This is a genomic window from Flavobacterium sp. FPG59, from assembly GCF_002150205.1.
GTDB lineage: Bacteria > Bacteroidota > Bacteroidia > Flavobacteriales > Flavobacteriaceae > Flavobacterium.
This window is the reverse complement of sequence record NZ_MTCA01000002.1, coordinates 1-57,671: the sequence shown is the minus strand read 5'-3', so window position 1 is coordinate 57,671 and position 57,671 is coordinate 1. Positions and strand designations below refer to the sequence as shown.

The window sequence follows — 57,671 nt, the reverse complement described above, 5'->3', positions numbered from 1 at the left end:
GAATAATTTGAGGCAATTTATTGGTACCAATGTGTGGGTGTGCATCTACAAGTATGTCATGAGAAGCCCCGAAAGCAACAAACAGTTCTAATATTCTATTGACATCGCCCCTTTTTTTAGATCTGGTATACAATTTCCCATCAGAATAGGTTCCTGCGCCACCTTCGCCAAAACAATAATTAGAATCTTCATCGACAATATGGTCTCGATTTATCGCTTTTAAATCTCTTCTTCTGCCGCGAACGTCTTTCCCTCTTTCAACAACAATAGGCTTTAGTCCTAATTCTACTAAGTGTAAAGCTGCAAAAAGTCCTGCTGGTCCAGCTCCTACTACCAATACTTCCTGTGCATTTGCTACATTAGGAAAATCAGGCATGGTGAATCTTCTTTCGTCAATTACTTCTCCTTTTGTAAAAATTTCTACTTTGAGATTAATTTTTATTGCTTTTTGTCGGGCATCAATAGATCTTTTTAAAATAGAAACATGTTGCACATCTTCAGCTGCAACTTTAATTTGCTTTGCCAAATGATTTTTGAGCAAATCATTATTTGCAGCTATTTCTGGAGTTACTTGTAGTGAAAGTTCTTGAGGCATTTTTATAAAATCAACATTGGATGTTACATAGAAGCAGCATCCAAAATATTAGGGTACAAAAGTAGCATTTTTTTACAGTCAAAAGGACAAGGAACTACCACTATCCACGATTTAGAAACTAAAAAAATAAATTCATTTTAGAAATAGACTTCGTAACTTTGACATCAAAACAAGTTCAAAAAAAAGAATACATGTCTCGTAAAATAAAATTAATTTGGGATTTTCGTGGTCCTAGTGCTGCAAAAACTGCAGAACACCATGAAATTCATCTCAAGGAATACATTGCAATTGAAAAATTACCTTTGCAAATCACAGGATTCGAAATTCAGGGTGAAATGCAAGCTATAGCCTTTATGGTGGTTACTGATGCACATATGATTCAAGTGCGTGATGCATTAAAACCACATCGCGGCGAATTGTATGTCGAATAATACTAGACAATACTGTGAATGGTTTCAAAGAACAACTGACTCAATTTTTCATCTGATTTACCAGCTATTGCAATAATTTCGGCAATATCAACAGGTTTTAAATGATCAGGGTCGCATTCATCTGTAATTACACTTACGGCAGCACAAGGCAATTTTAATTGATTGGCTACAATAACCTCGGGCGTAGTACTCATTCCTACCATATCTGCCCCAATTCTACCAAGATAACGATACTCTGCCCTAGTTTCTAATTGTGGCCCATAAACTGAAGCATACACTCCTTTTTTTAGTGACAATTCAATTTTACTAGCTTCGGTTAGTAAGATATTATTTAGCGTTTCATCATAAGGTGCACTCATATCTGGAAAAATACCACCGTATTCAAAACTATTCAAGCCCGAAAGCGGACTGCCACCTTGTAGATTGATGTGATCGTCAAGTAAAATTAAATCTCCTTTTTTGAAGTCTTTATTGATTCCGCCTGCAGCATTGCTCAACAACAAATGCTTAATACCTAATTTTTGCAGAACTCTAATAGGAAAAGTAACTTGCTGTAAAGTGTATCCTTCGTATAAATGAAAACGGCCTTGCATTGCAATTACTTTTTTAGAACCAATAGATCCAAAGAGCAACTTCCCTTTATGAAACTCAACAGTAGAGACCGGAAAATGCGGAATATCAGCATAATCTATTTCTTGTTCTACTACCAAATAATCTAAAAATTTTCCTAAGCCCGTCCCAAGTACTACGCCTACCTCTGGATTTAAAATTCCTTTAGAAATTAAAAAATCAGCTGATTGTGAAATTTGTGCTAAATATGTCATGTTAAAAAAAACTATTGTTGGTAAATTTCGTAAATAATAATAAATTTACAAAAAGCCACGCTATGAAAAACCTACTAATATTACTTTGTTTTACCCAAATACTTATAGCACAACCAAAAGACTACGTAAAAATTTCACAAGACTTTATTGAAGCAGCAAAATTTGGAGAAGGCAATACCGAAGAATTTGTTACGCTAATTGCAAATGCAAATGAAACAGACTTAATTAATCAACTTACAAATGACGATCTTAAAAAAGCATTCTTCATAAATCTTTACAATGGATTTACAAATTACGCTTTGAAAAAAGATCCCGAAAAATACAAGAGCCGAAGTGCTTTTTTCACATCAAAGCAATTTGTACTTGCGGGCTACGAATTGAGCCTTGACGATATAGAACATGTTTTTTTAAGAAGATCAAGTGTTCAGTACAGTGTGGGGAAATTGAATAAAGTTTTTCCACCAAAACTTGAAAAAAAATTCCGTGTTGACAAATTAGATTACCGCATCCATTTTAGTTTGAATTGCGGTGCCAAAAGCTGTCCACCAATCTTTTTTTATGATCCAAAAAAAATCAATCAGCAACTTGACGTGGCCACAAAAAGTTATTTAACGGGTGACGCAAGTTATGATAAAGAGAAAAACATCTTGCGAGTTCCTGTTTTGATGAGCTGGTTCCGTGGAGATTTTGGAGACAAAAAAGGAATTTTAAAAATTTGCCAAGATTTAAAAATCATACCCGGAAATGTAAATCCTAAACTAGAGTATAACGAATACGATTGGAGTTTATTTCTAGAAAACTTTAAAAACTAAAAAATACACATGGACAAAAATTATTACAACTCAGACGATTTAAAAAAATTTGGTAACATCGTTGAATTTCAAAAAGAAATGGGCGAAAAATTCTTTGGCTATTACGGAGAAGTTTTCAAAGAAGGTGAATTAACAGCTAGAGAAAAATCTCTAATTGCACTTGCTGTAGCGCATGCCGTTCAATGTCCGTATTGCATTGATGCTTATAGTTCTGACGCCTATGAAAAAGGGTATAGCGAAGGACAAATGATGGAGGCTGTACATGTTGCAGCAGCCATTCGAGGTGGAGCAAGTTTAGTACACGGAGTACAAATGATGAATAAAGTCAAGAAAATTAGTTTATGAGCGAATTTGTAAAAATTAAATTAAAGTCTCTCAAAGCAAATGAAAACCTACTTTCTAAAGCAGCACATCAAATAGACGTTCTAGAACAAAACCCAGATGTGTTTACCCCGTTTAAAACGCAATTACAAACTATTGGCCTAAGCCCACTTCAACCTACAAGTTTGGAAATTTTTCAAATTAATTTGGGTAAAATGTGCAACCAAGTCTGCAAGCATTGTCACGTAGATGCTGGTCCTGATCGAAAAGAAATCATGACCAAAGAAACGATGGAACTTATTCTGGAAGTTTTAAAAGTCAATCCTAACTTTAAAATAGTAGACATGACTGGTGGCGCACCAGAAATGAATCCTAATTTTAGATGGTTTATAGAAGAAGTGAGTAAACTTGGAATTCAAATGTATGTGCGTTGTAACTTGACTATCATCACTGCTAATAAAAAATACAACGACTTACCAGAGTTTTTCAAAAAACACCAAATAGAAGTTATCTCGTCATTACCGTTTTATTCTAAAAATAGAACCGACAAACAAAGAGGTGATGGCGTTTTTGAAAGCTCAATAAAAGCTTTAAAAATGCTCAATGCAGTGGGGTACGGCAAAGCTGATTCAGGTTTAAAACTGAATTTGGTGTACAATCCGGCAGGAGCATTTTTACCACCTGACCAAAATGCATTGGAAAAAGAATACAAAACAGCTTTGCAAAAGGATTTTGGAATTGAATTTAACAATCTATTTGCTATAACTAATCTGCCTGTGAGCAGATACTTAGATTATTTGATTTCGTCAGGTAATTATGAAGATTACATGACGAAACTCATTGATGCTTTTAACCCTTTGGCTGCTCAAAATGTGATGTGTAGAAATACCATCTCTATAGGTTGGGACGGTTATATTTATGATTGTGATTTCAATCAAATGCTAGAGTTAAAAGTTACTTGCAAAGACGCGCAACACATTAGTAATTTTGATTCAAATGCCCTTTTAAACAGGAAGATTATTGTAAACAATCATTGTTATGGCTGTACCGCAGGTTCTGGTAGCAGTTGTGGTGGTGCTGTTGCTTAAAACGAAACTATGAGAGAAAATATTTCCGAATTTTTATGTACCTACATACTCGTGTTTTGCGGTACTGGTGCTATTATCATCAATCAAGAGACAAGTGGTACAGTTACACATGTGGGCATTTGCATCACTTTTGGGTTAATTGTAATGGGGTTAATTTATGGTTTCGGACAAATATCTGGAGCACACATGAATCCAGCCGTAAGTATTGCATTCGCTTTTTTGAAAATACTTCCATTAAAAAAATTGCCTTTTTATTTGATTTCTCAAATTTTAGGAGGATTAGCAGCTAGTACAACACTCAAATTATTATTCCCAAAGAATAGTGGCTTAGGCGGAACAATTCCATCTGGCACTGACGGTCAATCTTTTGTATTAGAGTTCATTTTGACCTTTATTTTAATGCTTGTCATTTTAACCGTAGCCTTAGGAAACAAAGAACATGCTCCTTTTGCTGGCATTGCCATTGGAGGCGTTGTATTACTCGAAGCCATGTTCGCTGGACCTATATGTGGTGCCTCTATGAATCCCATTAGATCTCTGGCACCTGCGCTAGTTTCTGGTAATATGAACTCACAATGGTTGTATATTGTAGCGCCTATAACAGCAACTATTCTTGCCTCAATTACATGGAATACCATTTTAAAAGAAAAAAACTTATAGTAACAAATATGGAAAATTATTTAGACGCAACAGTAAATTTATACCGAGATGCGGCTCTTACACCCGATGTGGGACTTTGCTGTACAACAACACCAATATGGAAATTTCCTGGCTTAGAAATTCCAAAAATAATGCAAGAAATGAATTATGGTTGTGGTAGTACCATTTCGGCTCAAGACTTAATCAATAATCCAAAAATATTATATGTAGGCGTAGGTGGCGGTATGGAATTGCTTCAATTCTCATATTTTTCGCGTCAAAAAGGTGGCGTGATTGGTGTTGATGTTGTTGATGAAATGCTGGAAGCAACCAAACAAAATTTTAAAATTGCAGAGCAGGAAAACGACTGGTTCAAAAGTGAATTTGTCGAATTAAAAAAAGGAGATGCATTAAACCTACCTATCGAAAACGAAAGTATTGATATTGCTGCTCAAAATTGCTTGTTCAATATTTTTAAAACTGATGATTTAAGAAAAGCACTTGAAGAAATGTATCGAGTACTCAAACCTCACGGAAGATTGGTAATGAGTGATCCAACCTGTGAACAAGAAATGAACGAAACTCTTAAAAATGATGACCATTTAAGAGCACTTTGTTTGAGCGGAAGCATCCCAATCAAGGAGTATATTAAAATGTTGACCGATGTAGGTTTTGGAACTATAGAAATTAGAGGTCGAAAACCATATCGTATTTTAGATCCTGAAAATTATGCTACCGATGAATTAATTTTCATTGAGAGTATTGAAGTTTGTGCTATAAAAGATCCTATGCCTAGCGATGGACCATGTGTATTTACAGGAAAAGCAGCTATTTTTTATGGCAAAGACGACTATTTTGATGATAAAAAAGGACATGTCTTGATGAAAAATCAGCCTCTAGCAGTCTGTGACAAAACAGCACAAGCACTAACCGATTTAAACAGAAGTGATATTTTTATAAGCGAATCAACGTTTCACTACAACGGAGGCGGATGTTGCTAAACACGATAAAGCTGCAGTATTCTTAGTACTGCAGCTTTAATTATTACCTTTTTATGCAAAACAAAAAAGCTATCATTCTTTTTACTAAAAATCCTGAACTAGGAAAAGTCAAAACACGACTTGCCAAGACTATTGGTAACGAAAAAGCACTTTACATTTACAAAAAATTATTAGTGCACACCCAAGAAATTGTTACTCCTCTTAATGCGGACAAATTTGTATTCTATTCAGAATCAATTACGGTAGAGGACCAATGGAATGCGGGTTCGTTTCACAAAAAAGTACAAGATGGTGATGAATTAGGCAAACGTATGGCACATGCTTTTCAAGAGATTTTTCACTTAGGTTATGAATCGGTTTGTATTATTGGGAGTGATTGTTATGAACTCACCTCTGACATTATTGAAAAAGCGTTTTTAGCATTAGAAACGAATGAAACCGTTATAGGCCCAACATTTGATGGTGGGTATTATCTATTAGGAATGAACCAATTTCATGAAACAGTCTTCAATAATAAAACCTGGAGCACTGATACTGTATATATGGACACAATATCAGATTTTCAAAATCTAAACCTATCTTTCTCTACTTTGAATAAATTATCTGACATTGATGAAGAAAAAGATTTACCCGAACATTGGAAATAAAGCAATTTACATACCCTCTTTAAAATAGAAATAACTTTAACATTAAAATTATATTACAAAAAGGCTGTAGCCCATTTTCATGGATACAGAGGTAAAAATAACAATATCAACATCACAAATACAGATAAGTCAAAGAAATATCTTATGAAATTAATTAGCTACTTCACTAATAAATTGGATGCGCATTAATCTCAATTCATCTAAATCATAATCTCCATCAAATTCTTTTAGAGCTGCCTCAATATTATCTGACTCTGATTCCATAAAATAATCGTGAATCTCCTCTTGTTGATCCTCATCAAGCATTTCATCAATCCAATACTTGATATTCAATTTAGTCCCTGAGTAGACAATCTGTTCCATTTCTTTCAACAAAGCATCCATATTTATCCCCTTGGCAGAGGCAATATCATCTAAGGACAATTTTCTATCTATGTTTTGAATAATGTATAACTTATTTACAGAGTTTACTCCAGTTGATTTAACTACTAAATCTTCTGGTCTTACAATGTCGTTGTCTTCAACATAGCGACTTATCAATTCTAAGAAATCTTTTCCGTATTTTTTAGCTTTACCCTCACCCACTCCATGAATGTTAATCATCTCATCTTGTGTTATAGGATACTTTAAAGCCATGTCCTCAAGTGATGGGTCTTGGAAAACTACAAATGGAGGAACTCCTATTTTCTTAGCCACTTTTTTACGTAAATCTCGTAACATCCCCATTAAAACCTCATCGGCAACACCTGTCGATTTGGCTGCTGTTACTATTGCTTCGTCAACCGTTTCATTGTATTCATGATCTTCAGACATCATGAAAGACTGCGGATTTTCAAGGTAATTCAATCCGTTGTTTGTAACTTTTACAATACCGTAAGTCTCAATATCTTTAGACAAAAATCCTGCAACTAAAACCTGTCTTAACAATGCCATCCAATATTTCTCATCGTGATTTGAACCACAACCAAAAAAAGATTGCGTATCGGTTCTATGTGCTTTAATTACGGCGTTGACACGTCCTATTAATGTAAAAACAACTTCTTTTGATTTATACAAATGTTTGGTGTCCCGAACTACTTGCAAGAGCTGTACAACTTGATCTTTGGCTTCAACTTTTGTTTTAGGATTACGTACATTATCATCCATATCAGCTCCTTCGCCAGTTACTTCATCAAACTCTTCCCCAAAATAATGCAATAAAAACCTTCGTCTAGACATAGACGTTTCGGCGTAAGCCACGACTTCTTGTAGCAATGCAAAACCAATTTCTTGTTCGGCAACTGGTTTGCCAGACATGAATTTCTCAAGTTTTTCTACATCTTTATAAGAATAGTAGGCTAGGCAGTGTCCTTCTCCTCCATCACGACCCGCGCGACCCGTTTCTTGATAATAACTTTCAAGTGATTTAGGGATATCATGGTGAATCACAAACCGAACATCGGGCTTATCAATACCCATCCCAAAAGCAATAGTTGCAACCACAACATCAACATCTTCCATTAAAAACATGTCTTGGTGTTTGGCTCTAGTTTTAGCATCTAGACCGGCATGGTAGGGAACAGCAGATATACCATTAACTTGCAAAACTTCGGCAATTGCTTCAACTTTTTTTCGACTCAAGCAATAAATAATACCTGATTTTCCTTTGTGTTGTTTTATAAATCGAATGATGTCCGACTCTATATTTTTTGTCTTTGTACGTACTTCGTAATATAAATTTGGTCTGTTGAACGAGGCTTTAAAAGTTGTCGCATCAGACATATCCAAATTTTTCAAAATATCCTCTTGTACTTTTGGCGTAGCCGTAGCCGTAAGTCCTATAATAGGTACATCACCCAATTGCTTGATGATGTGTTTTAGATTTCTATACTCGGGTCTAAAATCATGACCCCATTCTGAAATACAGTGTGCTTCATCAATGGCAACAAATGAAATGGTGACACTTTTTAAAAAAGTCACATATTCTTCTTTTGTTAAAGACTCGGGAGCCACATACAAAAGCTTGGTTAAGCCTGATGAAATATCTTTTTTTACCTGAGTAATCTCCGTTTTATTTAACGATGAATTCAATACATGCGCAATACCATTCTCTGAAGAAAGGCTTCGTATAGCATCGACTTGGTTCTTCATTAATGCAATAAGAGGCGAAACCACAATTGCAGTTCCCTCTTGAATTAAAGCTGGCAATTGATAACAAAGTGATTTTCCTCCACCAGTAGGCATTATCACAAATGTATTTTGCTGATTAAGGATGCTCTTAATCACCTGCTCTTGCAATCCCTTAAATTGGCTAAAGCCAAAATACTTCTTTAATTCTTTGTGTATGTCAATTTCGTTTGAATTCATTCTTTATTACGTGGTATTTTGTATAAATTTGCAATATCTAAAGGTACAAATTTCTTTTACACTTACAAATTTTAATTATTCTGTTTTGAATTCAAAAGAAAATATATTGGCTAGTGCCAAAAAAACCATTTTATCTGAAAGCCAATCAATAGCAAAACTCACTGATTATCTGGATGAAAACTTTGTCAATGCAGTAACCGCAATCTTCAATTCTAAAGGAAGGCTGGTTGTTACAGGAATAGGTAAAAGTGCGATAATAGCACAAAAAATGGTTGCTTCCTTCAATTCTACTGGAACACCATCATTGTTTTTGCACGCCGCAGAAGCTATTCACGGTGATTTAGGCATGATACAACATGAGGATGTCATTATTTGTATTTCAAAAAGTGGCAATAGTCCTGAGATAAAAGTGCTCGTTCCATTACTAAAACGTTTTGGAAATACATTGATTGCAATCACCGGAAATACAGCATCATTCTTAGCAAAAGGTGCTGATTATGTTTTAGACACTACTGTTGATGCCGAATCTTGCCCTAATAATTTAGCACCTACAAACAGTACAACCGCACAACTTGTAATGGGTGATGCACTTGTGGTATGCTTAATGGAACTCCGCGATTTTAAACCAGAGCATTTTGCAGTTTACCATCCAGGAGGCGCTCTAGGCAAAAAATTATTACTGCGCGTAAAAGATATGCTAGAACACAGCTTAAAACCTGCTGTAACCCCCGATACATCCATAAAAAAAGTTATTTTTGAAATTTCAGAAAAACGCTTGGGCGTTACAGCTGTTGTAGAGAATGAGATTGTCATAGGAATAATTACTGACGGTGATATACGCAGAATGTTGAGCGAAAGAGATACCTTTACAGAGCTAACTGCAAGTGATATTATGACTAAAAATCCTAAAATCACAACCTCTGATGCTATGGTGGTTGATGCCTTGAACACTATGGAAAATTTTACCATTACCCAGCTTGTTGTTGTTGATGAAGGAGTTTATAAAGGAGTGTTACATTTACATGATATTTTAAAAGAAGGAATAGTATAATGGCAAAAAAAAATCTAAACGAGATGTCGTTTTTAGACCATCTTGAAGAGTTAAGATGGTTATTGGTACGCAGCACTATAGCCGTATTAATTCTTGCTACTGTTGCATTTTTAATCAGTGATTATATATTTGATGTCATTATTTTTGGACCTACAAAAGCTGATTTTATAACGTATAGATTCTTTTGTGATTTATCCAGTCAGCTGGGAAATTCGGAATTGATTTGTGTTAAAGAAATGCCGTTTATTATCCAAAACACAAATATGGAAGGACAAATAAATGTACTTATTTGGTCTTGCGTCACGGCAGGTTTCATTCTTTCTTTCCCTTTTATTCTTTGGGAAGTCTGGAAATTCATCAGTCCTGCCTTGTATGAATCAGAAAAAAAACATGCTAAATTGTTTATTTTTTCTTCTTCTATGCTGTTTTTTATAGGTGTTCTTTTTGGATATTACGTAATAGTTCCCATGTCTGTCAACTTCTTTGCTACATTTACAGTAAGCAATGTAGTGATCAACCAGTTTAGTATAGATTCTTATATAGGCATGGTAAAAACTAGTGTTATAGCGTGTGGCTTATTTTTTGAGTTACCCATAATCATTTATTTCTTGACTAAGGTAGGTCTTGTCACTCCTGAGTTTTTAAGAAAATATTGGAAATACGCCGTAATTATTATTCTTTTTGTGGCAGCAATTGTGACACCGCCAGATGTAGTGAGTCAAATTATAGTAACCATACCTATGCTAATCATTTATGAAGCAAGTATTTTTATATCAAAAATAGTAGTAAAAAATCAAAACAAACAAAATGGCTGATATCATTCAAGAATTCAATGAGTATCGTTCAAAAATGAACGAAAAATTACTAGCAGATAACAATAAAATTGTAAAAAGAATTTTTAATCTTGATACCAATGCTTATGCTGCTGGCGCATTAGATGTAAAAACAAAAGAGCTACTAGGTCTTGTAGCATCAGCTGTATTGCGATGTGATGATTGCGTTAAATACCATTTAGAAACAAGCCACAAAGAAGGCGTTACTAAGGAAGAAATGATGGAAGCTTTGGGAATTGCTACACTTGTAGGCGGTACTATTGTTGTTCCTCATTTGCGTAGAGCTTATGAATTTTGGGAAGCATTAGAAGAAAACGAAGCTAAATAATAATTTCTTAAACAGCTTTTTTTTTAGAAATCAAAAAGAATAAATCAACTAAATAATTTGAAAGTACCCATTTCCAGTGGACTACAAACCCATTAAACAAATAATGTAAATGCAATTAAGAGCCGAAAATTTAATTAAAACCTACAAAGGTAGAAGCGTAGTAAAAGGGATTTCTGTAGAGGTAAATCAAGGCGAAATTGTGGGTTTACTGGGACCAAATGGCGCTGGAAAAACCACTTCATTTTATATGATAGTAGGATTGGTTAAACCCAATTCGGGAAATATTTTTTTAGACGATTTAAACATAACAGATTATCCTATGTACAAGCGTGCACAGCAAGGCATAGGATATCTTGCTCAAGAAGCATCGGTTTTTAGAAAATTAAGCATTGAAGATAACATCCTCAGTGTATTGCAGTTGACTAAACTTTCAAAAGCAGAACAAGAAGCTAAAATGGAAAGTTTAATTGAAGAGTTTAGCCTAGAACACATTCGTACAAACCGTGGTGATTTACTTTCGGGTGGAGAACGACGCAGAACCGAAATTGCACGCTGTTTAGCCACCGACCCTAAATTTATTTTATTAGATGAACCTTTTGCAGGTGTAGATCCAGTGGCGGTAGAAGATATTCAAAGAATTGTGGCGCAATTGAAAAACAAAAATATTGGTATTTTAATCACAGACCACAACGTACAAGAAACTCTTGCTATTACTGACAAAACCTACTTAATGTTTGAAGGTGGTATTCTTAAAGCAGGAATTCCTGAAGAATTAGTAGAAGATGAAATGGTACGTAGAGTGTATCTTGGTCAAAATTTTGAATTGAGAAAAAGAAAGTTAGAATTTTAATCTCGGTAATAAAATTAATTTGTCTTTACGGCTACTCTTCTAGGGTAATGTGTTGTAATTGTTGTAAATCTCCGTTGTAAATATTTACGTCTACATTGCCTTTTATTCCTGGTACCGTGGCTTTCTCTGTAAATTGCCAAAACAGCCAATTGTCTTTCATCTCTTCTCGATAAAAATTGTAATTGGCTATCCAAAAAAGGTAGTCACTAAATTCCTCTTTTAAAAAATCATCATAATAACGTTCTCCGGTATAAATGATGGGCTTTACTTGATAATGCGCTTCAACCGCCTGCAGCCATCTTCTCAAACCAAGTTTTAAATTTTGAATAGATTGATTTTTTGCAAGCTTTTCAAGGTCAACCACTGGAGGTAAATCTCCCTTTTGCAGGTTAACCGTCTTTATAAAAAGTCGGGCTTGCTCTATTGAATTTTCATTGGGACGGTAATAATGATAGGCTCCTCGAATCATTTTATTTTTTTTGGCGCCAGCCCAATTTTGATCAAATTTTCTATCCTTTCGATCTTTTCCCACCGTGGCTCTTATAAATACAAATTGAATGGGATATTGCTGCTCTAACGTATCAACATAAGACCAACTTATTTTTCCTTGGTATTCAGAAACATCTATACCCACACTTTTTCCGTTACTTTTTTCAAGAACTTGAACGTTTCTTATATCAGAAATTCGCTTTTCTTCGGCAGTTTGTGAATTTATTTTATTGGATTTTAATCCCAAATAATACGCAAGACCTCCTCTATAATGATAGCCTAGATATAAAATTAGACCAAAAAAACAAACAACTAAAAACCACCAAAAAAGATTGCTTTTAGAGCGCTTCGTTTTTCTAGTCGTCGTTCTATTGTACGAATGCTTTCTTGTGCTGACTTTTTTTCTCATTACAAAAATTACTTTTGTAAAAATTTATTTTGAATTACAGAAAGAAGGATATAAAAAGTAATTAACAACGGAATTCCTAGAAACCCGAAAAATAGCATAAGGCAAAGTGAAACTACAAGAAATACTATTTGTAATGCATTCTCTCTAAAGCTAAACTTTTTAATTTTCAATGAAAACAGGGGAATATCAGCATTAAGCATGAAAGCACTCAATAGTGTGATTACTAATAAAAACCAATCATTAGTTAGTAATTCAATTACAATTAATGAATCAGTACTTGCTAATACAAGAGGTAAACTTAAAATAAAAAGTGCATTTGCTGGTGTGGGAAGACCTATAAAAGAATCGGATTGACGGGTGTCTATATTGAAATTAGCCAATCTATAGCAAGAACCTAGCGCAATTATAAAACCTAAATAAGGAAAATACTGCCATGGTGCAGCTGCCGCAGTACTTAAATTACTAATCATCATGTGGTACATAACCACCGCTGGTACTACACCGCTTGTAACCATATCAGCTAATGAATCAAGTTGCAACCCTAATGGGCTAGACACCTTGAACAAACGAGCAAAAAAACCATCAAAAAAATCTAAAAAAATCCCTAGGCAAACAAAAAAGAAAGCCATTTTAAAATCTTGATGAAAAGCAAAAACAAGCGCAATACAACCAGAAAAAAGATTGAGTAATGTGATAATATTAGGAATGTGTTTTTTAAGCATCATCTGTGGAGCGTTATAAATTAGTAGGACAAATTTAGTACAATATGTCTATGAAATACACGTTTTTTTTTAAAAGAGTAGCTATAAATAATAACGCTACACATTTATTAAAATTATTTTACCAATACCTGTCATACTATTACAAGTGCATTAACGTTATAATTCAGTTTACATATAGCATGCAGCTCATTAAAAAATTCTATTTTTGATAAAAAATAGCACTACATAAAAACCATATACTTGAAAAAAAGTCTTTTACTGCTGGCACTTTGCACAAGCGCCATTGTTAGCGGTCAAACAGTTCGAAAATATTCTAACGAGTTTATGAATATTGGTGTTGATGCTGCGGCACTAGGCCGATCAAATACGGTCGTGGCCTCTACAAAAGATGTAAACTCTGGATACTGGAATCCTGCGGGACTTGTGGCTCTTGAGGACCATCAAGTCTCATTTATGCATGCCAATTATTTTGCCAATATTGCTCAATACGATTATCTAGCCTACGCAAGTCCTATTGACGAACGCAGTGCATGGGGAATTTCATTGATCCGTTTTGGGGTGGATGATATTTTGAACACTACTGAACTTATTGATAGCGAAGGAAATATTGACTACAATAGAATCAGCTTATTTTCAACAGCTGATTATGGCTTTACATTTTCGTATGCTCGAAAGCTACCCGTGCCCGGATTTCAATATGGGATTAATGCGAAAATAATTCGGCGTATCATAGGGAAATTTGCCAATTCTTGGGGATTTGGTTTTGATGCTGGAATACAATTTGAAAAAAACGACTGGCAATTTGGATTGATGGTTAGAGATCTTACCACTACCTACAACGTATGGGATATCAATGAAAAAGAATACCAAAAAATTGCGAATGCTATTCCAGGTGAAAACCAAGAATTGCCCGAAAGCGCCGAAATTACTGCACCAAAAGTCCAACTAGGACTTGCAAAAAAAGTAACATTTAGATACGATTACAGTATTGAAGCGGCGGTTAATATGAACATGCGGTTTGCTAAAACAAATGATTTGATTTCAACAGATGGCATTAGTATAGATCCTGCTGTAGGACTAGAATTTGGCTATACCGATTTGGTTTTTATCCGAACTGGAATGGGGAATTTTCAAAACGTAATGCAACTTGACGGTAGTGAAAAAGTAGGTTTTCAGCCTAATGTGGGATTAGGATTCAAGTACAAAGGCATTCAAATAGATTATGCTTTGACAGATATTGGCAATCAAAGCACGGCTTTGTATTCTAATATCTTTTCCTTAAAGGTTGACTTAAGCATGTTTAGAAATTAAAATTTCTTGACAGATTATTAATTTTGTAAAGGTTTTCAAGTTTGTTTTGAACAAAAAAAAGAGGTCAAAGCTTATTATTTTTATATTTGTTTTCTGTTTCATTACTACAAATCCATCTAAACTACATGAACATGCTAGCATCAATGATTAAAAAAAATGCACTTTTACTTTGTTTTTTAATCGCATCTCAATGGGTTTTCAGTCAAAATACTGCTTTATCAAATAATTGCAAGATTAGTGTGCTTACTTGTGGCACTGGAAACGAGTCGTATTCCCTTTTTGGACACACAGCACTTCGCATACAAGATCCAGCAAATGCTTTGGATTTGGTTTATAATTATGGTGCATTTGATTTTCAAACCCCAAATTTTGTTATGAAATTTGTAAAAGGAGACTTGCAATATTTTGCTGCAGTCCATACATTTTCCGAATTTATATCTCAATATCAATATGAAGAAAGAGCTGTTTTTGAACAAGAACTACAACTCTCTACCGCCCAAAAACAAGATATATTTAATGCCTTGAACGAGTCCCTTACATCAGGATCTAGCTATTACACCTACAAATTTATAGATAAAAATTGCACCTCAATGGTGGTTGATTTGATCAATAAAACGCTCCAAACGAAACTAATTGTAAATAAATCCCACCAAGACGAGACATACAGAGCTATTTTGTTTCCCTATTTTCAAAATCACTTTTACGAAAAACTAGGAACAAGTATCATTTTTGGAACCAAAGTAGATCAACTAGGAACACAACTTTTTTTACCCTTTCAATTATTGGAAAGCTTGAAAAAAATTAAATACCAAACCAAACCTATTGTAACAGAAACTAAAACACTGCTTTCACTCAACCAGGAAGCTCCGTTTTCGTATTGGAACAATCCTTACACTTATTTCGCTTTACTTTTTTTTATAGTGGCACTCAACAAGCGATTTGTAAATTTATTTTTCTTGAGTATCATGGCTTGTATTGGGTTATTTTTCACTTTTGCATGGTTCTATTCCTTGCATCTTGAACTAGCAAATAATTATAATATTTTGCTATTTAATCCTACGCTACTTGGCTTTTTATTCTTTTTTTGGAGAAAAAATAAAAGAGAGATCTATAGACTTGCTCTTTTTAACCTCCTTTGCTTACTGGTTTATCTGGTAATAATGATCAACAAAGTTCATCTTATTCTTGTGTTGCCATTACTTGTAACTTCTGGAATCATTTTAGTTAGAATTGCCATTCAAAACAAACGAAAAATTCCAATTATTATCTAAGGCTTCAATCATAATTATAATTTACTGCCCGCGATAAAACAAAACGGTTGTAATGGTTTTAAACACTATATTAAGGTCTAGGTAAATACTGCGGTGCTTGATGTAATACAAATCATATTGCAACTTTATAACACTATCTGATATGGTATCGCCATAGGAATAATTAACCTGTGCCCAACCCGTAAGGCCCGGTTTTATAATATGACGAGTATCATAGAATGGCATTATAGCTCCTATTTCTTTGACAAAAACAGGACGTTCCGGACGCGGACCTATAACTGACATATCGCCTTTTAGGATGTTGATAAATTGTGGGAATTCATCAATTCTAGTTTTTCTTAAAAATTTACCAAAAGCAGTAACACGACAATCGTTTATCGTGGTAAAAACAGCACCATTTTTTTCAGCATTTTCAATCATTGTACGAAATTTCAAGATTTGAAAAACTACTCCATTTTTTCCAACTCGTTCTTGAAAATAAAATAAACTCCCTTTGTTACCCAAACTATTTCCAATCAACAAAAATGGAATCAAACACAAACCAATAAAAACACCTAACAAAGCAATTGCAATCTCACAGAATCTCACAATTAATAAATACAACTTGTTATGATTGCTTCGACTAAAAGGAAAGCAGCGGTAAAAATCTTTTTCCATGTACTGAATAGGAATACGCTGGGTTTTACTTTCGTATACTTGAGTGTATTCTCTAATTACTGTTCCCGACTCTAAAACATGAAGTAAATTTTGATACAAGATAGTATCCATACCCTCTTCATGATTTGTAGCCACAACAATTTCAGATACTTTATTTTCTTTGACAAATTGCAACAGATCATTGGCCGTGATTTCAGGCACATAGTTGTAATGTTTACTTTCTGTATCAGGTTGTGAAACATTAGCATACCCTAAAATTTTATAATGCGGGTCAATATCTTCAAGACCATCTATAAGTTCTTGAACTCGTTTTTGGTCACAAATTAAAACTGCATTTTGATAAAATCTAGTAGAAGCTAAAAAAACAACATACAAGATGCGCCAAGCATATAAAGAGAGGAAAGTAACACTGAAAAACAATAAGATTTGAAGCCTACTACTTGGTAAAACAGGCGAGAAAAAAGGGGTTAACAGATATACCAGCGCAGTAACAGAGGCGGTAATTAAAGTACTTTTTAAAACTTGAAATTGATTGCTTGCTACCTGCAAATTGTACATTTCGAAAATGGTACCAAAGAAATTGATGTACACTGCAAGGACTATTGTCCAATAATAATTAGTTGTTGAAATACTAAAATAATCAAACACCAAAAACTGACCCAATAGATATAAGGCTGTCAAAACAAACAGAACGTCAAAAAGTCGTAAAATTAACTTTCGCTCTGAAATTTCAAAGTGTATTTTGCCAATGGAAAACATAAGTGGTATTTATGATTGGTACTGCAAGATAGTACTTTTAAGAGCAGATAATTTTAGAAAATCGGTATTTTTTTAACAAAAATAGCAACTCAAAAAAAGCAAAAGAATACTACAACATAAAGAAAAGAATGAAATAGTAACTATGATGTAAACACACACTTCATTGTGTTTCGTCTCTTGACGAAGGGCGTAGTTGCACATTTAACAATGCCAAAGAATATATAAACGCAGGTGCGGCAGTACGCATGGCTGCATGATTAATTGTAAGAAACCAAAACACTACAAAACAAATTAAATACATGTTAAACTTGTTTTCAACAAATAAAACAAAAGGTGTAACTAGTAAAATTAATAATCCTACCAGGCCTAAGGATCCGTGCTCAGCAAGCATTCTAGTTATTTCATCATGTGACGCTATTTTAATCCCCATTTCCTGTTCCCGAATTTCTACTCCTTTTCCAACCCCAACGCCCAATATCGGATTTTTAAAAAACATATTAATTTCGTTTTGAGCCACATCTTCTCTTCCGGTAAACTGACTTTCTTTGGATCTTCCTGCCGCATCTTGATTGGCATAACGTTTATCAATAAGTCCACCTGTTTGATAGGAAGAGTAAGACCAAATAGCCATCATAGCAAGTGAAATAATAATAAATATATAACTCAATTTAACCTTTCCCGCTCCATTTGATTTGAAATATAAAAACAGAAGCAACATGATAATCATTAAAAACCCAGTAATCATACCTCCTCTTGAAAAAGTAACCATACCCCTGTAACTAATATTTAAGGCTACTATTAAATTAAGTATTACCAAAAAAGTGCTCTTTGACTCTAAAATAATTCTCGAAAAAAAGATAAACATTCCAAGGCCTAGAAAAGTAGCAACTTGATTAGGCCCAAAACCTCCTGATGTTTCAAAACTAGAAGCTGTACCTGTAATTACATCCCTAACATTAGGGGTATAAAAAATAAGATAAACCGTGCAACTCAAGATAGGTAATCCCACACAAAGAAGAATGGAATTCATTTGTTCCAAACTTATTTTTCTCCGATAGGTATATAAAGAGGCAAAAGCCAAACAAACAGAACCAGAAATGTTAAACGCAATAGCATTATTTATATTCGAATTAAAATTAAGAACAAAGGTGGCCATGATTACACCAGGAATGAGTAACAGTAAAAAAATCCAATACGGAAAAGCAGATCGCGAAAACCCCTTGAAATACATGCCTAAAAACAAAAAAATAATAACTTCATATTTTGAAAACTCATAGGATATATTACCTCCTGTCATTCTTAAAATGATTTCGCTACCCACAACATAAGCGGCAACTTTTAAGCATTCATTATTTACATTTTGAGTTTTGATAATGTAATAAGCACCTACTACAAAAATGGCAAAACCATAAATTTTAGCCACAAAAGGAAGCATAAATATCAGCATGCCAATTACAACATGCAAGACAATTAAAAACAAATAGGATCTATCTTCTTTTTTCATGTATTGCGCTTTTCCAACCAACTTAAATAACGTGAAATCACATGCTCCTCTGAGAATTTTGCATGAACAGTTTCTTTCAGCTTTGCGCCAAAAGTACTTCGTTTTACCTCATCCTGCATCAAAAGCAGTAGTTTTTCATAGAATCTTTTTGAATTTTGATCTACGAGATACCCATTTTCACCATTGCTAACTACTGCTCCATTTTCCCCGACATCAGTTACAACGGTGGCCAAGCCTGCAGTACCATACTCTAACAAAGCGAGAGCTAGCCCTTCAGAAGATGAAGTTAATATCCCAATTGTAGCTTGGTGTAAAACATTTGAAACATCACTTCTTGTTCCATAGATAAAAACGGTTTTCTCAAGATTAAGAGCTACAATATTTTTTTTTAAATTATTCGAATAATCATCATTAAAGTCTTTCCCAACAAGATGAAAGGTCCAGTTAGGATGGGAATTCTGGACTAATACTGCAACTTCTAAAAGTAGAGCATGATTTTTTTGAAGCCGCAAATTAGCTAAAGATACAATTCGTTTTCCCACTTCACCATGTAACTTACTTGTGCTTTGCTCGAGCTTTTGGGGCGTAGTAAAATTTTCTAAATAAATAACATTATTACCAAACCCTTTAGTTTCAGCCCAATTTTTTAATTTTTGGTTTACTGCGATAATCCCACTAAAAAATGGCAAGGCTAACCGCAATGCCAGTGTGGGTCTAGCCTTTAAAAACTCACTATCTCCATAATGATCATGCCAAACCAACTGCAAAGAAGGACGTAACAGTTTTACCATAAAAGCTAAAAAGAAGGAAGTACTATGCGCATGAATGACTTCAATATTATGTTGAGTAACATATTGGCGCAAAGCCCAAATAGCTTTAAAATCAAGGGTTCTTTTTTTGTTTAAAAAAAAATAAGCGGTTTTAGATCCAATATGCTCTCGCAATGGTCCTTCCTGACGCGTGCATACAATCCCCGAAAAATCTATTCTTGTGTTGAGTGCATTAGCATAATTCACAGCCATTCGTTCAGCTCCACCAGCAGCAAGTGTATCTATAAGTTGTATGATTCTCATGGATGTAAAAGCAATTGGATTTCGTTTTCAAAACGCTCTATGGTATATGCTCTGGACCAATCAGCTGCCGCTTTGCGTTGTGTTTCTTGCTTAGTTGCATCTTGTAAAAGAGCAAAAATCTCTTTACTATCCTGCTCTAATTGCATGGTAAGCAAAACTCCTCTTTTGCCAAAATCTAACATATTTGGAACACAAGATACAGCAGTTGCCAGTGGAATACAACCCCAAAACATCCCTTCGGCAATGGCTTTGGGCCAACCCTCACTATTTGATGGTAATATCACAAAATGACTGGATTGATAGGCATTTTTTACCACTTCACTACTTTGATTCCCCATTAAGGTAATCCATTGAGACAAATTATTAGTATTAATATACTCTTCTAAAGAAACTTTTAAAGGTCCGTCACCATAGATTTTTAAAGTAACACTACAATCTTGATATAGTAATTTTTCGATAAGTTTTATGGCGTAAAGAGGATTTTTCCCCGGTACCAATGCACCCACAAAGACAAACGTAAAGGCAGTATTTGGGCTCCATAGTTCAAGTGGAACTATTTCGTTTTCTGAATAACTAGCTGTAAAAAAAGGTTTGCAATTTAAACTGGTATTTTTCCATTCACCATACACCAAAATATTCATGTTCTTGGTCCAGAAAGTAGAATTCAAAATCCACTTTTGCAATCGATACGTCCAAGGTTGTTTTGCATTTGGATCCCAATTGCCTGCATACTTAGCTGTTTTTGGGGTGTTAGGAAAAAATATTTGAACAAAACTTCCCAACAAACCCATATTTCCGGGGCAGCGTAAGTGAATATGATCTGCCTTTTGCATTGCTTTAAAAAGCTGGATGCAAATTTTTGGAATTTTTAAAAAAGCCAGCAATGCACTCTTAAAATGAAGCACATCAAAACGTACTACAGGTACAAATTGTAATCTATTGTGTGCGTAAAAAGTATCAATTACTGTATGCGTTTCGTTTTGTAAAGGAGCAACAATCGTTACCGTATCACAATATTTAAACCACAAATTCATTTCTTTAACATAAGGAGCATAGGCATAATAATGCCCGTCTCGAGGAACATGAGGAACATGAGTTATTACAAGAAGTCTCATTTTTTTAATTGATAGAACTCCGTTAATAAGTCTTTTGAAGATCGGGGCTGAGAATCTTTTTGAAAAGTAAACGCATACCCTTTTGGCATTGAAACGGATCGTCTGGTAAGACTAACTTTCGGGCGGTCTAGATATTTCATCCATCCTAATGTCAATCTAGTGACTAACAACCACGCACTTCTTACCCATCTAGTAGAAGATGTATTGATAAAAAAATTAGATACCGTAACCGCTACATTTGCTGCATTTCCCTCCGTAATTTCAGTGGTAACAACAGCACATTCCCGAAACAAACTTCGCATACCAGTAAAAGTAAATCTAAAAAAATCATAGGGTTCAGCATGATATGGAAATGATTGTGGAGCTTCTATTTGCAAAAAACCATTTATTTTGGTAACCCTTTGTAATTCTTCACAAAAAAGCCACGGATTCAAAGTATGCTCTATAACTTGTGCCGCCAAAACAAGATCAAAACAAGTATTCTCAAACGGGACATAATGCCCGTCAAAAATGTAATCGGGTTTAAAAGTAGCATGAACATCAGTGGTTATAACCTCACAATCACTGAAAATATTTTTATAATAAGTAGCTTTTTCACCCACACCTACAATAAGCACTTTACTGCCTTTAGCCAACCTTTTTGCTAGTTCAGCATACCGCTGATCCATGTTAAAATCAGCACATAAAGCAGGTAACATTTTTCTACGGATATAATTCTTCAGGTTTGAGGTGTCTAAATGAGCCCCATTTTGAGTAGTCACTTTGGCTTTGCAAATATCCTCGTAACAGAACATAGATTCCGATCCAAAAAGAACTGGAATCCCATTAAAAACAGGCAACTCGCTACCGTCTTCAAAATGAAAAAAATCTTTTGTAGATGATATTAATTTAGCATGTGTATCAGGATGAATAATGTATTTTTGCATACAGTAGGGTAAATTATGGTATCCAAATTTAAAGCTTTTTTATTCGAAAAGCCAACGGAATTCTTAGCGCATCTTTTGCAATTTTATTAAAGCTCTCCATAGTTCTTATTTTGTACATGCGGCGGAGATAATAAAACCGATATCCATCCTACAACTCTACCTATGGTTTCTAAAAATGCAGCTTTTTTATCATTGCCTCTCAAAGAATTTGTACCTCTGATGCACAATAACAAAACTGTAATTACATGCCACTTGAGCCTATCCTTGATTTTAGGATTTGCATTCTTCACTCGCCACACGTGCCAACCGTTTCGAACAACCATTTTACCATATCTATATTGATTTGGTCTACCATAAGGTTCGTGATAGTGGTGCAATTGAGCCTTTGTATTGATAACATTTTTACCATATTGCATGACTCTCAAACTGAAATCAGCATCTTCATATAAACCATATCCTTCAAAATAAGTAGAAAATTGCAACTCATTAAAAACACTTGCCCGAAAGGACATTGCCATACCAATTAACAAATCTACATCATAGATTTTGCCTGTCAAGGGATAACCACAAGTGCGACCATGAGAGAAATTAGGCATTTTTCCCGGATGTAATGGAGAAGACAAACCCAGATAATTGCGAACTACATTACGTAATCCCTCGGGATAAACGTAATTTTCCCATTGATAAAAATAATTAGGATGATAAGAAATATTCTGTTTTTTTTCTTGCCATTTATTTTCGTTAGTGGCAACGCCACCTACCCCTACAATATTTGTATTACTTTTAAAAGTTTGTATAATCTCAAAAAAATAAGTTGGAGAAAGAACGGTATCATCGTCAAGGAAACAAATTACTTGAGAATTTTTAGCTCTTTTTTGAATTCCAAAATTTCTTTGCTTTGTTAAACCTCTTTCTGATTCATTTACTTTGTAATAAGCCACCTTATCAAAATTATGTTGTGCAATAGCATTTTCCGTATCTTGATTCTCACTCCCATCAATAATTAAAATTTCATCCGGATAAAGGGCCTGCTTCGCAACAGATAGCAACAGTTTTACCACGGCTTGTGGGCGCATGTAAGTACATATAATGAGACTAAACTTCATTTATTTTATTTTTAAAAATTCCATAGATAGTACTAAAATAAGCTTCTCGTTCTAAAAAATTCAGCCATAAATTACGGTTATCAATTTGCATTTGAATAAAATCTTTTGGTTCAATATCAGTGTGAAAAGCAACCAACTCTTGTATCATGTTTTCCTCAGATACCATTATGCAATGTTTACTCCAATCAATTTGATCATCTAGGGGCAATCGAATATCCGTGTTTACCACGACGGGAATCCTTCCCATGGCCAACGTTTCATAAAACCTAACCGAAAAATTTCCTGCTCCACGCATGCAAAACGTGTACGGATTAGCAGCAATATTATCAAAAAATTCCTGTCTTGCAATGGCTTTGTCCTGAACTGTTTTTGCACCAGCACTATAATTTTTTCTCAAAATAAAATTAGTTGCTACTTTTTCACTTTTTGATAATTGTTTTAAAAAATGATAACGTTTTGTACTAGAAGGATAAAACCTTTGAAAATCAGCTTGCTCCCGATTTAAAATTATATCTAAATTATTTTTACAATACCCAATTAATTCTTTTAACTGTTTAGTAATTGAATTAGCTGCATGCCCCACAAACCCTATTTGAGGCAACGCAATTTTAGGAATAGCAACTACTCCTTGATCTTTATTTTGAAAGGGGTCATTGATAAAAGACGGCAAAATAAAAGTAGTGCTTGGTAACTTAGAATGAAAACCACCGTTTCTAAATACATGAACAGCCGAGTCTAATGTTAGTCCAAAATCTCCACCAGAATACAGCCAAACTATTTTATGCTTTTTTTGGGCCTCAGAAATAAATTGATTTAAATCATTACGAGTACCAAACCGTCGCAAATTTACCGGAACTATTGCTACGTCACACGCTTCAATAGTTGGTACGAACTCGTAAAGGGTATGCAAAATACTATTATCTGTATAACACAAATCAAACAACAACGGAAAAACTTCTTTCCGGTTTTCAGGGGTTATAAACAGATGATTGGTATAGATCTTGACCATTTGTATTATTTGCTTTTCTTAATAAAAATAGTATTGAATGTCAACGTGTTAAAACTCTCCATTTCAATACACTTTCTATTCTCCACATCGTATCGAATTGGTACAAAATTAAACGAAAGTAATAATTCAAATATTTGTTGGTTGGTATGACCAAATTTCAAATTAGACGAGTTTAACTCAATAATAATATATTTTAGACTTTCACGCTTTAGTATTTCTGTTGCTCCTTTTAGAACAAAATATTCATAACCTTCAACATCAACTTTCAAGAAATTTGGGGCAAAATCAGCCAAAATTGTGTCGAGTTTTTTTACCTCAACAGAAACACATCCTGATTCCTGGTCTAAAGCAACTGCATTCATGACTCCCTTATGCTGTGTAAAATTCAAAAAGGATTCCTTTTCGCCTACTCCAATATTATGTGCTGTAATTTTTTGCGAAAGATTATTTAAGTCTATATTTTTTGTCAATTTTACAAATGTGGATGGTATTGGTTCAAAAGCTATTACATCTGCTTGACATATTCCAGCTGCCAGTAAAGTAAAATGTCCCACATTTGCTCCAACATCAACAAACAGCTCATTCGGTTTTAAATGATGCAACAAAAACATAGAATCTTCGTAGTCAAATAGTTTATAATAAATATTGGCCACAATACCTGCATCTCCTTTTTGAGCATAAAACTTCAAACCATCAATCCAATCATATTGTCTTGGTTTAGGATGTAAACTTTGAATACTATTGAACGAAACATATCTAAAAAAAGCTTTCAAAACATCATCTTTTGTTAAAGGATGCTGTTTAAAATCATCCCATCTTTTGAGTAATTTAGTATAGGCGTATTTAATTCTCATGTTGTCCTATTTTTAATTTTTGTGCCCAAAAAATGCTTCTTTCCCATTTTTTATTAAAATTACGAACAAAAAGAATACTCTTTAAAATGGGTTCTTTTATTAGAAGCTTAAAAAAAAGTAAGAGTTTAAAACCTTTTAATTGCTCTAAGGTAAAATGTTTTAAATACACATACAATATAGTTGGTGATGGTTTCGGCTGGAGGTAATCTTGTTCCCATAATTGAGGCAGTGGCGTTCTAAAACCTCCCGATGGTGCTTTGAGATGCGTGATTCTTAAACTGGGAAAATAAATAATATCACAACCTGAATTTCTTAATTGTAGACCAAAATCAGTATCCTCTCCATAACCAAATTCTAATGCCTTATCAAAACGAATGTTTTTTAAGGATGGTGCAGCTACAAAACTATTTCCCGACCCAAAAATACCCGATTGATGAATGGTATTGAATATTTGAGTTTCACCCTGCTGCAAATAAGCAGTAGTTATAGCTTCTATGCCATACTTTGTTGCGTTTTGTAACACATCCCGAATCAAATGTTGTCCAAATCGGTTGTCATCATCTCCAAGAAATACCCACTCGCTTTCCACTAGATCTAAAGCTAGATTTCGTGCATTGCAAGCACCCGTTTGATGTGTAAAGACGTGTTTTATAACAAAAGGCCAGTTTTTTTCTTGCAAATATTCTAGTTCTGAAATACTATCAGCAATAGGATTTTGCTCAATCACAACTACATGTACAGGCAAATGAGATTGGGCAGCCAAATCTAGAAGTACATCATATAAATACACTTTCCTTCCCAAAGTAGGAATGATAACATCAATAGAAGGCAACTCTTGAGCATCTTGGGCAGCATCTGTCATTAAGGACTCAAAATTAAGGTCCATATGCAAGCGACTTTTAAAAAACAAGGCCTTTAAAAGAGGAAAAAAAGCCAATTGTTTTTCATAAACCAACATCATAAAAAATAAAAAGAACACCCATTGCTTTTTAAAATGCTGACTCACAAACTTAAAAGCTGCAAAGGTACTAATAGGCTTTTCATGAATTACATCTTGATTATCAAACAATAATTGTGGTGCAGCATAACAAAATAGGCCTTTGATCATTCCTATTTTTGCAATAGAACACAAAAAATAATCCAAATTCACATTGGGTTTAAGCTGTGATTTATAGCGCTCTAGTACCGAGGCGTGTATCACTCCCACGGTTGAACTCATGCACCACGTAGGATACGTAACGGTGTGATTGACTTTTATAAAGGGAGATTGCTCTATATAACCTACTACATTTTGAAAAGGCAAATCTGCTGCTCCTTTGTAACTCAACATCACATTTTTATGCTTTGAAAGCGCATCTAAGGCTGTTAGATTCAGTTTTTTCTTCACGGTTTCATGACACCAAACTATTTTTGCATTTGGATTTTCCCTAGCTATAAGAAATAAAGTATGCGCAATATTGCTTCTATTTAACTTTGAAAAAAACACAGGTGAAACTCCATCAACGGCAGTAACTTTACTATCTCTATGATATACTATTATCACTTCTTAAGAATTGATTTATAAAATTGAATATTCTGCTCTACAATTTTTTCGATATCAAAATGTTCTTGTACATATAGGCTAGCATTCTTACCCATTTCAATACCAAGTTGCCGCTGCTCCAGAACAGTTAGAATACGATTTGCAAATTGTTGATGATCTGCAGGATGCACTAAAAAACCACTATCAGCATCTACCATTAATTCTTGCGCCCACCCAATATTGGTATTTACCACAGGTTTCTGCAAAGCCATAGACTCAATTGTCACCATTCCTAAGGTCTCTGCATAACTAGGAAAAATACATACTTGTGCTTGTTTTATGTGTTTTTGGATTTCTTGATACGGTATTTTCCCTAAGTACGTTACATTTTTTACGTCTTCACTGTAAAAACTTTGCTGCAATAACTCCCAAGTAGAGGTTGCTCCCGTTGCTATATCAGATGCATCTCCACCTATCAAAACCAGTTTGGCCACTGGGAATTTCGTACGCACGATATTGAAAATAGCAGGCAATTCCAGAACTCCTTTTTTTCTAATAATAGTGCCTATGTACAATAACAGTCCATTATCAAATTGTGTTGGATTTGGATTCTGAAAATCTTCTAATGCCAACCCATAATGAATGGTTTTTACAGTTTTGTTTTTAATTCCAAATAATTCTTTCGATACTCTTCCTGCGTAAGCTGTGGGAGCTATAAACGCCTTGGCTTTTTTAACAGCTTGCTTTTCGAACCAAAAATTTTTCCATTTTTGTTTGCGCTTTTCAAGATGACAAAAATAGGTATCACTACCATGAAAACGAATTACCAATGGCGCTTTTAGTTTCATAAAAGCAGTAATCCCTGTCCAATCAGGTGCTTCAAGAAGATCAATTTTTTCGGTGATTATCAAATCATTTACATAATCCTGAATGTATTTTCTATGCAAATACCAGCCTAGAAATCGGTATTTTTTTGATTTTAAAATATGTATCGTTACTCCATTTTCGTCAAGTTGAGCATTTTCCGCCTGACCATATACAATAACCGTTACCTTAATCTTTTGTTTAGCTAAAGCTACTACCAAGTTTTTAATACTTGTGCCAATACCTGCAGCGTGAGCCACTTGCTTATGAGGATATTCTGGCGTAAGAAAAGCAATGTGCATAAGGTATGGATTACAAGTTTATTGGCCAGTGTATTATTCTAACCCATAGACGTTTTTATTCTGCTCTATTTAATTTTGTGTTCTTTACTGTTAAAAAAAATCCTCAATTACAACTGAGGTAAACTTTCTAGCTCCTGCATCATTCAAATGTCCGCAAGATGAGAAATATTGATCTCCAATCACCACATTTTCATAATTATGAATTTCAGGATATAATTTCTTTACTTTTTCAAAATAATTCATGCCTTTGGTATTGCTACACATAGGCGTCATGATAGCAATAAAGTTAATGTTATTCTCTTTACAAAGCTGTTTTATTTCTTCAAAGTATTTGTTTTTCAAAGGCTTTAAGTTGGTCAAATCATTCTTCATATTTGCCTTTGGATTTTTGTACAAAGGATAATACCCTGAATTATCTAGTAAAGTCGTAGGCTTTTGTTGCACTACATTAAATAACTCTCTAAAACCTATTTTTGCATCAAATGCTACATACCTATAAAACGGTAGATAATACATGGATGCAAAATCAGTTTCATTCGAAAAATGATTTGCTATAGTTTGAGATTGATGCAAAAATGGTAGAAAATGTGATGAAACTCCCTCGTCACGCTTTTCGTTGGAGAGATTCAAATCCGCTTCTAAAACTACATTTTTTATAACATACTTTTTTTCGATCATTAATTTTAATAGCAGTGAGGCTTCAAAAAGATGTCCACCACTCATTCCGTAATTAAAAGCGTGCAACCCTTTTTGTTCAAACAATGGAGTTACAAAATGATTATTGGCTCTTGAGGATCCCAAAATAACCACATCAAATTTTTGAGCTTTTGAGTTGTAAACCTGTTCTATCTTTCCTCTTGTGGAGGATTGCAAATAAACAGAGGTGTACAAAACATCCAAGATCACTGCTAACAAAAGGAGTATCAAGAGTGTTTTGCCAATAAAAATTAAAAACTGCTTCATTATTTGTTTTTTCGAGGTTGAATTTGAGGTTTTCTTATCTTATTTATTTTTAAAACTGAAAATAAATAAATTCTTTATAATCAGCGTAAGTGCCTAAAGCTACAATAGCAACAAGACAAAGACTCAGCCTTAAATAACTGTATTTTCCAGAAATAGGTTCTACTTGCTGACGATTTTTCCATTCTACAAGAACAAAAGCTACTATCAGAAGTAAAATTTCATAGTTATACCTTTGATTCTCTAAATACTGTATTTCAAAAATACGATTCGAAAACATTCGTACGATGTACTCATAGGCAGCCTCAATAGATTTGGACCTAAAAAATATCCAAGCCAAACAGGTTAAAGCAAAAGTAGTCAGCATGCTAAAGAATACTTTAATACCGCTAAAATTCCAATTTAAACCAACCGTTTCCATATTCGAACGGTTGCGATTTAAAATCAACAAGGGCAAAAAGTACAAGGCATTGATAAAACCCCATGCAACAAAAGTCCAATTGGCTCCATGCCAAAAACCACTAACCAAGAAAATGATAAAGGTATTTCTAATTTTCATACCCATACCTCCTGAGCTACCTCCTAGCGGAATATACAAATAATCTTTGAACCAAGAAGAAAGCGAAATGTGCCAACGCCTCCAAAACTCAGCTATATCTCTTGAAAAATAGGGGTAATTAAAATTCCTTAACAAATCAATCCCAAACAATTTTGACATTCCAAGTGCCATATCAGAGTAGCCCGAAAAGTCACCGTATATTTGGAACGCAAAATATACAGCACCCAACACGAGCGATAAGGTATTCATAGACGGGTAATTATCAAAAATAGCATTCGCATAAGTTGCACAAGTATCCGCAATGACCACTTTCTTGACTAATCCCCACACGAACTGAAATACACCTTCTTTAGCTTTTTGATAATCAAAACTGCGCTTCACTTTTACTTGCGGTAATAAATGGGTCGCTCTCTCAATAGGACCAGCCACGAGCAAAGGGAAGTAACTCACAAATAAGGAATAATCTACAAAATTATATTCAGCTTTGATGCGCTTGTAATAAATATCAATCACGTAAGATAAGCCGTGAAAGGTGTAAAAAGAAATCCCTACTGGCAACACCACATGGAGTAATAATGGACTGGTTTTAAAACCAAAACCATTTAGTAATTGAGAAAACGAATCAGCAAAGAAATTGTAGTACTTAAATACTCCTAAAAATCCTAAATTGATTGCTATACTAAGCCAAAACCAAAATTTGCGCGCCGTTTTACTACTGCTTTTTTCTATTTGAATCCCCGTGTAATAATCTAAAAACGTGGAGGAAATTAACAAAAATAAAAAACGCCAGTCCCAACACGAATAAAAATAATAGCTCGCTACAATAAGAAGTGCATTTTGATAGGACTTGTTTTTATTACAAACAAACCAATACAAGATAAAAACAATGGGCAAAAATACCGCAAAGGCAAGTGAATTGAAAAACATATTAGTTTTTTAAAATAGTTTCTATGGTATCCCAAATAGTTTTAGACGCAACTGATGGATGATTTGACGCAACAATATCAAACCATTTTTTCCCTACTGAAACATTGGATACTTTTTCTTCTAAAATTTGCTCAACAAAGAATTCTAAATCTTTTTTATGGGTACAAAAAACGGCAGCATCTGGGCTGGGCATACTCCTAAAATGAACATAGTTATAGTTTTGGCCTATATCCCGAATGCCTTTTTTCAATTGAGGTTGCTCGTAATTAAAATACAAACAGGATTTGTTGTGCAAAACAAAATCAAAAACAGTTGAGGAACACACATTGGCCACAAATTCTGAATGTTCACATACATTATACAACAAACCTAAATCAGCTTTTGTGGGTAAAATTTCATTCCATTGTGTTCCTTTGGAGGTCCACAAAGGGTCTATCACAGCAATAACATCTTGGTATTGCTGTACTATTTTTTCATATCTCGTGGTAGTATCTACGGGGCATTTCCTGTAAATTATTCCCAGATTATGTCCTTTACTGTTTAAACTTCGTACGGCTTGCGCCAAATCCTCTAAATAAAACTGATCCAGTGGTGAGGTAGTTTCATCATCGCCCGAAAAACAGATGTACTTTTTATGATAATCCAAATTATGTTGGTTACAAAAATCCATTCTGCTTTGTGCCAAACGCGTATCAAAATGAGGTTCAAACTGTGGAGTCCCAGTTACAAAAACTTGATGTTCTTTGATAAACGGATAATAAGTCAATACTTCTTTTTTCATCAGATCACTCCAAACACAATAAAAATCTGTTTCTATGAGTTGCATCGCCTTTGGAACATTATCCCAAGAATAGACAAAACCTACTGTAGGAATTCCTAAATCTTGGGCAGCAAGCAATGCGCTTATTGATTGTGTGGCACGCTGTGTGGTACAAAAAACAAGATCTGGTTTATGGGCTTGAAGCTGGGCTTTGCAATACTGGTATTTTTTTGTAGAACGTTCTAAACTATTGATTCGTTTTCTAATGCGAATTATACCTGCCTCAGAGGAGTTAAAGCCAATGAGTATTTGGGTAAAGACACTCTTTAAAATATTTTTGATTCCTTTGTAACTAAAGGGAAATTTATAGGTGGCGTAAACGGGGTCCTTGAATTTTTTTTGAGATACATTCAGTTCAACATGCTTTCTAGCTCGAGTGTACAAAGGTGTTAGTGGATGTATTTTATGATTTTTGAGTGGTAATTCCTTATAACCCAATTCTTTTTCAAGTGAAAATACCGTGTTATTCCAGTATACAATAGTATTACCGCGTTCCTCTCCCAATTCCTTAAACTGAGTAAATGCAAAATTGCGCAACCCTACTCCATCTGGAAAAAAAACAAAAACTTTTTTATTCATGCATGCTTGGTTTTAATCTTTACAAAAGTAGATCCATATCGTTTTGAATCGTACAAACCTACTGCTTTTTCTGTTGAAGTTTGTTGATTCAATTAAGAAATTAAAATATAGCTTCGTGAATTTCTGTTGCAAAATGTAAAGTAATCGTAGATACGGTTATCCAATACGACTTTTCGATACATTTTTACTTCGTTACTCTGCCTAAAACACTTGAAGCAATGGGTGCAAAACTTATATAATATGATCGTAATAAAATAAAATAGAGGCAATTCACACTTAACAAAAACCATGAAAATCAACACATTCCACTAAAAGTTTTAAAAGCAATATTTAACAATATATTTCTATTCTTCTATTTTTTATTATTTATCTTTTCTCAATTTCATGATGGGAAGCTCAAAAAATTTATACATCAAAAATGCCAAAGAAATAGTGCAAATCCAATATAACAAATATCTTACTCCGTAATAAAAATGACCATCGTTTTTAAACCCACTTATTAGATCAAACAATTTTAAAATCCAATCTTGTACAAGCGTTAAATTTATTAAATACATTGAATAAGATATCAAACTTATGAGTGTACAACATTTAAAAAGAAATCCACTACCAGTTTTTATAGAACATAAGTAAGGTAACAATAATAAAGTGCCTATTGATGCAGTTGAAAACGAAAAAACACATTCATATAAATCAAAGGAACTAATATTAAAAGTTCTAAACTGTACAAAAAACAATATGACCAATCCAATTATAAAATAAAATTGTTTTTGCCTTTCCCAAAGACGTTGATGATAAAATGAAAGATAGGAACCAAATACACCAAACATTAAACTATCTAATCTTGTTGACACTTGTTTTCTAAATAATAAATCCCAATCATTCAAACTACTAACCTCAAGATTAGTATAAAGATAAAATCTAAATAAATTGATCGTAGCAATTATAGTTAGTGTTAAAATAAGGAATGAATGTTTTGTAGAAAATTTTAGAATATTTATGAAAAAAACTAATAAGATTGGCAATATAAGATAAAACCATTCTTCAATACTTAAACTCCAAGCTTCAGGAAAAAAGTATGGATGTGCTGAAAACAAGTTTTGTGAAAATATGTAATATTTTAAATATGCAAAGCTAAAACTATGTTTCACAATTAAATTTAATGAGACAAGCACTGTAAGTACTAAAAAATAAACAGGTAAGGTTCTTAGCCATCTTTTCTTCCAAAAACCAACCAAAAGGGTAAAAGTCAATTTATTTTTATCTAACAATTTTATTAAAATCCCGCCAATTAGATAGCCACTAAGAACAAAAAAGATACTAACACCATCAAAAATCAAATAAGACAAAATTTCACAGTCCATGAATGGCAAAAGATTATTGCCATGACTAGCTACAACGAAAAGAATTGCAAAACACCGAAGAATATCCAGCCCATAAATCCTATCTGTTTTAATACCAAATTTAAATATATCTTTCATATTCACTTTAACAGGACTCAATCCTTATCACCTCGATTTAGTAATAATTGATTAAGCGTTAGTCTTCCTATTCTTCAATTTATCTCTTTGCACTTGTTCAATTGGCAAAATATCCGTTGCCTTCATTGACAACGCTTGGTAAACTGCTTTTAAATCTCGTGTCAACTTGCGCATACCCATAGGCTCAAGAGAGGCAGCATGATCAGTGCCTTTCCAAGTTCTATCCAAAGTATAATGGCGTTCAATAATAGCTGCTCCCAAGGTATAGGCAGCTACATCTACAGCAATTCCTAAATGATGACCTGAAAAACCAATTTGTTTTACAACTTCACCATATTTACTTTGCAAAGCGTTAATTTCTAACAAACAAACACTGTCAAATGGAACTGGGTATCCTGAAGTACAATTGTATAAAACCAAATCTTTATTGCGTTCTTTTTTCACGAAAAAGTCAACAATGTCTTTCGTTTCATCTTGCGTTGTCATTCCTGTCGAAATATGAATTTCCCCTTTGTAATGGTCGCATAACCATTCGAGCATGGCATAATTATTATTACATGCCGATGGAATTTTTATGAATTCAGGTTTTAAAGAGGCTATTTCTTGAGCTGATGTTACATCCCAAACTGATGTAGAATATACTAATCCAACTGATTCACAATATTCTTTTAACTCAGCATGTTGTTCCACTGTGAATTCTAGAAACTCACGGTGCGCTCCATAGGTATCGCCATACGAATTGTCTCTATTGGGATGAGGGGAATTGTACTGCTCTGGAGTAAGTAACTCTTTGTTGTTGCGTTTTTGAAATTTTACGGCATCTACATTACAAAAAATCTTTGCAATATGAATCAATTCCTTTGCAATAACCATATCTCCTTTATGGTTACATCCTATTTCAGCTATTACATAAGGTGCTTTGTATGCCTTCATTTTTTTTAATTTTAGTAAGCAAAGAAAATTATTTTTTTCATAAAAACGATTACTTTGCCGTATTAATATTTGGCTAAAAACAACTCCTCAACACTATTGCTTTCACAACATACATCGAACTTTACAAAAACATTCGACTTTACAAATGCCATCTCATTATTTGTATTTCTTTTCGTATTGTAGCATAATGCAGTTTGAGTAGCTGCTTATTTTTAAGAGTAGCGCAGGTTGTATTTCATAATGCGCTCACACACTTCCCTAATGGCACCTTGAGCAGATGCTTGGGTCAAAACATAATCCGCATGTTGTTTTACTATTTCAGTTCCATTAGCTGGACAAAAAGACCAACCGACACTACAAATGTTGGCCAAATCATTCACATCATCACCTACATACGCTACTTGCGAGTAAGAAGCTCCCTCATTTTTTAAAAATTGTTCCAGAAATGAATATTTGTCTTTGACTCCCATAAAACAATGTTCTATCTGCAATTTTTTCATGCGGGTTTTTACCAATTCAGAGTTTTCAGAGGTCATAATTACAACTTCTACTTGATTTTGTCTTATTATTTCAAGTCCCATACCATCACGCATGTCAAAATACTTCATCAATTCCCCATCAGCTCCATAGTATACCCCTCCATTGGTAAAAACACCATCAACATCAAGAACCAAATAGGATATTTTATCATGCATTTTACTTTTTTGCAAGCGATGAGCCAGCAAGTGTGTTACAATTTCCCAATCTGAAGTTGAATCAATTTCCGTGTAAGACTCTTCACCCATCTCTACAAGTCCTATCTTGCCGCTTATTCTGTTTTTTGAATGTGCAAAAGCGGCTTTGGTAGTGGCATATACGGCACCGTTCTCAACCAAAAGTCCTTCAAAATCTTGGCGTCTAGGCCTGTTGTAGATGTCATAATTTTTTGGTTTACCCGATGCATCCCAAATAAAACGGTGTGTTTTAACCACTGTAAGTGCTGCATCATAAGCTTCCTGCTCTACTTTGGCTAAAACGGTATTAATTGCTGCTCTTTGGGTTAAAGGTGACGTAGCCTGAAGCAAGCACAAAACATCATAATCATGAGCTATAAGCTTAGTAAACTCATTCATAACACTTTCGGTTGAGGCAGTGTCCGTTGCATTCTCATCACTTCGCAAGAGTACTTTTACTTTTGAACTCCAATGGTATTCTTTTTCTATATAGTGAATGATTTCTGTATCATCTGTAAACACATATATTTCATCTAAATTTGAAAAAATAGCTTCACTCAAAACCCAAGAAAACAAGGGTCTCCCCAACATTTTTTTCTTGTTTTTTCCTGGTATTCCTTTAGAGTTTTTGCGTAGCGGAATCAAACCTATTTTTTTCATTTCAGGTAATTTTTATTTTGTATAAAGGTACTTATTTCATTTGTAAAAACTTGGGCGGCTTTTTGCTGCAAATGGGATTCGTCATGAAAACTAGCTTCCTTTTGATAAATCGTGTTCAGGGTATCGTAAACCATAACATCATGTGCAGGCACCATTTTTAAAAACCGCTTGTAAAATTGTTTGTCGAATGCCCCATGACTGGGAGGAAAAACATAAACTAATTGTATTTTATTTTTCAAACACAATTGTTGTAACGCCTTAAAAGCGGTTATTTTTTCTGTATTTTCTAAAGCACTATTGTACAATTGAACCGAATTTTTTTTACCAATAAAAGAAGCTTTTCTGTTATAAAAAGGCATGGAACCCCAAGCATCAATTTTTCCGTCAAGCGGAATAGCTACTTTTGAAACTGAAAAATGTGATCGATTGAGACGCGCCAAACAAAAAACCCACGAAAGCACATTTTTTTCTTTTTGACGGATCAACTCTTGTGTGATATAATTGTATTTAGCTAATGGATACAAACGATCAAAACGAAAATTAAGTGTTTTTTCATTTACAAATTCATGCGGATTATCAATGGTTAAGACTACCATTTTTGGCTTTTTATTATATTTCAAAACTGATTTTAATACAAAATAATGAAACCTAACATCTGATCCAGGATAGGAAAGATTGTATGTACTGTGCCTTGTTTTGCTTTCTATTTGTCCTGCCAAAATATTATTTGCGCCTCTTGAAGACCCTAAAATCAACACCTCTTTGTTCATCTTTCCCTCTAATATTTGTTCTAAACGCGTGTCGTACTCCAGTGTAGGCGCATGATGTAAGAAAAAATAAAACATCTTATCCACCACAAAAAAAATAGCTAAAAAAAGGACACTATGGAGGATAAAACGGCGCATATTAAAATTGAAAATAGATGAATTGTTGTTCTACAGGACTACTAAACACGAAAATGAGAATTAAAATAAAACTTATAAAAAACCATCTAACTACTCTATTTCCTTGTAAATTAAAGTTTTCTAATGCAAATGCATTCCTACGTCCAAACCATTCTACAGTGATACAAAATAAAATAAGTACTAAAACATTGGTCGGGCGTACACTGGGTATTGTAAATAAAGAAATTGAAAAAATACCCGAAATATAATCAATAGCAGCAGACAAAGAATTGGCCCTAAAAAAAATCCACGCTAGGGTTGTCATTAAAAAAGTAGTACCCATTTGAAAAACCTCCTTAACACTAGGCCATGTATTTGAAAAAGCTACTATCTCAATATGCTTTCGATTTTTTTGCGCCAATAACAAGGGCACAAAATACAAAGCATGTAAAAGTCCCCAAACAATAAACGTCCAATTGGCTCCATGCCAAAAACCGCTCAATAAAAAAATGATACAAACATTTCGGATTTTAAAAAAACGAGAGCCTGCACTACCTCCCAGTGGGATGTACACATAATCTTTGAACCAAGAGGATAATGATATGTGCCAACGACGCCAAAACTCAGCAATATCTCTGGAAAAATAGGGGAATGAAAAATTTTGAAGCAACTCTATTCCAAAAAGTTTTGAGGTTCCTAAAGCAATATCTGAGTAACCACTAAAGTCGCCATAAATTTGGAACGCAAAAAATAATGCTCCCATAAATAAGGTGCTTCCGGATTCCTGTGGTACATTATTAAAAATTGCATTGGCGTAAAGCGCACACTGATCAGCAATCACAATTTTTTTAAACAATCCCCACACTATTTGGTACAATCCATTTACTGCTTGCTGGTATGAAAATGTTCTGTTTTTTTTGAGTTGGGGTAATAAATGGGTGGCTCGCTCAATAGGCCCAGCAACCAAAAGGGGAAAATAAGATACAAACAAAGCATAAGCTATGGGGTCTTGCTCTGGAACCAGTCTTTTTTTATAGACATCAATCACGTAAGACAGTCCGTGAAAAGTGTAAAATGAAATTCCGACTGGTAAAATAATTTCCAACACATACAAATCAATATCCCAACCCAACACCTGCAGTGCTGACTGCATAGAAACTGCAAAAAAGTTATAATATTTAAAAATTCCGAGGAAAGAAATGTTAATTCCGATGCTTGTCCAGAACCATATCTTTCGGACTTGTTCTGATTTTGAATTTTGCATTTTTAACGCCGATACATAATCTAAAGCAGTTGAAAACAACAACAATCCAAGAAACCGGACATCCCAACAAGAATAAAAATAGTAACTACACAACAACAAAAAAATATTTTGAGCCTTGCTTGATTTACCCAAAACATACCAATACACCACAAAAACTATGGGTACAAATAAGGCGTACATGAGGGTGTTAAAAAGCATATTAGTAAGGCATATTTTTTAATTTTTGAATTGATTTAAGCGTTTTCTTTTGAATAGGAGATCTGTATTTTAAGGTATCAAATAAAGTAAATATCATGTGTCCTACAGCGCGCCAATACAATTTAAAAAAAACAAAATCAGTACAAGCATAGCGCTTGAAATTATGAAAAAGCAAGCGCGCTATTACAGGCAAAGGATTAGGATAATAGACCAGATAGAGTTTGAAACTATTGCGTAACTGTCGTTCAAATCGGAAGTAATTCTTGCCTTGCAATTTTCTTTTTTCGATGTCAATTCTATGATTGACTACAATATCATGTGCAAAAAATATAGAATAGCCCGTATCCAAAACCTCAAAAGCCACGCAAGGTTCCTCCCCATAAATATCGATCCACGTAGGGAACCCATTGGTAATGGCGTATACTTTTTTGGCTATAGCAAAACCACAACCTACAAAATCATTCGTATAAAAAGATGTTTTATTTTTTGCTTGAAGCAAAGCTAAATCATCTGTTGGGTAAATTCCTTTAACTTCCTGAAAAGCCAAGATTCCCAGTTGAGGATTAGTCTCAAAATGCTGTTGTACCTTTGGAATAAAATCAGCACTAATAGGATGTGCATCATCATCAAGACCAATGAATATAGTACCCACCGCTTTTTGATACAAAATAGCCCTTGCCGGAGAAGCACTAATACTATGATTCCAAACGGTCCATTTGACCCAACCAAATTCTGTAACCAATGCCTGAGTAGCCTCACACCCATCAATAAATACTAAAACTTCATGCTTATCAATTGTCACAAGATTTTGCAACCGTGATAGCGTATACCGCAATTCATCGGGTCGGTTTTTAGTAACAATTAAAAAAGAGATATCCATATTGTAGTAAAGCTAAACCGTAATTGAGTCGTACAAATGTACTATTTGTGATTGCAATACTGCTCTATCATAGTTTTTAGTACAAAAGGCAACATTGTATTCTTGTGCTTTTTCCCTGAGGGTAGTGTGCTGCAAAGCAGTTGTTATATGATGCGCAATCTCCGTAACATCCAACGGATTTGCAATCAAAAGCCCATTTTTTTGATGTTCAATAATTTCAGAGGTAACTCCGCCAGGATTAGACTGAATGGGAAAAGCCCCCATACCCATAGCCTCAAGTAAACTATTGGGCATACCATCTGACAGGCTGTTACCAAGGTACAATATGCTTTGCCCCATTTGTTTCAACAGAATTTCATTTGGGACAAATTGATTCCTAGGTTGTATTTCAACATCGTAGTTTTGGAGTTTTTTTGAATTTTTAAAAAACGCCTCCACCACTGCATCAGCACTAAAAACAATAATTTTTTTATCCGAAAGCAACACAGGATCAACCAGTTCTAGTGCTTTACCTATTTCCAGTGCTTTCCCAACCTCATCATCATATCCTTTTATAATAATGCAGTTTCTTTTGTGCCAAGGCAGTATCTCTCTTTTAGGATATGCAATTCCACCATTTCCTGGATAAACGCCTAGAAAAAAATTTCGAAACTGATTTTGTAGTGCAAGCGTGTAATCTCTATGGCAATCCGTGATTAAATAATCCACTCGTTTTAAAAAGCGATGCACGTTTTGTGATGACAGACCCATTTCTTTATGATAAAACAAATCACTCCCCCAGGAACTATAAATCAAAGGGATATTGGAATATTCTTCCATTACTTCAAGAATAGGTATTCCCGCAAGTTGCATTTCAAAACACTGCACTACATCAGGTTTGATTTGCTGCAACTTTTTTTCAAAAACTTCAGCAAGCTTGCGTTCGTTAATTTTTTGAATTTGGCTATACGCTTTCGGGAATCGAGACTTGATGAAGTGTCTAAACGGAAAATCCCACCTCAACTTCCAACCTTTAATTTGGTGTACCCATTGAATTTTCTCAACTATACCTCCGCCATCAGTACTATCAAACCAAAATACTTCATGCCCACTATCTTTCAATTGGTTCACCCATTGAAAAAAATGATGATTGGGAATGGCTACCATGAGTATTTTCATGAGGTAAATTTAAATCCGTTATTTATAAAAAGTTGGAGTATTTTATTAGTATTGCTTACTCCAACGTTTGTTTAAGGAATAAAAATACATTTTTACCACTTGCCAATTCGATTTTAACTGCAAAATATTTTTCAGGAAGCATATGAATCCTTTTCTAAATTGCCCCTCCATGTTGTAACTCGTCATCCGATTCACTTTAAGGCGACTCAAACTGTTTGCTATGGTTTTTTGATGTGACGCAAAAGAGTGATCCTGTACCATACATTCTAAAATTCCTATGTTAACCTCAAGAAGTGAACTACTTGTGGCAATTATGGGTGACGAAACTCCAATACCAAGCCTGTACATGGCAGTATAATCTTGTAGAAAGTAAAGTTTACCTCCGTTTCTTAAAATCCATAAATAAGTAGGCCAATCGCCGTATGGAAATTGCAAGATCCACTGAGGCAATGGATCAAATTGTAAATGATTCCGAAAGAGCACTGTAGCAGAAGTAATTAAATTATCATACACTAGATCCTCAAATGTAAACTCCAGTTTTTGACGCAGTTTTTTAACTTGCTCTACATCTCCATTAGGATGCAGCAACTCATAATTTGTAGCAACAATAGAAAAATCTGGATTTGCTTCAAGAAAATCAACTTGTTTTTGCAATTTGAAAGCATCAGTCCAATAGTCATCTCCATCACAAATTGCAATATATATTCCATCGCAGGCTGCAACAGTTCGCATATAATTAGCAATTAATCCTTGATTGTAACCTAAACTTGGTAAAAGTTTTATAGTATCAGGAAACTTTTTGGCGTAGTGCTCACAAATTTCTCGAGTATTATCAGTGCTGCAATCCTCTCCAATAACCAACTGGTATGTAAAACTTGTTTTTTGCATCAACACACTTTCAATTGTCTGACCTATAAAAGCTTCTTGATTGTAGGTGAGCATAAAAATACTGACGGTATAAGCTTTCATTACTTGGTTGATTTTAGAATAGAAAAACCAAAAAATGTTTTGCAAAAGGCATTTAACACATACCTTTTATTGGTTAATTTGCTTGCTAAATTATCATGCTCTCTTACAAATTTACAATACTGAAACTGATACAAGTCACTGTATTTCTTGGCGATATAGGATCTGGAAGCCAATTTCATTTCAGGTGTAAACTTTTTGATCATTGAATTTTTTGAAACACGGTATTGAAATGTAATCGAATCCATAAAATAGAACTGTGCCTGAATAGTTCCAAAAGCCAACCATAAATCCCAATCTTCGAGTCCATCATAAGGTAAATTCTCTTCATAACCGCCTACTTTCTCCCATGTTGATTTTCTAAATATGGCACAAGCATCAATGTAATTGTCTAAAAGCATTTTCTCAATATTATAGGCACCAATGTTCCAAACACCCGTTTTTTCACCAATAAATAAAGCATTTCCATGAACCACATCGATATCGTTTTGTGCTTCTAGAATTTCAACTGCATTTTTTGCAAAATCTGGCATCACTAAATTGTCTGCATCTAAAGGCAATATGTATTTGCCTTGCGCTCTTGTAATTCCATAATTTCTAGTTTTACCCAAACCCTCGTTGGGTTTTGAAAAATAGTGAAATCTACTATCGCTCTTAACCCATTGCAAAACAATATCTTCTGTATTATCTGTGGATCCATCATTCACAATTATTGCTTCCCAATTTTGAAAATCCTGGGCAAAGACAGATTGCAACGTTTCCTCTAAAGTAACTGCTGCATTATAACAAGGAATAATGATACTTAACTTATTATCCAACTCTGTCATTCGAAAATATATTTTTATTTAACCCAATTGTTGTTTCACTGACCTCAAAAAGAAAGAATCCATTACTTTGTAATACTGTGTAAATTTCATCTCGGATATTAAACTCATCGTGAATTTCTATAGCAACTACTTGTGTTATCTTTAAAAACGATACATCTTGTCCTCTTTTAAATATAAACCGTTCTGCCCCTTCGATATCAATTTTTAATAGCGAAATATATTCCAAATTATTTTCGCTTATAATTTCATTGATAGTAATACCTTTTATTTCACCGCCTTCATCTTCTTTCGTAGTAATAGCCCAATCCTTTTTATCACCATATTCCCTCTCTATGATATATTTACTATTTGCCTTTTCACTTAGTGCTCGGTTATAAATAGTAACATTCTCACTGTTAGACAAAAGGCTGACATTTTTTTGGTACATGTCAAAATTAGACTTTGATGGCTCAATACCGTAAATTTTAACGTTACTTAAATATTGAGAGAAAAAAACAGATGTATATCCAACATTAGCTCCTGCATCGATTATTATCTTTTCTTTTTGAACATTTAAATTAAAATCTATGAGATTCAAGACAACATTGTATTCCTTAAAATTAAATATTTGCTTAAAGACTTCGTAATCGCTATATTCTTGACCTCTAAGCAATACTGTAAATGAGTTAGCGACTTTTAGCACATAGAAATATCCCTTTTTTTCAAAATGGGTAATGAGTCTATTGGATCTTAATAAACTCTCAAATCGCTGCTCTTCAGTCTGCTTTAAAGGAATAAGGATGCGGTATATCTGCCTTAATTTTTTTAAATTCATTTTACATTTTCTATTGCGAATTTTTTAATATTTATTTTTTAGTTCTAATGCCTTTTTCTCTATACAATGCCAAGAAAGAAATCCCAAAATAATTGAAATTAAAAGGGAAAACGTCATCAAAGAATACACTTTGGGTTTAAAGAGATGCACCAACACCTGCTGCACCGGGAAGCTGTAAATATAAATTCCATACGATAAGTCTCCATATTTACCAAATGTACTAAAAAAACGAAGAGGAATAAATCCCAACGATAAAACCACAACTGGAAAAACGATATGTTTTACAGTGCTATAAATCTCAAAGTAAAGGGCTAAAAATAATATTACAACACTAATAAACAGTATTGCAACAGAAACCTTTTTTTCAAATTGAATAGAAGCCAGCAAACTCCCCATGACAAAAAAAGTTCCTAAATTTAAAAAATGATATCCTTGTAGGTATAACAATTGCATCCCTGCCACCCGTTCTATAAAAAAATTATAAACAACATACAGTAGCACCATTACAACCGCAAGTATAACTGAAATTAATTTTTGATGCGCTCGAAAACAAAATAATAGTGCAATCAATACATACAAACTAAACTCATATTGTATGGTCCAAAGTGAACCATTGATAGCGTGGTAAGAATTAGTATCAAAAACACCTTTTACTGTAGATTGAAAACCGTACAACATCATGTTTCTAGGAACATAGGTGTAATAATCCCATTGTGTAAATATCGTAAAGCCTTTAACATGAAGGAACGGAATCAAGAGCAGTGTAACACATAATACGCCAAGCAAACCGGGAAAAATACGTAGAATTCTGTTCTTAAAATACGTTTTTAAACTACTCGCCCGCTGTAAACTTATAAAAATAAAATACCCACTAATAACAAAGAATCCACTTAAACCTATTTGAGAAAAAGACAGTTGTCCCGCAGTAATTTGCCACATCCATTCTGCTGATTCTGGCGTTCCTGATAAAGCATAGGAGTGCGTTATGACTACAAATAAGGCAAAAAGAAATCGTAGAAAATTAAAATTATTTACGTTTGCTTTCAATTCACTCCATTTTTTTAGGTTTATTACTCCAGAAACGCAATAAAAAAAACAACTTCAAAAAAGTGTACTTTATACTTAGGAAAAAAGATGAGGCACTGGACCACAAACTCCCTAAGAAACTTTTAAAAATCGATTTAAATGTAACATCCTCTCCCCACAATTGATAATTCCCAACCACATCATTTCGGAATCTAAAAAATAACTGTTTGGGTGTTCGTTTGATTTCGTAGGCAAAAACAACAGGAGCAAACTCAATGTCATAGCCTGCTTTCAAAACCCGTTTGGTCCATTCCTTATCCTCAAAAGTAGCTACATCTTCTCTAAAAGAATGTTGTTCCCAGACCGCTTTGCTAAAAGCTGAACCTGCAAAAATTAATCCTGACTTATTAGGATCAACCGAGGCAGAGATGGCGTTGATATAATTTCTATAATCATTGGGTTGATGCAAACATCTTACTCCTGCTAAATTAGGATTTTGGTCAAATTGATTTTGAATAACCTTAAAAAAATCAGGACTTACGGGATAGGAATGTGCACTAAAAATAACAACAATATCATTTTTAGCTTCAGAAGCACATATATTGGCGCTACCGCCAAAACTAAAATTGGTAATCGTTACAAATCGAGCTCCAAAATGCGCTGCTACTGTTTCACTCTCATCAGTCGAGAGATTATCTACAACAATAATCTCACTAACATCCGTGGCATAACGTTTTGTTAAGTTTTTTAACAAAAAAGACAAAGCAGGAGCTTGATTTTTATTTCTAATGACTACTGATATGTTCATGTCTTTTTTGATTTTAAGATCAATTTTGTTAACCAGCGGTAGGGTTGTAAAATTAATTTTCCAATTTTATATTCTTGACTGTTTTTATAGGTATCATGACCTGTACGTTGAACTTTTAATTCAAAGAATAGCACTTCCATACAATTCTCAAAATTAAGGATGTACAACTCTTTATGCTTGATAAATAAAAATTGTTTCACCTCTTCTGCATGATGTTGGATTGTATTAGTCAGCATTGACTTCTTAGCCTTTCGGTAATAAAATAAAAATTCAGGAATTATTTTGTACGTCCATCCTTGTTTGGTACAACTTAGCCAAAAGTCCCAATCTTCAAAACCTCTTTTCATAGTTTCATCATATCCGCCTACTTGTTCCCAGCACATTTTTCTGAACAAAGAGGTCGCTACTAATTGATTGACAAACAGTAACGAAGTTACATTATCTCCAATTGGTTTCAATTGATTAACAATGTTATTTATAGTACCCGAGAAAAAAGTACTATAGCAACTTACTATTCCTAATGCTGGGTGATCCCTCAAAACGGGAACTGTTTTGTTTAAATAGTCTGGATGCAATACATCATCAGCATCTAGCGGTAAAATAAATTCTCCCTTGCTATGTTTTATTCCAGTATTACGAGCACTAGACAAACCTGCGTTGTCTTGATATACATACTTAAACCGTGCATCTTTAGCACACCATTCTTGTGCAACAATTGCTGTATTATCAGGACTACCATCATTAACAATAATACACTCCCAATTGATATAGCTTTGGTCTAAAACGGATTGTAAAGACTCTCCTAAAAAATGAGCTTGACGGTAGCATGGGACAATTATGGATACTAATAGACTCATCTGGATACTATTTTTTTCAAAAATCGCAGTGGAGCCAGCAATAAATTCCCTAGCTGAAACTCTTTGGACTCTTTGGCATTCCGCAAACTATTTCGCAAAATTGAATTTTGACGCAGCAAAGCACTTGCATAAAATTCAAAATGAGTCTGATACATTTCTTTATGCTTATTAAAAATATACATGCGTAACTCATAATCATGATGTACAATTGCAGTGCGGTCCCGCGAAGTATTCTTAATTCGGTAGTGAGACAATATTTCGGGAATAATATGCATACGCCAATTATTTTTAGTGATAGCAAGCCAAAACTCCCAATCTTCATAACCTGCTTTCATGTTTTCATCAAATCCACCCACCTTTTCCCAACATTCTTTTCTAAACATGGCGTTAGCTCTACCATTGTTTATCACCATAAAATCAGTAACACCTCCACCTAAAGGTCTTACAATAGAGATCTTTTTTTTCTCAGAAAAAGTCAAACAGTGGGAACTAACTACTCCAATAGTAGTATCGGTATCTAAAATCTGTATGGCTTTTTCAATAAAAGTAGGTTCATAATAATCATCGGCATCAAGATTAACAATATAGTCTGTTTGCGCTAAACTAACAGCATGATTTCTTGCAATACTAACACCTTGATTTTCTTGGTAAATAAGATGAACCAATGGATGATTAATTGTAGCTAATGTTTTTTTTGTTTCTGCCTGTGAACCATCATCAACAATGATTATCTTTTCTGGCAATACTGTTTGATTGTATATAGATTCTAATGCTTCCATAATGTATGCCCCGTCATTATAACAGGGTATGATTACGGTAACATTACTAGATGGTTTCATTATAAATTCAAGGATGTCTTAGTGAATACAAAAATGGGAAAAGTTTTTGCCTAAGCCTAATTATAGGCATGTATTTCAAACTATATTTAGAAAATAAAATTGTTGGATTCCTTATTAGATAACACATCCAATAAATGGTTTCCTCTCCTATTGTCTTATTTTCCCGATAACGAATGATCCAATAGTATTTAAAAATTGAATCAATAGTACAAAATGCTATTTTATTTTTTAAACACCAGCGCACTAGTTCTTCATATAAAACAGGATTGTATTTGGTATACAAATCCTTTTTATCAAAAATATTTTGCTCGTGAATACCTCTTTTTGCAACTAATGTAGAAATATTGCTAGCTTCTAGTTTACATAACAAAGATAATCTAAAAATAAAATCAGAGTCCTCAGCCACCACTAAAGCTTCATTAAAAAAACCAACATCATCAAAAACTTTCCTTTTAACTGTAAGCCCATTCAAATGTAGATAGCCATATTTACACGAAATTAAAGCTTCGAAAAGTTGATCAGCAGGTACTGTTTGAGTTAACGTATTGTCCTTTAAAAAATTTACTTCTCCGGCTACTATAGTTCTATAGAATTCATATCCTACTGCATTGTAAACTCCATGAATTGTAGAATCTTTACTAAGAATTTCTTGGTCTTGACTGAAACGATTATCAAGATAAAAATCATCGGCATCTAGAAAGGCAATATAATTTCCGGTCGCTCTTTGTATTCCTAAATTTCTGCTGGCAGACCTACCTAAATTTTTCCCTTTGTCATGTTGAAAAACTTTAACTCGGGAATCCTTTTTTTGTAAATTCAGTGCAAGTTTCAAAGTCTCGTCGGTACTTCCGTCATCAACAAAAAGTACTTCAACTACTTCTGTTTGCTGCAAAGCCGAAAAAACAGCCTTGGATACAAAAGCAGCAACGTTGTAAGCTGGTATAACTACTGAAACCGTGAAATTCATTTTGGGATTTTCAAGCAAATTAAGTACACTATTTTCGGTACAAAAATGAGAAAAGCTTTTGTCTATACCTAATGATTGGAAAATATTTAATACTCAGCGAACTTAACATCAAGTTTTGCTGAGGCAAGAATAAATTGAACCAGTACTTGATATCCTGCATTAAGGAGTTTTCTTGTTTTTGTTTTAGAATCCAAATATGCTTTAAAATCAAATCCAATCTTGTAGTACGCACGCCGTGATTAGCTGACCAACGCAAAACGGAATCTAAAATACGTAATTTATTTTCTTGGTATAAGAAAGGCTTGTCAAACACATTTGCATCATGAACCCCTCTAATAGCTACTGGATTTTCAATAGAGCCCGCATAAAGATTGGCTACAAGAGCCATACGCCACATATAATCTGTATCTTCTCCAACTTCTAAATGCGTGTTAAAAAAACCAACTTTGTCAATTAAACTTCTTTTTAAAGTAAGTCCATCAATTGAAAAATGTCCCTTGCCTCCAAGTAACAAATTTTCAAATAAGTCTTGTGGTTTTATGCGCTCAGTTATGGTGTACAAAGCTAGTTCTTGTTGTTGCTCCAGAGTTGCATCTCTATAAAAATGAACTCCAATAGCATTATAAACCCCATCACAATCTAGTTGAGATTCGAAAATAGGCAAATCACCTGAAAAACGATTTTCAAGATAGTAATCATCCGCATCTAAAAAAGCAATATAAGTTCCCCTTGCGTGTTGCAATCCTAAATTCCTGCTGGCTGATCTTCCTTTGTTAATTCTTTGAGGGTGAAACAGAAGAGTAACACGAGTTGTAGTAGACGCTATAAGTTGCAAAATTTCATCTGAGCCATCAGTGCTACCATCATTAACAACTAATACTTCCAAAACTTCAGGTTGTTGCAATGCAGATGTGATCGCTTTTTCAACGTATAAAGCAGCATTATAAACTGGAATGATTATCGATATTGAAGGGTTTATCATTTTTTATTTATTTTGTTTGGCACGAATCATCCTTCGTAGAAAACGCATTCCATTGTAAAAACTAAAATAGCTTATAAATTGAAAAAAAATCTTTAAAACCTCAATAAATTCTATTTTATTTTGGACTTTGATTACTTTCCCATAAGCAAATAAAATTTCGTTTTTTTGAGAAGTGTTAAAATTCAGTTTTGTATCGAAAATTACATTTCTTAAAAACATTCTTTTTGCTTCATTCTTGACTGCTTCATTTTCAAAAGTACCCGTAATACTTAGTTCAGAAACCCTGACATGCACTAATGAAGTGTTAATAGTCAAAATTGGTTTTTTATTAGCAAATTTCAACCAAGCAAAATCATCTGTATGCCATGCTAGAGGATAATTTTGAAAACCAAATTGAGTGTAAGAATCTCTGGCAAAAACATATTCAGAAAGAGAACTTCGGGTTTCTCCAATCCATTTTCTAAAAAAAGCATCTTCTGCTTTTTCCTCTTTTGGATGAAAATAATCATCAAAACCTTCAAGCCTTGTACCCAAGGCATTTATAAACCTTGATGCAAACCGAATAAGTGCGTACTTCCTTTCAAGGTCTTTTTCAACATAACTATAAAAATCTTGTACCACATTAGGAGTCAAGATATCATCATCCCCAAGAATCATAATCCATGGCTCTTCATGGGTTAATGCGATGCATCGATCCCATTGTTTTGAAAGTGCTACACTTCCATAATTTTCATTATAACGATGGTACATCATGTTCATTTGACACTTGTACTGATCTATTAAGATGCTAGGATCTTCGGGACTTGCATCGTCACCTATATAGACTTTAAAACGCTGATCTGTTTGCAAGGCTAATGATTGCAAAGTAGCTTCAAAAAAAGTAAGTTTGTAGTACGGTATGACAATGGCCAGCATAAAAGAGAAGGATATAAGTAAAATCTATTTTTTATTTTTTTCAAGCTTGATTTTAGGCATTACTTGATAATAATCTACTTTTAAATTAGTTAGTAATGTACGGTATTTCTGTTCGTTTCCCCAAAGTCCATATTCCGCTGATTCTAATACAAAAGTGGTGACGTGTACCTGAGATAAAACTTTTATTTTCTCAAGTAATTGGGAACAAAATTGCTGATTTTCCTCTTCTGAATTTTCAAATCTTAGATAGACTAGCAAGTCGTCACTTGGTTTCAAAATAGTTGCAAAACGTAGCAGGGATTGAAAATACGTTTGGACCGCTTTATCTGAATTTACATACAAGCTAGTAATTACAAATAAATAAGAAACTGGTTTTGTTTTGATCTTGAGCATGGCAATGCTACATCTTTTATTTATTTTTTCCCGTAACGGAGCATTTTTTATCAAATCTTTGTAATGGTAAAATGCGGCTTCAGGATATTTTTTTGCAAAAACATTTCCCGCTTGGTCCACCGCTAAATCACTCATAAAATATTGAAATTCCTCTTGAATATTGGAGTAAGCAAAATCTAAAGCTTTAATAGGATCTGTCAACATCCAATCAAAAGGAAAACTCTGCTTTCGCAAAGTAGTTTTTTGAAGTACGTAAGCAGGATGGCAATCATATCCCACTGGGATAATAACTTTCTTTGATTTAAATTTTCGGGTAACCCGAATAAAATAGCCAAAGGGTAAATTAAATTTCATTTCAATTTTCTTAAATTAACAATACAGCGCAGTTCCTTCAATAAAAAGTAAATAGTGCTATTTTTGCTTCAGTTTTAATATCTTTTTGGCTATTCCCAAGATTTTAGTTTTTTTTAAAAAACTTCTCAATGTATATCCTAATTTATACGTATTTGAATCCTTTATGTTTCTAAAATTATTCTTTTCAAAAGCCACTTCTTGCTCTAATGCTACTGTTTTTGCTTGCAACCGATTGAATTTATGACCCAATAAAACTTTATAATCTTCGTTACTCAATACCGATTTAAGATAAACTAATGCATTAACTACATTTTCATTCATCAATTCTTGATTTTGAGTCATACTCATTTCATGTAATCGATACAGAACTAAAGCTTCTGAAATAAATATAGTTTTGGGATTTGATTTAAATAATGAAAGCCACATAATCCAATCTTCTTTGGCAGCTAAGTCCAAGGGAAATCTAAAATCTTGAAAAAAAACAGATTGAAATAGTCCACAATGAATTGGTATTGAAAATAAATGATCCCAATTTAAAAGTATACTGTTGTAATTGAAATAGTCCGACTTCAACACACAGAAAGGGGGACTAGTTTTAGAAACATCTAAATCAAACATTTTAAAATTAGTAAGAACAAGAGTTGCATCTTGCGTTTGAAAAGTGAATATGGACTTTTCTAGTTTTTGATTCGTTAAAAAATCATCAGCATCCAAAAATTGTATGAAACTACCACGAGAAACATTCAAACCTGCATTCCTTGCGCTACTCAAACCTCCATTTTCTTGATAAATATATTTAAAACGGGAATCTTTCTTAGTCCATTCTTTTGCAATAACATCAGTATTATCTGGACTGCCATCATTTACAATAATGCACTCCCAGTTGCTATAGGTTTGGTCAAATACTGATTGTAACGCTTCATCAAGATATTGCGCCTGATTATAGCAAGGAACGATAATTGAAATAAGACTGTTTTGCATGCTAATTTCTTGTAAAATGCTGTTTTATAAAACTCAAGTACACCCGCATACGACTTGGCTTTTTTATCAAAATCAAATTTTTGAAACCGTAACATATAGCTTTTGTATATTCTTCTCTCCGGAAATAATATTTAAAAAGATACAAGCAGTAAGTGTCAATTTTGTCAACATCATCTTTCGTGTATTGAACTTTGATGCATTTTTGAATTGCTTGTATCTGCTTAAGTTGTGTCACAAAATGATCTTCTAATGTAACTAGTGTTTGCATGATCCCACCTTGATGTAGCCTATAATTAGCAAAAATATCCGAAGATACATAAGCCATAGTATTTGTATTTTGTGATATTACTTGCACATAAAGCATCCAATCTCCAAATACTATATTTTTAAAATACTTTTGCAAAAGCGAAGTGTTTCTGAATAAAACAGTACAAGATATCAAATTATTTTGTGTAAAAAAATCAGAAAGTATATAATCCTGTTTTGCCAATGGATCCCCAATTAATTCTTCGATTACTCCATCTTTAATAATTTCTGCCTTACAACTATGAATGCTGTATTCTTTATTCTCCTCTAAAAAATCAACTTGCTTTTGCAGTTTTAGAGGATCGGTCCAGTAATCATCCCCTTCACACAAAGCAATATATTTCCCTTGGGCTTTTTGCAACGTATATAGGAAATTTGGCATCATTCCCAAGTTTTTGTCATGCTTGATGTAGTTAACCCAATTCCCATTAGGATGCCTATTGATTGTTTTTCTAATCACGGCATCAGTGCCATCCGGTGAACAATCATTACTGATTATAAATTCAACTTCAAAGGCACACTGCTGCATCAACACGCCTTCTATTGCTTGACGAACAAACATTTCGTGACCATACGTGATCATGCATACACTAACCATGGGTTTTTGCATCATTTATTGAATTGTAGTGGTGTTAATTGTTTGCTTATTCTTGCTGGGTTACCCACTACTACACAATCATCGGGCACATCTTTTGTAACAATCGCTCCAGCTCCTACTATTACATTTTGACCAATTTTTATATCTGGCAATACTGTTGCATTTGCTCCTATTCGAGAATAGGAGCCTACACTGCTTCGCCCAAGTAAAATAGCATTTGGTGATATTTCGACATAATCCCCAATGACACAATCGTGTGTGATTATGGAACTGTAATAAACAATGCACCCCATACCAATTGAAACCGAATTAGACAAAATTGCGTGAGGTAATACCACACTTCCAGTACCTAAAACTACATCATAACTCCCTACAGTAGCTCGAGGACTCACAATTGTACTTAACTCTCCTCCTAAAGCGGTACATCTATCATACATTTTTTTTCGAAGAAGAGGATTTCCAATACCAATAGTAAAACGATTGTCTACTGTTTTAAAATAATGACTGGCTTGTTTTGTATTCTTTAAAACTCGAAAGGTGTCAAAAAGTAAGTCCGGTGCATCCAAATTAACATCATCGTAAAAAACTAAATTTTGCAATTGATTGTTTTCATGCATCACTTCCAAAACTTCTTTAGCAAATCCCTTAGCTCCTACTATCAACATATACTTTCATGAATTAGTGACACAATTAAACTCAAATCTTCATTACTTAAACCTACATATAACGGAAGGCATAACACTCGTTCCGAAATACTTTCTGATACTGGCATAGCAATTCTTTCTAAATATGGCAAAGTATTGAGCGAAGGATAAAAATACCGTCTTGGAAAAATTTGATGCTCGTTTAATTTTTTTTGAATGGATAACAACTGAGCCTCAGTTTTAAAAATTACAGGATAATAACTATAATTCCACTCCGTATTTGCTCGTATTTTTAACGTTTGAATTTGGGATAAATCCAAGTTTTCATTGTAAAAATCGACTACTCTCTTTCGATCCGAAATAATGGTTTCTAAATACGGAAAAACTGCTAATCCCATAGCAGCCTGCAACTCAGACATTTTTCCATTGATCCCCAAGCCGTGAAAATCCAAAGGCCCATTATGACCAAAGTTATGATGGTAGAACAACTGCTGCTGTACTATTGAATTTGTAGTAAATAAAGCACCTCCTTCGCCTGAATGAAACAACTTTGTTGCATGAAAACTACACGTACTCAAATCTCCATATTCAAAAATAGAACGGTTTTTATAGCGTACCCCAAAGGAATGTGCTCCGTCATAAATAACTACTAAATTGTACTTTTTGGCTATAGCCTCAATAACATCTGTAGCACATGGATTTCCAAAAACATGAGTAGCTAAAATAACGGTTGTTTTATCTGTAATTACAGCTTCAATTTGAGTTTCATCAATAGTCAAATACTCTGGGTGAATATCTACAAATACGGGTTTGCAATGCTCCCAAACAATAGATGCAGTAGTAGCTACATATGAGAACGGTGTAGTAATGACTTCGCCTCCCTTACCCATCATCTTTAAAGCAATCTGTAAAGGGATAGTCCCGTTAGTCATTGCAGTAACATAGGGAACTTCTAAATATTTTTTTAATTTATGTTCTAGTTCCAAGACTAACTCCCCACGATTGGTCAACCATTGATTGTCCCAAGCACGTTGCACCAGATCTGTATATTCAGCAATTGGAGGTAAGAAAGTTTTGGTTACGTTGATCATCTACTTGTTTTAAATGTATTTTTTTAATACTGCAATTCTTGGGGTCATTTGTGTTTCGTTAGAATATACTTTTCTAAACTTTTGTAAACTATTTTCTTTAATACGTTTAGCAAGTTGGTCATTTGTCATTAATCGTTCTACTGCTTCAACAATAGATGCTGCAGTACTTTGTATTAATATAAAATCTACATCTGGAATAAATGTTTCATTTTGCTCCAACTCATCGGTCATTAATACCACAACATTATTCAAAGCTGCTTCTATAACTGTACCCAATGGAAAACCATCAAAAGCCCCTTTATGAAGTAAAAATGCTTTGTTTGGAGACACAATTACATCCATCCTATCAAAAATAGTTTTCAAAGATTCATGATTTTGATATCCATAAAAAATAGTTTTATCTTTTATTCTTGTTACATCAATATCATCTAGATCAAAGCCACCAATAACATGAAATCGAATTTGATTGTGTTTTTTGCTGAGACTCAGTGCGGCTTCTATAAAAACGTCATATCCTTTATCTAAACCTTTAGGCATGTATTTCGCAGCACAAAAACATACATTAAACGTATCTTGCTCTTTATGCTCCTCTTTTATTTCAGCAACAGTAGTTACAAGAGAATGCTGAGGCACCACACCACCAAAAACAAACGTTATATTTTCTTCACTACAAAAACCATTAGTAACCAAATAATCACGAGTGATTTTTTGCGTGACAATTACTTGTCTAAACTGGGGCGAACTCAATACTTTTCTTAATTTAAAGTCACATTCAATATCATTCAACTTAAAACCTCCTCCAGGATACAAGGTAAAAACAAACGGTATTTTATATTTTTCTAGCCAATGTAAATTATTAAAAATGTTATGTATAAAAATACAGTAAAAAAGTTTTGTATTGATATTCACAAACTTCTTATTTATCCTAACTTTTGATTTTAAATCTGGGAATTGCTTGACAAATAAAGAACAATCCCGACTATGATCCGTTATTTTTGAATTTACTACAACATAAGCAGTAGGCGAAACTATTATCTTTGATTTTTCAAAATACTGAAGTAAAACCGTAAACTCTTCCAATCTAAAACCAGAAACGGGATGCGGAAATATATCATCAAAAATGAGTAAATCAACCGAACGAAATCCTCTATATAGTACTGATTTCTTAGTAAAAAAAAACAACTTCGAATATTTATGAATTTTCTTTATAGCACTTTTAATTTCATATTTCATGACGATGACTATCCTATTTTTTGATTGCTCCAATTTAAGTAAGGTCGAACGATACCACCCCAATATCCAAAATAATTCTTCCTGTGTATTCCCTTTTCCCCAATTTCAACAGAAACAATCTTGTCCAATTGTGTAATTATTTCAAAATTATTTCCAACCAAAATTACTGTAAAATAGTACGTTCCCGTGTTTAATAAATTTGCGGGAATCGTACAAACACTTTTATAATGACCAACCTCCTGAGCGCTTCGCTCCAAATGAGGCGTTGCCAAAACATATTGATCCGAATCACTCATAATCGATACCGAAACATTTAAGGTATGAGCATCTAACAAGTTGGCATACTTTATTTCAATTTTAAAATCGTTCTCAATTACAAATTCATCATTTTCTGCAATCAATTCAATTGATGTTACCTTTGCGTTTGAATTCCCAGGCGCAACAGCAAATGGCCAAGAAACGAAAGAACCAATTAAGACATTATCATTATTGTAGCGTTCCACTGCTTGGTCAATACCTCCATCAAATACTATTGTTCCATTCTCTAATAAAATCCCTCTCGAGCAGAGCTGTTTTACTGCTACCATATTATGACTCACAAACAAAACCGTTCTGCCTCCGGTTTTAGAAATGTCTTGCATTTTGCCAATGGCTTTTTTTTGGAATTCGGAATCACCTACTGCTAAGACTTCATCTACAATCAATATTTCAGGTTCTAAAAATGCTGCTACCGCAAAGGCCAAACGTACGTACATCCCGCTACTATAGCGTTTTACAGGAGTATCAATATACCGCTGACAGCCTGAAAATTCGATTATTTCGTCAAGCTTGGCCGTAATTTCTTTTTTGGTCATACCCAAAATAGCACCATTCAAATAGATGTTTTCGCGTCCAGTCATTTCACCATTAAAACCCGTCCCTACTTCGAGCAAAGAAGCTACACGTCCGCCAAACTTAATACTGCCGGTTGTAGGTGCCGTAACACGAGATAAAATTTTAAGTAACGTAGATTTTCCAGCGCCGTTTTTACCAATAATCCCAATTACTTCACCACGCTCAATTTCAAAATTAATATCTTGTAGCGCCCACACATAATCACTTTCAGCCTTGGTCAAACGGTCATTGGTATCCCCAATTTTCAAATACGGGTCATCCTTACCACGAATTTGGTGCCACCAACGATTCAAATCATGAACCAATGAACCCGTTCCAACAGTACCCAAACGATATTGCTTTGAAATATTTTCTGCTTTTAGTATTATGTCTTTCATTTTTCTTTCCAGAGATAAATCTTGTGTAATGAATTACAAATGGTGAATGATCACTATTTACTACTCTTTTACAGTTGACCCGTCATCGCCCACTGTTAACTATTTTCTATTTAATGTTTTCTAATTAATCCTTATCATCGGATTCATCTTTCTCACTGTTTACTTACTTACTTACTTACTTACTTACTTACTTACTTACTTACTTACTTACTTACTTACTTACTGCTAACTGTATACTGTATACTGTATACTGTAAACTACTCACTATTTACTGCTCACAAGTCACTTTATACGGTATCAATAAACTTTTTCTCTGTATGATTGAACAATAACAATCCAATAAATAAAACTGCGATAGAAAAGAATAACGTATATACTATTCCCCAAAAAGGAAATGCTCCTGTACTGAGAAGCATATAACGTGTTGCTTCAATGCAATATGCCAAAGGGTTATATTGTACAAGCCAAGCATATTTTGGCATTTTAACAGCAATTAAATCCAGCGGAAAAAATACGGCAGAAATATACATCAACAATTGTATTCCAAAACCAATTAAATACGTTAAGTCTCTATACTTAGTAACAAGTGCAGAAATAATCATTCCAAAACCCAAACCTAAAATTCCCAAGAGAATAACGACAAGAGGAAAAAAATAGGTCCATGAATTGAAAGATACTAGAGCGTCTTGACTATAGTAATAAATAAAAAAACAAAGAAAAATAAAGAGTTGGATAAAAAATTTAATCAAATTAGATAGAACAACAGTCAAAGGAGCTATGATTCTAGGAAAATAAACTTTGCCAAAAATTCCAGCATTTGAGGCAAAAGTATTAGAAGTACCATTCAAGCAAGCAGTAAAATAATTCCAAACAGTTATACTAGCAAGATTAAACAAAAATGGAGGAACAGATCCAGTACTTATTCCTGCTAAATTATTAAAAACAATAGTAAAAGTTAGACTAGTTAACAAGGGCTGAATAAAATACCATAAGGGCCCTAAAATAGTTTGCTTATAAACCGTCACAATATCTCTTTTAACAAAAAGAAACAAAAGATCACGATACACCCACACTTCTTTGAGATGCAGTGAGAAAAATTTATTTTTTGGTGTTATTTCAAACAACCACGTGGTATTGGTTGATTCTTTCAAATTCATTGTAAGCAAAGAATTAAAATAGGAAAAAAATTATTGGGACAATCTCATAAAAAATAGGCACATAATAATTCAAATGCAAATTCCCTTAAAAAAACGAATAAAAAAATACTTTGCAAAGTGTACTAGCTTCACAAAAAGGGAAATTAAAAATGAAGAAATAATGATTTCAATCGAGTCTCATCTATTAGAAATCAATCAACGTGAACTCTATTAAAAATTACTTACAATCTACAACTGAAAATTTAAATTTAACTCGATCAAAATCTATAGGCTCTCCTTTTACAAAATAAGTAGCACCCATGGTCGTTTGCATTTTACCATTACCTAGCACTAACGAATCACCACGCTTTAAAAAAGCCATAGGGTTTTTAAAAGTAACTTTTGTATTATCCCCTTCAATAAAAGTATAACTTACAAAAATAGTATCGCCACTCGTATTACCAGATACAGTACCTTTTTTTACTGCAGCATTGTTAAAACTCATCATCATATCCCCACTGATCTTTCCATCTTTTAATGAGTTCAGTTGTAAAGTTATAGAATCTTTATCATATATAGACTTGTAACAGGTAACAGCAATAGGTTTTTCTTGTTTAGTTGCGTCATTCTTAAGTTTCTTCTCAGATGTTGTGTTTTGACAGCTTTGTAGACCAATGCAAGCAAATAGAAAACCCCCAATGATATATTTTTTCATAATAATTTGTTTTTTAAAATAGCTTAGCTAAAATACGAATAAAATAAAGAAAGAAGGATATAAAAGGAAAAGATATCAATTAATACCAAATTCTCTAAACAAAAACCCTCCAACACGACTGTGTTGGAGGGTTTTACTAAGTACTCAGAGCGGGACTTGAACCCGCACGAACATTGCTGTTCACTGGATTTTAAGTCCAGCGTGTCTACCAATTTCACCATCCGAGCTTTGGTTGTGGTACCTCCAGGGATCGAACCAGGGACACATGGATTT

Annotated in this window: 57 protein-coding genes and 1 tRNA gene (1 of these 58 running past the window's edge); 13 read left to right on the top strand and 45 right to left on the bottom strand. The window is 33.9% G+C overall.

The window, feature by feature from the left end; genetic code table 11:
- Nucleotides 1-595: the beginning of an NAD(P)/FAD-dependent oxidoreductase gene (locus tag FPG59_RS00575; protein WP_086452676.1), read on the bottom strand. 989 nt of this gene lie to the left of the window's left edge; the window shows 595 of its 1,584 coding nt (coding positions 1-595); it begins with the start codon at nt 593-595; its stop codon lies off the left edge, out of view.
- A 191-nt stretch (nt 596-786) separates the two neighbouring features.
- Between FPG59_RS00575 and FPG59_RS00570 the strand changes: the two genes are divergently transcribed.
- The gene (locus FPG59_RS00570; protein WP_086452683.1) at nt 787-1,026 is read left to right on the top strand and encodes a hypothetical protein; all 240 of its coding nucleotides are present in this window, start codon (nt 787-789) and stop codon (nt 1,024-1,026) included.
- A gap of 2 nt (nt 1,027-1,028) precedes the next feature.
- Here FPG59_RS00570 and FPG59_RS00565 read toward each other — a convergent pair whose 3' ends face one another.
- Nucleotides 1,029-1,850 (bottom strand): purine-nucleoside phosphorylase, encoded by an 822-nt coding sequence (locus tag FPG59_RS00565; protein WP_086452675.1) that lies wholly within the window; start codon nt 1,848-1,850, stop codon nt 1,029-1,031.
- 62 nt (nt 1,851-1,912) lie between these two features.
- Here FPG59_RS00565 and FPG59_RS00560 point away from each other — a divergent pair, with 62 nt between their 5' ends.
- Genes FPG59_RS00560 through FPG59_RS00535 form a run of 6 tightly spaced genes read left to right on the top strand, consistent with a single transcriptional unit; the run spans nt 1,913 to nt 6,358 of the window.
- Complete coding sequence (locus FPG59_RS00560) at nt 1,913-2,662, top strand: DUF547 domain-containing protein (protein WP_086452674.1); 750 nt, start codon at nt 1,913-1,915, stop codon at nt 2,660-2,662.
- A 9-nt stretch (nt 2,663-2,671) separates the two neighbouring features.
- On the top strand, nt 2,672-3,007 hold the full coding sequence (locus tag FPG59_RS00555; protein ID WP_086452673.1) for an arsenosugar biosynthesis-associated peroxidase-like protein: 336 nt from the start codon (nt 2,672-2,674) through the stop codon (nt 3,005-3,007).
- A complete protein-coding gene (gene arsS, locus FPG59_RS00550) occupies nt 3,004-4,071 on the top strand; it encodes an arsenosugar biosynthesis radical SAM (seleno)protein ArsS (RefSeq protein WP_086452672.1) in 1,068 nt (355 codons plus the stop codon). The genes FPG59_RS00555 and arsS overlap by 4 nt, the downstream gene beginning before the upstream one ends.
- 9 nt (nt 4,072-4,080) lie before the next feature.
- Nucleotides 4,081-4,731, top strand: coding sequence for an aquaporin (locus tag FPG59_RS00545; protein ID WP_086452671.1), 651 nt, complete (start codon nt 4,081-4,083; stop codon nt 4,729-4,731).
- Nucleotides 4,732-4,739: 8 nt separating this feature from the next.
- Nucleotides 4,740-5,711 carry an arsenosugar biosynthesis arsenite methyltransferase ArsM gene (gene arsM / locus FPG59_RS00540; RefSeq protein WP_086452682.1) on the top strand — a complete coding sequence of 324 codons (972 nt, stop codon included), beginning with the start codon at nt 4,740-4,742 and terminating at the stop codon, nt 5,709-5,711.
- A 53-nt stretch (nt 5,712-5,764) separates the two neighbouring features.
- Entirely contained in the window at nt 5,765-6,358 is a 594-nt protein-coding gene (locus FPG59_RS00535; protein WP_086452670.1) for a TIGR04282 family arsenosugar biosynthesis glycosyltransferase, read from the top strand.
- A 150-nt stretch (nt 6,359-6,508) separates the two neighbouring features.
- Here FPG59_RS00535 and recQ read toward each other — a convergent pair whose 3' ends face one another.
- Entirely contained in the window at nt 6,509-8,704 is a 2,196-nt protein-coding gene (recQ, locus tag FPG59_RS00530) for a DNA helicase RecQ (protein WP_086452669.1), read from the bottom strand.
- A gap of 85 nt (nt 8,705-8,789) precedes the next feature.
- Here recQ and FPG59_RS00525 point away from each other — a divergent pair, with 85 nt between their 5' ends.
- The 4 genes from FPG59_RS00525 to lptB all read left to right on the top strand — a co-directional run bounded on the left by FPG59_RS00525 (nt 8,790) and on the right by lptB (nt 11,766).
- The gene (locus tag FPG59_RS00525) at nt 8,790-9,755 is read left to right on the top strand and encodes an SIS domain-containing protein (RefSeq protein ID WP_176330669.1); all 966 of its coding nucleotides are present in this window, start codon (nt 8,790-8,792) and stop codon (nt 9,753-9,755) included.
- Nucleotides 9,755-10,570, top strand: coding sequence for a twin-arginine translocase subunit TatC (gene tatC, locus FPG59_RS00520; RefSeq protein WP_086452668.1), 816 nt, complete (start codon nt 9,755-9,757; stop codon nt 10,568-10,570). Before FPG59_RS00525 ends, tatC begins: the two co-directional genes overlap by 1 nt.
- Nucleotides 10,563-10,916: a carboxymuconolactone decarboxylase family protein gene (locus tag FPG59_RS00515; RefSeq protein ID WP_086452667.1), complete on the top strand. Its 354-nt coding sequence runs from the start codon at nt 10,563-10,565 to the stop codon at nt 10,914-10,916. The genes tatC and FPG59_RS00515 overlap by 8 nt, the downstream gene beginning before the upstream one ends.
- Nucleotides 10,917-11,025: 109 nt before the next feature.
- Nucleotides 11,026-11,766 (top strand): LPS export ABC transporter ATP-binding protein, encoded by a 741-nt coding sequence (gene lptB, locus FPG59_RS00510; protein WP_086452666.1) that lies wholly within the window; start codon nt 11,026-11,028, stop codon nt 11,764-11,766.
- Nucleotides 11,767-11,797: 31 nt separating this feature from the next.
- On the opposite strand, the gene FPG59_RS00505 is transcribed toward lptB, so the two are convergent.
- Nucleotides 11,798-12,664: a glycoside hydrolase family 25 protein gene (locus FPG59_RS00505; protein WP_086452665.1), complete on the bottom strand. Its 867-nt coding sequence runs from the start codon at nt 12,662-12,664 to the stop codon at nt 11,798-11,800.
- 8 nt (nt 12,665-12,672) lie between these two features.
- Nucleotides 12,673-13,389, bottom strand: coding sequence for a phosphatidylcholine/phosphatidylserine synthase (locus FPG59_RS00500; protein WP_086452664.1), 717 nt, complete (start codon nt 13,387-13,389; stop codon nt 12,673-12,675).
- Nucleotides 13,390-13,710: 321 nt separating this feature from the next.
- Here FPG59_RS00500 and FPG59_RS00495 point away from each other — a divergent pair, with 321 nt between their 5' ends.
- Both FPG59_RS00495 and FPG59_RS00490 read left to right on the top strand, forming a co-directional pair.
- Nucleotides 13,711-14,697, top strand: a complete 987-nt coding sequence (locus tag FPG59_RS00495; protein ID WP_086452680.1) for a PorV/PorQ family protein — start codon at nt 13,711-13,713, stop codon at nt 14,695-14,697.
- Between the two features lie 131 nt (nt 14,698-14,828).
- A complete protein-coding gene (locus FPG59_RS00490; protein ID WP_086452679.1) occupies nt 14,829-15,968 on the top strand; it encodes a DUF4105 domain-containing protein in 1,140 nt (379 codons plus the stop codon).
- Nucleotides 15,969-15,989: 21 nt separating this feature from the next.
- On the opposite strand, the gene FPG59_RS00485 is transcribed toward FPG59_RS00490, so the two are convergent.
- From FPG59_RS00485 to FPG59_RS00290, 40 genes are all read right to left on the bottom strand, one after another.
- Entirely contained in the window at nt 15,990-17,384 is a 1,395-nt protein-coding gene (locus FPG59_RS00485; RefSeq protein WP_086452663.1) for a sugar transferase, read from the bottom strand.
- A 160-nt stretch (nt 17,385-17,544) separates the two neighbouring features.
- Nucleotides 17,545-18,888, bottom strand: coding sequence for an O-antigen ligase family protein (locus tag FPG59_RS00480; RefSeq protein WP_086452662.1), 1,344 nt, complete (start codon nt 18,886-18,888; stop codon nt 17,545-17,547).
- Nucleotides 18,885-19,961 (bottom strand): glycosyltransferase, encoded by a 1,077-nt coding sequence (locus tag FPG59_RS00475; RefSeq protein ID WP_086452661.1) that lies wholly within the window; start codon nt 19,959-19,961, stop codon nt 18,885-18,887. Before FPG59_RS00475 ends, FPG59_RS00480 begins: the two co-directional genes overlap by 4 nt.
- Nucleotides 19,958-21,076 carry a glycosyltransferase family 4 protein gene (locus FPG59_RS00470; RefSeq protein ID WP_086452660.1) on the bottom strand — a complete coding sequence of 373 codons (1,119 nt, stop codon included), beginning with the start codon at nt 21,074-21,076 and terminating at the stop codon, nt 19,958-19,960. Before FPG59_RS00470 ends, FPG59_RS00475 begins: the two co-directional genes overlap by 4 nt.
- A complete protein-coding gene (locus FPG59_RS00465) occupies nt 21,073-22,002 on the bottom strand; it encodes a methyltransferase domain-containing protein (RefSeq protein WP_086452659.1) in 930 nt (309 codons plus the stop codon). The genes FPG59_RS00470 and FPG59_RS00465 overlap by 4 nt, the downstream gene beginning before the upstream one ends.
- A gap of 86 nt (nt 22,003-22,088) precedes the next feature.
- Nucleotides 22,089-23,108, bottom strand: a complete 1,020-nt coding sequence (locus tag FPG59_RS00460) for a glycosyltransferase family 2 protein (RefSeq protein ID WP_086452658.1) — start codon at nt 23,106-23,108, stop codon at nt 22,089-22,091.
- On the bottom strand, nt 23,098-24,117 hold the full coding sequence (locus tag FPG59_RS00455) for an exostosin family protein (protein ID WP_086452657.1): 1,020 nt from the start codon (nt 24,115-24,117) through the stop codon (nt 23,098-23,100). Before FPG59_RS00455 ends, FPG59_RS00460 begins: the two co-directional genes overlap by 11 nt.
- 5 nt (nt 24,118-24,122) lie before the next feature.
- Nucleotides 24,123-24,971, bottom strand: coding sequence for an FkbM family methyltransferase (locus tag FPG59_RS00450; RefSeq protein ID WP_086452656.1), 849 nt, complete (start codon nt 24,969-24,971; stop codon nt 24,123-24,125).
- Nucleotides 24,961-26,514 (bottom strand): glycosyltransferase family 2 protein, encoded by a 1,554-nt coding sequence (locus FPG59_RS00445; RefSeq protein ID WP_086452655.1) that lies wholly within the window; start codon nt 26,512-26,514, stop codon nt 24,961-24,963. Before FPG59_RS00445 ends, FPG59_RS00450 begins: the two co-directional genes overlap by 11 nt.
- On the bottom strand, nt 26,511-27,659 hold the full coding sequence (locus tag FPG59_RS00440; RefSeq protein WP_086452654.1) for a glycosyltransferase family 4 protein: 1,149 nt from the start codon (nt 27,657-27,659) through the stop codon (nt 26,511-26,513). Before FPG59_RS00440 ends, FPG59_RS00445 begins: the two co-directional genes overlap by 4 nt.
- 90 nt (nt 27,660-27,749) lie before the next feature.
- The gene (locus FPG59_RS00435) at nt 27,750-28,622 is read right to left on the bottom strand and encodes a hypothetical protein (protein ID WP_086452653.1); all 873 of its coding nucleotides are present in this window, start codon (nt 28,620-28,622) and stop codon (nt 27,750-27,752) included.
- Nucleotides 28,623-28,671: 49 nt separating this feature from the next.
- Nucleotides 28,672-30,105: an MBOAT family protein gene (locus FPG59_RS00430; RefSeq protein ID WP_086452652.1), complete on the bottom strand. Its 1,434-nt coding sequence runs from the start codon at nt 30,103-30,105 to the stop codon at nt 28,672-28,674.
- Nucleotide 30,106: 1 nt separating this feature from the next.
- Nucleotides 30,107-31,504, bottom strand: a complete 1,398-nt coding sequence (locus tag FPG59_RS00425; protein WP_086452651.1) for a UDP-glycosyltransferase — start codon at nt 31,502-31,504, stop codon at nt 30,107-30,109.
- Nucleotides 31,505-31,866: 362 nt separating this feature from the next.
- Nucleotides 31,867-32,985 (bottom strand): acyltransferase, encoded by a 1,119-nt coding sequence (locus FPG59_RS00420; RefSeq protein ID WP_086452650.1) that lies wholly within the window; start codon nt 32,983-32,985, stop codon nt 31,867-31,869.
- 51 nt (nt 32,986-33,036) lie between these two features.
- Nucleotides 33,037-33,918, bottom strand: a complete 882-nt coding sequence (locus tag FPG59_RS00415; protein WP_086452649.1) for an N-acetylneuraminate synthase family protein — start codon at nt 33,916-33,918, stop codon at nt 33,037-33,039.
- 212 nt (nt 33,919-34,130) lie between these two features.
- Complete coding sequence (locus tag FPG59_RS00410; protein ID WP_086452648.1) at nt 34,131-35,291, bottom strand: acylneuraminate cytidylyltransferase; 1,161 nt, start codon at nt 35,289-35,291, stop codon at nt 34,131-34,133.
- Nucleotides 35,288-36,196: a DUF1574 domain-containing protein gene (locus tag FPG59_RS00405; protein WP_217875814.1), complete on the bottom strand. Its 909-nt coding sequence runs from the start codon at nt 36,194-36,196 to the stop codon at nt 35,288-35,290. The genes FPG59_RS00410 and FPG59_RS00405 overlap by 4 nt, the downstream gene beginning before the upstream one ends.
- A gap of 1 nt (nt 36,197) precedes the next feature.
- A complete protein-coding gene (locus FPG59_RS00400) occupies nt 36,198-37,637 on the bottom strand; it encodes an MBOAT family protein (RefSeq protein ID WP_086452646.1) in 1,440 nt (479 codons plus the stop codon).
- Between the two features lies 1 nt (nt 37,638).
- Nucleotides 37,639-38,517, bottom strand: a complete 879-nt coding sequence (locus FPG59_RS00395) for a glycosyltransferase family 2 protein (RefSeq protein WP_086452645.1) — start codon at nt 38,515-38,517, stop codon at nt 37,639-37,641.
- A 12-nt stretch (nt 38,518-38,529) separates the two neighbouring features.
- Nucleotides 38,530-39,675: a glycosyltransferase gene (locus tag FPG59_RS00390; protein WP_086452644.1), complete on the bottom strand. Its 1,146-nt coding sequence runs from the start codon at nt 39,673-39,675 to the stop codon at nt 38,530-38,532.
- Between the two features lie 45 nt (nt 39,676-39,720).
- A complete protein-coding gene (locus tag FPG59_RS00385; RefSeq protein ID WP_176330668.1) occupies nt 39,721-40,644 on the bottom strand; it encodes a glycosyltransferase in 924 nt (307 codons plus the stop codon).
- Nucleotides 40,644-41,468 (bottom strand): glycosyltransferase, encoded by an 825-nt coding sequence (locus tag FPG59_RS00380; RefSeq protein ID WP_086452643.1) that lies wholly within the window; start codon nt 41,466-41,468, stop codon nt 40,644-40,646. Before FPG59_RS00380 ends, FPG59_RS00385 begins: the two co-directional genes overlap by 1 nt.
- Nucleotides 41,452-42,282 (bottom strand): FkbM family methyltransferase, encoded by an 831-nt coding sequence (locus FPG59_RS00375; RefSeq protein WP_086452642.1) that lies wholly within the window; start codon nt 42,280-42,282, stop codon nt 41,452-41,454. The genes FPG59_RS00380 and FPG59_RS00375 overlap by 17 nt, the downstream gene beginning before the upstream one ends.
- Before the next feature lie 24 nt (nt 42,283-42,306).
- Nucleotides 42,307-43,329 carry an acyltransferase gene (locus tag FPG59_RS00370; protein ID WP_176330667.1) on the bottom strand — a complete coding sequence of 341 codons (1,023 nt, stop codon included), beginning with the start codon at nt 43,327-43,329 and terminating at the stop codon, nt 42,307-42,309.
- Nucleotide 43,330: 1 nt separating this feature from the next.
- The gene (locus FPG59_RS00365; protein WP_086452640.1) at nt 43,331-44,116 is read right to left on the bottom strand and encodes a glycosyltransferase family 2 protein; all 786 of its coding nucleotides are present in this window, start codon (nt 44,114-44,116) and stop codon (nt 43,331-43,333) included.
- Entirely contained in the window at nt 44,113-44,973 is an 861-nt protein-coding gene (locus tag FPG59_RS00360) for a glycosyltransferase family A protein (RefSeq protein ID WP_086452639.1), read from the bottom strand. Before FPG59_RS00360 ends, FPG59_RS00365 begins: the two co-directional genes overlap by 4 nt.
- A complete protein-coding gene (locus tag FPG59_RS00355; protein ID WP_086452638.1) occupies nt 44,970-45,812 on the bottom strand; it encodes a glycosyltransferase family 2 protein in 843 nt (280 codons plus the stop codon). Before FPG59_RS00355 ends, FPG59_RS00360 begins: the two co-directional genes overlap by 4 nt.
- A 7-nt stretch (nt 45,813-45,819) precedes the next feature.
- Complete coding sequence (locus FPG59_RS00350) at nt 45,820-46,779, bottom strand: glycosyltransferase family 2 protein (RefSeq protein WP_140344574.1); 960 nt, start codon at nt 46,777-46,779, stop codon at nt 45,820-45,822.
- Between the two features lie 28 nt (nt 46,780-46,807).
- Nucleotides 46,808-47,761: a glycosyltransferase family 2 protein gene (locus tag FPG59_RS00345; RefSeq protein ID WP_086452636.1), complete on the bottom strand. Its 954-nt coding sequence runs from the start codon at nt 47,759-47,761 to the stop codon at nt 46,808-46,810.
- Between the two features lie 3 nt (nt 47,762-47,764).
- Nucleotides 47,765-48,676: a glycosyltransferase family A protein gene (locus tag FPG59_RS00340; RefSeq protein ID WP_086452635.1), complete on the bottom strand. Its 912-nt coding sequence runs from the start codon at nt 48,674-48,676 to the stop codon at nt 47,765-47,767.
- Between the two features lie 24 nt (nt 48,677-48,700).
- Nucleotides 48,701-49,423, bottom strand: a complete 723-nt coding sequence (locus FPG59_RS00335; protein WP_086452634.1) for a DUF1796 family putative cysteine peptidase — start codon at nt 49,421-49,423, stop codon at nt 48,701-48,703.
- Nucleotides 49,424-49,480: 57 nt separating this feature from the next.
- Nucleotides 49,481-50,404, bottom strand: a complete 924-nt coding sequence (locus tag FPG59_RS00330; protein WP_086452633.1) for a glycosyltransferase family 2 protein — start codon at nt 50,402-50,404, stop codon at nt 49,481-49,483.
- Between the two features lies 1 nt (nt 50,405).
- Complete coding sequence (locus tag FPG59_RS00325) at nt 50,406-51,323, bottom strand: glycosyltransferase (protein WP_086452632.1); 918 nt, start codon at nt 51,321-51,323, stop codon at nt 50,406-50,408.
- The gene (locus tag FPG59_RS00320; protein ID WP_086452631.1) at nt 51,320-51,973 is read right to left on the bottom strand and encodes an acetyltransferase; all 654 of its coding nucleotides are present in this window, start codon (nt 51,971-51,973) and stop codon (nt 51,320-51,322) included. Before FPG59_RS00320 ends, FPG59_RS00325 begins: the two co-directional genes overlap by 4 nt.
- Nucleotides 51,967-53,043 carry a DegT/DnrJ/EryC1/StrS aminotransferase family protein gene (locus FPG59_RS00315; RefSeq protein WP_086452630.1) on the bottom strand — a complete coding sequence of 359 codons (1,077 nt, stop codon included), beginning with the start codon at nt 53,041-53,043 and terminating at the stop codon, nt 51,967-51,969. The genes FPG59_RS00320 and FPG59_RS00315 overlap by 7 nt, the downstream gene beginning before the upstream one ends.
- 9 nt (nt 53,044-53,052) lie before the next feature.
- On the bottom strand, nt 53,053-54,276 hold the full coding sequence (locus FPG59_RS00310) for a glycosyltransferase family 4 protein (protein ID WP_086452629.1): 1,224 nt from the start codon (nt 54,274-54,276) through the stop codon (nt 53,053-53,055).
- An 8-nt stretch (nt 54,277-54,284) separates the two neighbouring features.
- Nucleotides 54,285-55,547: an ABC transporter ATP-binding protein gene (locus tag FPG59_RS00305; RefSeq protein ID WP_086452628.1), complete on the bottom strand. Its 1,263-nt coding sequence runs from the start codon at nt 55,545-55,547 to the stop codon at nt 54,285-54,287.
- Nucleotides 55,548-55,834: 287 nt separating this feature from the next.
- Complete coding sequence (locus tag FPG59_RS00300; protein WP_086452627.1) at nt 55,835-56,704, bottom strand: ABC transporter permease; 870 nt, start codon at nt 56,702-56,704, stop codon at nt 55,835-55,837.
- Nucleotides 56,705-56,921: 217 nt separating this feature from the next.
- Nucleotides 56,922-57,398: a hypothetical protein gene (locus FPG59_RS00295; RefSeq protein WP_086452626.1), complete on the bottom strand. Its 477-nt coding sequence runs from the start codon at nt 57,396-57,398 to the stop codon at nt 56,922-56,924.
- 141 nt (nt 57,399-57,539) lie between these two features.
- A tRNA-Leu gene (locus FPG59_RS00290) sits at nt 57,540-57,625 on the bottom strand.
- Between the last annotated feature and the right edge of the window lie 46 nt (nt 57,626-57,671).

Coding starts and splice junctions, on each gene's coding strand:
- FPG59_RS00570 (WP_086452683.1), top strand. CDS start 787: ATGTCTCGTAAAATAAAATTAATTTGGGATTTTCGTGGTCCTAGTGCT.
- FPG59_RS00565 (WP_086452675.1), bottom strand. CDS start 1,850: ATGACATATTTAGCACAAATTTCACAATCAGCTGATTTTTTAATTTCT.
- FPG59_RS00560 (WP_086452674.1), top strand. CDS start 1,913: ATGAAAAACCTACTAATATTACTTTGTTTTACCCAAATACTTATAGCA.
- FPG59_RS00555 (WP_086452673.1), top strand. CDS start 2,672: ATGGACAAAAATTATTACAACTCAGACGATTTAAAAAAATTTGGTAAC.
- arsS (WP_086452672.1), top strand. CDS start 3,004: ATGAGCGAATTTGTAAAAATTAAATTAAAGTCTCTCAAAGCAAATGAA.
- FPG59_RS00545 (WP_086452671.1), top strand. CDS start 4,081: ATGAGAGAAAATATTTCCGAATTTTTATGTACCTACATACTCGTGTTT.
- arsM (WP_086452682.1), top strand. CDS start 4,740: ATGGAAAATTATTTAGACGCAACAGTAAATTTATACCGAGATGCGGCT.
- FPG59_RS00535 (WP_086452670.1), top strand. CDS start 5,765: ATGCAAAACAAAAAAGCTATCATTCTTTTTACTAAAAATCCTGAACTA.
- recQ (WP_086452669.1), bottom strand. CDS start 8,704: ATGAATTCAAACGAAATTGACATACACAAAGAATTAAAGAAGTATTTT.
- tatC (WP_086452668.1), top strand. CDS start 9,755: ATGGCAAAAAAAAATCTAAACGAGATGTCGTTTTTAGACCATCTTGAA.
- FPG59_RS00515 (WP_086452667.1), top strand. CDS start 10,563: ATGGCTGATATCATTCAAGAATTCAATGAGTATCGTTCAAAAATGAAC.
- lptB (WP_086452666.1), top strand. CDS start 11,026: ATGCAATTAAGAGCCGAAAATTTAATTAAAACCTACAAAGGTAGAAGC.
- FPG59_RS00505 (WP_086452665.1), bottom strand. CDS start 12,664: ATGAGAAAAAAAGTCAGCACAAGAAAGCATTCGTACAATAGAACGACG.
- FPG59_RS00500 (WP_086452664.1), bottom strand. CDS start 13,389: ATGATGCTTAAAAAACACATTCCTAATATTATCACATTACTCAATCTT.
- FPG59_RS00495 (WP_086452680.1), top strand. CDS start 13,711: ATGAATATTGGTGTTGATGCTGCGGCACTAGGCCGATCAAATACGGTC.
- FPG59_RS00490 (WP_086452679.1), top strand. CDS start 14,829: ATGCTAGCATCAATGATTAAAAAAAATGCACTTTTACTTTGTTTTTTA.
- FPG59_RS00485 (WP_086452663.1), bottom strand. CDS start 17,384: ATGTTTTCCATTGGCAAAATACACTTTGAAATTTCAGAGCGAAAGTTA.
- FPG59_RS00480 (WP_086452662.1), bottom strand. CDS start 18,888: ATGAAAAAAGAAGATAGATCCTATTTGTTTTTAATTGTCTTGCATGTT.
- FPG59_RS00475 (WP_086452661.1), bottom strand. CDS start 19,961: ATGAGAATCATACAACTTATAGATACACTTGCTGCTGGTGGAGCTGAA.
- FPG59_RS00470 (WP_086452660.1), bottom strand. CDS start 21,076: ATGAGACTTCTTGTAATAACTCATGTTCCTCATGTTCCTCGAGACGGG.
- FPG59_RS00465 (WP_086452659.1), bottom strand. CDS start 22,002: ATGCAAAAATACATTATTCATCCTGATACACATGCTAAATTAATATCA.
- FPG59_RS00460 (WP_086452658.1), bottom strand. CDS start 23,108: ATGAAGTTTAGTCTCATTATATGTACTTACATGCGCCCACAAGCCGTG.
- FPG59_RS00455 (WP_086452657.1), bottom strand. CDS start 24,117: ATGGTCAAGATCTATACCAATCATCTGTTTATAACCCCTGAAAACCGG.
- FPG59_RS00450 (WP_086452656.1), bottom strand. CDS start 24,971: ATGAGAATTAAATACGCCTATACTAAATTACTCAAAAGATGGGATGAT.
- FPG59_RS00440 (WP_086452654.1), bottom strand. CDS start 27,659: ATGCACATTGCTTTTCTTACGCCAGAATATCCTCATAAGCAAGTGGCT.
- FPG59_RS00435 (WP_086452653.1), bottom strand. CDS start 28,622: ATGAAGCAGTTTTTAATTTTTATTGGCAAAACACTCTTGATACTCCTT.
- FPG59_RS00430 (WP_086452652.1), bottom strand. CDS start 30,105: ATGTTTTTCAATTCACTTGCCTTTGCGGTATTTTTGCCCATTGTTTTT.
- FPG59_RS00425 (WP_086452651.1), bottom strand. CDS start 31,504: ATGAATAAAAAAGTTTTTGTTTTTTTTCCAGATGGAGTAGGGTTGCGC.
- FPG59_RS00420 (WP_086452650.1), bottom strand. CDS start 32,985: ATGAAAGATATATTTAAATTTGGTATTAAAACAGATAGGATTTATGGG.
- FPG59_RS00415 (WP_086452649.1), bottom strand. CDS start 33,918: ATGAAGGCATACAAAGCACCTTATGTAATAGCTGAAATAGGATGTAAC.
- FPG59_RS00410 (WP_086452648.1), bottom strand. CDS start 35,291: ATGAAAAAAATAGGTTTGATTCCGCTACGCAAAAACTCTAAAGGAATA.
- FPG59_RS00405 (WP_217875814.1), bottom strand. CDS start 36,196: ATGCGCCGTTTTATCCTCCATAGTGTCCTTTTTTTAGCTATTTTTTTT.
- FPG59_RS00400 (WP_086452646.1), bottom strand. CDS start 37,637: ATGCTTTTTAACACCCTCATGTACGCCTTATTTGTACCCATAGTTTTT.
- FPG59_RS00395 (WP_086452645.1), bottom strand. CDS start 38,517: ATGGATATCTCTTTTTTAATTGTTACTAAAAACCGACCCGATGAATTG.
- FPG59_RS00390 (WP_086452644.1), bottom strand. CDS start 39,675: ATGAAAATACTCATGGTAGCCATTCCCAATCATCATTTTTTTCAATGG.
- FPG59_RS00385 (WP_176330668.1), bottom strand. CDS start 40,644: ATGAAAGCTTATACCGTCAGTATTTTTATGCTCACCTACAATCAAGAA.
- FPG59_RS00380 (WP_086452643.1), bottom strand. CDS start 41,468: ATGACAGAGTTGGATAATAAGTTAAGTATCATTATTCCTTGTTATAAT.
- FPG59_RS00375 (WP_086452642.1), bottom strand. CDS start 42,282: ATGAATTTAAAAAAATTAAGGCAGATATACCGCATCCTTATTCCTTTA.
- FPG59_RS00365 (WP_086452640.1), bottom strand. CDS start 44,116: ATGAACATATCAGTAGTCATTAGAAATAAAAATCAAGCTCCTGCTTTG.
- FPG59_RS00360 (WP_086452639.1), bottom strand. CDS start 44,973: ATGAGTCTATTAGTATCCATAATTGTCCCATGCTACCGTCAAGCTCAT.
- FPG59_RS00355 (WP_086452638.1), bottom strand. CDS start 45,812: ATGAAACCATCTAGTAATGTTACCGTAATCATACCCTGTTATAATGAC.
- FPG59_RS00350 (WP_140344574.1), bottom strand. CDS start 46,779: ATGAATTTCACGGTTTCAGTAGTTATACCAGCTTACAACGTTGCTGCT.
- FPG59_RS00345 (WP_086452636.1), bottom strand. CDS start 47,761: ATGATAAACCCTTCAATATCGATAATCATTCCAGTTTATAATGCTGCT.
- FPG59_RS00340 (WP_086452635.1), bottom strand. CDS start 48,676: ATGCTGGCCATTGTCATACCGTACTACAAACTTACTTTTTTTGAAGCT.
- FPG59_RS00335 (WP_086452634.1), bottom strand. CDS start 49,423: ATGAAATTTAATTTACCCTTTGGCTATTTTATTCGGGTTACCCGAAAA.
- FPG59_RS00330 (WP_086452633.1), bottom strand. CDS start 50,404: ATGCAAAACAGTCTTATTTCAATTATCGTTCCTTGCTATAATCAGGCG.
- FPG59_RS00325 (WP_086452632.1), bottom strand. CDS start 51,323: ATGATGCAAAAACCCATGGTTAGTGTATGCATGATCACGTATGGTCAC.
- FPG59_RS00320 (WP_086452631.1), bottom strand. CDS start 51,973: ATGTTGATAGTAGGAGCTAAGGGATTTGCTAAAGAAGTTTTGGAAGTG.
- FPG59_RS00315 (WP_086452630.1), bottom strand. CDS start 53,043: ATGATCAACGTAACCAAAACTTTCTTACCTCCAATTGCTGAATATACA.
- FPG59_RS00310 (WP_086452629.1), bottom strand. CDS start 54,276: ATGAAATATGAAATTAAAAGTGCTATAAAGAAAATTCATAAATATTCG.
- FPG59_RS00305 (WP_086452628.1), bottom strand. CDS start 55,547: ATGAAAGACATAATACTAAAAGCAGAAAATATTTCAAAGCAATATCGT.
- FPG59_RS00300 (WP_086452627.1), bottom strand. CDS start 56,704: ATGAATTTGAAAGAATCAACCAATACCACGTGGTTGTTTGAAATAACA.
- FPG59_RS00295 (WP_086452626.1), bottom strand. CDS start 57,398: ATGAAAAAATATATCATTGGGGGTTTTCTATTTGCTTGCATTGGTCTA.